The following is a 57,671-nucleotide window of genomic DNA, read 5'->3' on the forward strand; positions in this document are numbered from 1 at the left end:
GCTTTCTATAACTATTTTTGGAACTTTACCACCAGAAGTACTTACAAAATTCTTATCACCTTTAATTGGTTCTATGGACAATCCATTAGTATTCTTATTTGTAACATTTTTATCTTGTTTATTATTTTTCTTCGGAATTCATCCTTCAGTATTAAGTCCAATTACAGGAACAATTGGAGTACAATTTTTAGCAGAAAATATTACAGCTATGCAATCTGGACAACCATTACCACACTTCTATACAGGAGGAATGGTATCAGCTTTTGCAAACTTTACAGGAACAGGTATAACTTTTGGATTAGTATTTTGGTGTCTTCTATCAAAATCCAAAGCGTATAAACGTGTAGGACAAGTTTCATTAATCCCAGCATTGTTTGGAATTAATGAGCCAATATTATTTGGAGCGCCTATTGTATTAAATCCAACCTTCTTTATACCTTATGTAGTGGGTGGAGCAATATTAGGTTCCTTCCCAGGATTTTTGATGTACTTTGGTCTATTAGATAAACCATTTTTTAATCCTCCTTATGTTGGAGTATTTTTAGAAGGGTTCTTAGTAAATGGAGACTGGAGAACAATTATAGTTAATGCTATACAGATGATAGGTTCTATTTTAGTATGGTATCCATTCTTTAAGATGTTTGAAAAGAGAGTAACTGAAGAAAACAATAAAAAGGTTATTTCTGATGAAGATGAAGCTTTATTAAAGGATTTAGATTTAGATTTTTAATATTATAAGCAAAACTAAGACAAGAAATTTCTTGTCTTAGTTTTGTATATGAAAGTAGGTAGCATTATGGCAAAAAGAATAGATAAAGTACAAGCTTTACTTAAAAATTTAAATGTGGATGGGGTTTTAATTAAAAGTAAAACAGTAAAAAAGTATTTAGATACCTTAACAGGAAGTGGCTGCAAGATACTAATTACTAGAGAGAAAGGTTATCTAATTTTAGATGGAAGATATATAACAGAAGCTAAGGAAAAAGAAAAGGACTTAGAAATTGTTTTAAGTGATAGTGGAGGTTATTTAAAATCCGTTAAAGAAATATTAGATAAGCAGAACTTTACTAGTCTTGCTATAGAAGGAAATAGCATGCTTATAGATGAATATATAAAGATTAAAGAGACTATAGATAAGGTGCATATATTAAAGGATGAACTAAATATGCTTCGTATAATTAAGGAGCAAGAAGAGATAGCTGTAATAAAGGAAGCCTGCAAGTTAACTGATGAGATATTTTATAAGGTAATAGATAAGCTGAAGATTGGTATGAGTGAACAGGAAATTTCAGCCTTGATACAGTATTATGGAATTTCAATGGGAGCCTCTAGAATGTCTTTTGAAACAATTGTAGCAACTGGTAAGCGTAGTGCAATGCCTCATGGAAGACCTACAGAAAGAAAGATTAAGGCCCATGAGCCTATACTTTTAGATTTTGGAATTGAATATAAAAATTATCAATCAGATATGACTAGAACTATATTTATAGGTGAACCTAGTGATAAGATGAGAGAAGTATATGAAGTAGTACTAAAAGCCCAAACTTCAGGAGTTAAAGGTATCAAAACAGGGATTAGTGCAAAGGAAGTAGATAAGATAGCTCGTGATATTATTAAAGCTCATGGTTATGGAGAATTTTTTAGTCATGGATTAGGACATGGCATAGGAATAGGAGATGGAGAAGAGTATCCTATTTTAAATGAGAAAAGTGATACTATTTTAGAAGAGGGGATGATTATGTCCTGTGAACCTGGTATATATATTCCAGATTTAGGTGGAGTGCGTATTGAGGATGATGTTTTAATAGAAAATGGTGTTGGAGTACCACTTAATCATGTCTCAAAGGAATTGATTGTGTTAAAGGAGAAATAAACTATGAAATATAATTTTGATGAAGTTATAAATAGAAAAGGAACCTATTGTACACAGTGGGATTATATTGAGGATAGATTTAATAAAAAAGATCTGCTTCCATTTTCAATTTCTGATACAGATTTTAAAATACCTAGGCCCATCACAGATAAGCTAAAAGAAGTCATGAACCATGAAATATACGGCTATACTAGATGGAATCATCATGATTTTAAAGGAGCTATAGCTGAATATTATGAGAGACGATTTAAATGTTTTATAGATGAGGATTGGATTTTATACAGTCCCTCAGTTATGTATTCTGTATCTGTGTTAATCAGGCTTCTAAGTAATACTAAGGATAAGATATTAACATTCAATCCAATGTATGATGCTTTTTTCTCTGTAATAGAGGAAAATGACAGGCTTCTAGTAAGTGAGAATTTGAAGGAAGAACAGGGAGTTTTCAAAATAGATTTTGAAAGCTTTGATAAAAAAATAAAAGAGTGTAAAATAATGCTTTTATGTTCACCTCATAATCCTACAGGACGTGTTTGGACTAATGAAGAAATAGAACACATAATAAAAAGTTGTAAAAAACATGGAGTTAAGATTATTTCTGATGAGATTCATATGGATATTATCTTAGGAAAAAACAAACATATTCCTATTTTAAAATATACAAAAGAATATTCCCATCTGTATTTAGTATCTAGTGCAAGTAAAACTTTAAATACACCTGGATTAATAGGATCTTACAGCATAATTCCAAGTGAAGAAATAAGAGAAAAGTTTTTACTTCAAACCCGTAAAAAAGACTTCTTAAATTCAGTAAGTATTTTTGGAATGTATGCCACTATGATTGGATATAGAGAATGTGATGATTATATAAACCAACTTGTTGAGTATATTAAAGAAAATACTGTAATAGTAGAAGAGTTTATAAAAAAAGAATTACCTCAGTTAAAATATAAACCAGCAGAAGGAACTTATTTAGCTTGGATTGATGGGAGAGAGCTTCCCTTTACTAAAGAGGAGATTCAGCAGGCTTTAGTTAATGAGGGCAAGGTTGGTATTATGCCTGGGGAAACCTATGGAGACAATGGAGCAAAATACTTAAGATTAAATTGTGGTTGCCCTAAAGAAAAACTGATAGAGGGATTGTGGAGACTTAAAAAAGGAATAGAATATCTTTATAGGTAATATTTCTTCTTTACAATAATATATTCCACATGTATAATTGATTTGTATTTTGTAAATAATTAAAGAAAATGCAATGATAAAGAAGAGTAGATGATATTTTAAATATTAGAGAGCTTGGGGAAGGTGAAAGCCCAGCATTTAAAAGCATTGAAGGAAGCTTTGGAGCAGTGAATAGAAAGCCTTTTGGCGTAGTATATTTATGGGGTTATTCCCTTAAAGATAAATTAAGTGGATTAAGAAATTAATCAATTTAGGTGGTAACGCGGAATTAGTCTTTCGTCCTAAGTAGTTTTAGGATGGGAGGCTTTTATTATTTTTTAAGGAGAGATACGAATGAGTTTTGAAAGATTATCAGAGATAATATTCCCAGAGGTTAAGAATTCAAGAGAATATTATATTGAAAAATATCCAAACAGAAATTTAAAAGAAGGTGCAAAGGTTACTAGATATGCACCAAGTCCAACAGGATTTCAACATATAGGTGGAGTTTATGCGGCACTAATTAATGCAAGATTAGCAAGCCAAACAGAAGGGGTTTTCTATTTAAGAATAGAAGATACTGATCAAAAAAGAGAAGTTCAAGGTGCAATAGAAGATACTATAAAAACTATGCACAATTTTGGGATGGATTTTAGTGAAGGGATGACTGGACAAGAAACATCTAAAGGAGAATATGGTCCATATAGACAAAGTCAAAGAGCTGATATATACAATACTTTTGCAAAAGACTTACTTATAAAAGGATTAGCTTATCCATGTTTTGCAACTCCAGAAGAATTAGCAGAACTTAGAGAAAAACAAGTAGCAAACAAAATAACTCCAGGATATTATGGAGAATATGCTAAGTTTAGAGACATAACTGAAGAAGAAGCTCTAAAGAGAATTGAAAATGGAGAGCAATATATCATAAGATTAAAGTCACCAGGAAACCCAGAAAAAAGAGTTGAGTTCCATGATTTAATAAAGGGAGATATATCTTTCCCAGAAAATAATCAAGACATAGTTCTTATAAAGGGAGATGGACTTCCAACTTATCACTTTGCTCATGCTATAGATGATTATCTAATGAAAACTACAGATGTAATAAGAGGAGAAGAGTGGTTATCATCACTTCCTATACATGTTCAATTATTTGAAGTTCTAGGTTTTGAAGCTCCAAGATATGCTCATATTCCAACAATAATGAAGCAAGATGGCGGATCTAAGAGAAAGCTTTCAAAGAGAAAAGATGCTGAAGCTGCTGTATCTTATTATAAAGAAGTAGGATATCCTACAGTAACAGTAATTGAATATCTATTAAACATAGTTAATTCAACTTTTGAAGAATGGCGAGCTGAAAATCCTACAACAGATTATCATGAGTTTGAAATTCACCTAGAAAAAATGGGTAAAAGCGGAGCTTTATTTGATTTAGTTAAGTTAAATGATGTTGCTAAAGATCGTATAGCTGTAATGAAGGCTTCAGATGTTTATGATAACTATATAGCTTGGGCTAAAGAGTTTGATGAAGAAATGTTTAAATTAGTTACAGAAAATGAAAAGATGTCAAAAGAAATCTTCAACATAGATAAAGAAGGCCCAAAACCAAGAAAAGACTTTGCTAAATGGGATGAAGTTAAAGAAAAGATCTTCTACTTCTTTGATGAATTATTCTACAAAGAAACTTTGGAACAAGTAGAACTTCCAAAAGGTCTTACAATAGAAGCAGCTAAGGCAATAATTGAAGTTTATAAAAATGAATTTAACTTCAATGCTGGAAGTCAAGAAGCTTGGTTTGAAGATTTAAAAGTAATAGGAGCAAACCTTGGTTACTGTGCTAACAGAAAAGAATTTAAAGCAAATCCAGATCAATTTAAAGGCATGATTTCTGATGTTGCAGGAGCAGTTAGAATAGCTTTAGCTCATAGAACTAACACACCAGACCTTTACACAATAATGCAGATATTAGGTGAAGAAAAAGTTAGAGAAAGATTTGAAAAGTTTTTAAGTTTATAAGTGAAACTTGATTCAGGTGGGGTTTTATCCCCAGATGAATCTTAGTTGAACTTATCTAGGGTCGTGCCACTGTTATCTCCAAACTAATAGAAAAAGTAGAGAACCAAAATCTTTGATTCTGTGTGAGTCACATTCTTCTTTAGGTCGGATGGGAGTGTTACAGTGGCTAGACATCAGATAATAAAAAAGAAGTCATCACAGATTTAGTTTGTGATGACTTTTTTTATGGAGATTTTTATGATGTTGAAAAATTTTAAATTGAATTATTACAAAAGATATGTTGTTTTACGGAAATTGATTAATCTCAGTAAAATGTCAAAAACTATTGACATTATTTGAGGTGAGTGTTATGCTAAAAATGTAAAAAGAATTTGACATTAAGGAGGGAATTTTATGAGAAAAATGGATGAAATGGAGTTAAGGGTAAATCAAAAGGGGATTAAATGGAGTTGGGCTTTTATGGTGTTTTCATTATTTATATGGGGTGGATATAACTACGTTAGCCATCAAGAAGCATCACTTCCATTAATTTTATTTTCACTACAGTTTCTAGTTTACTTTTTTGTTACGAGTATTGAGAAAACGAAAGTGGACGATAATAGTGGCAAAAAACAGATTTTGATTTGTTCATTTACGATATTATTGATGATTGTATTTGGTGCTATTTTACACTTTGCTATTGGGCGTTAAGATATATGAAGAATAATATAAAAGAATTACGTAAAGAAAAAAAATATAGGCAGGAAGACTTAGCTAATGAATTAGGTGTTACAAGGCAAACAATAAATGCGATAGAAAATGATAAATATGATCCAACTCTGCTATTAGCTTTCAAACTTGCAAGTATACTAGAAACAACAGTAGATGAGCTTTTTGAACACGATCCAAAGGAATATGATGTTTAATATAATAGAAATAGCTGCTTTTAAATTCAAAAGCAGCTATTTTTAAGTTAATTATAAGAACATGCCCAGGCTCAATTTCTACTTTTGAGATGACTTCTTTTTTTTATTGGCATTGACAAGGTAGAACTCTACTTATATAATGAAGGTAGAATTAAACCTAATTAGAAAGGAGAGAAATAAATGCATAAAGCTAGAGGAAAACCTAGTGCAGATTTTTATATTCGAGGTATAGCACATAGATTACGTTATTTAAATGATCAAAAATTAGCTGAGTATGAAATAACTAATCAGCAGGCTAGACTTTTAGGTGCAATAAGAAGAAGTGTTTATGAAGGTGTAAACATTAGCCGAAAGTTTTTGCAAGAGAGGATGGAACTTAGTGGACCTTCAGTAACCAGTTTATTAAATGGGCTTGAGAAAAATGGTTTTATTATTCGTTATACTGATAGTGAAGATGGTCGTGCCATGCAAATTCAAGTAACCGACAAGGGAAATAGAATTATGGAAGGCTTAGATCAAGTTTTTAAAGATTCTGAAAAACAATTGCTTTATGGAATGAATGAAGAAGAGAGGGATTTATTTATTACTATTTTAGAAAAAGCATATAAAAACATGCAATAAAAAATGGTATATAAGTTCAGGTTATACCTGAATTTATTTTAAACAAATAGGTAGAATTAAACCTAAAATTAAGGAGGCTTTTTTATGGAAAAATCTAATTTAAATATGGAATCAAAAGCTCCTACACGTTTAACACCTTATTTAAGAGCGATTTTAGCAGTTGTAATTATAGCTGATATATTAGATTTGATGGATTCGACAATAACTAATATTGCAGCGCCGGCAATTGTTCAAAGTATTGGTGGGGGAGAAATGTTTATAAAGTGGTTAGGAGCAAGCTATGCTTTAGTTATGGGAATTTTACTGGTTATAGGGGGACGTTTAGGGGATAGGTATGGCAAACGTAAACTATTTCTAATAGGTATGATTGGATTTACATCTGCTTCTGTTTTATGTGGATTATCTATTAATCCAGTAATGATGATAATAAGCAGATTAATACAAGGTGGATTTGGAGCATTACTTATTCCACAAGGTATGAGTATTCTTGTAGCAACTTTCTCTCGTGAACAGTTACCAAGAGCATTTAGTGTGTTTGGTCCAGTAATGAGTATTTCATCAGTATTAGGCCCAATATTTGCTGGATTTATTATAGTAGCTAATATTGGAGGATTAAGCTGGAGACCTATGTTTCTAATTAATATTGTATTAGGAATAGCTGGTATAATTGCAGCTATAAAACTTTTACCACATGATGAACCAATTTCTAATGAAAAACTTGATGGATTAGGATCAGTACTTCTTGCATTAACAATGTTTAGCTTAATATTTGGATTGATTCAAGGCTCAACAGATGGATGGACAAGAATTCCTATAATGAGTATATGTGTTGGTATAATTACATTTATAGCTTTCGGTATTCGTCAAAAGTATGCTGTAAATCCTCTTATAAAAACATCGCTTCTAGCAAACAGAGGGTTTACATCAGGAATGATATTGGGACTTGCCTTCTTTGCAGCTGTAAGTGGGTTGTCTTATGTCATATCGATATTTTTTCAATTTGATCTTAAGTTAACTCCAAAAGAAGCTGCATTAGGTCTATCACCAATGGCTATTGGAATAGTTATCGCATCTTTAATATGTAGACCACTACTTATAAAGTTTGGAAGAAAAATTGTTGTAGCTGGACTTTTAGCTACACTAGTTGGTGTGCTTGGACTTTGGGGAATAATAATAATGAAAGGTGAGGGAGTTAATGCCTGGTTTACTGCACCAGCAATTCTTGTGATTGGAGTGGGAATGGGAGCTTGTTTTAGTAGTATTTATGACGTTGCTCTTGGAGATTTAGAGCAAGATGAAACTGGTAGTGCCAGTGGATCTTTAAGTGCGGTACAACAACTTGCTGCTGCTATTGGCTCGGCTGCTATTACTACTATTTATTTCAAATACCAAGGTAGTAATGGAGCTACAACAGCCATGACAATAAGTGTTATGCTTGTTGCTGCAATTGTAACTCTTTGTTTGGGACTAGTTTGGTTATTGCCTAAAACAGCTCCTGCAGAAGAATAATATAAAAAATTTGCGTAAGTAAAAATATAGTTAGGAATACTTAGTTAATAAAATAGCTGCTTTTGAATTCAAAAGCAGCTATTTTTAAGTTAATTATCAGAACAGGCCCATGCATCAATTTCTACTTTTATAGATGGATTAGCTAAAGAAGCTACATATAATAAGGTCATACATGGTTTATGACCTTGCAGTACTTTTGAAACAGCTTCAACTCGTTTGGAATTATCAATATTCCCAACTAAATAAAAAACTACTTTTACTAGATCTTTAACTTCCATATTGGATGCTTCCAAATTCTTCACAATATTATCCATAGCTATTTCTATTTGTTCTATTGGATCTTCTGGAATAGGGACATCGTTATATTTTCCAATCTGTCCAGACATAACTAACCAACGAGCCTGTCCTGAAACCTCGACTTGATGCGTGTAATCAGCAACTGGTTCATGAATGTTTCTTGGGTTTCTGAATTCTTTCATAGTATAACTCCTTATATATTTGTATTTATTTCTGTGTATAAATTATAGCATATTATGTAAACAATGAAGAATTCAATAGTTGAGGACTATTTTTTGTATTTAATAAAATCAGTTTTAGCTATTATATTATCAATATCGCTAAGTGTGCTTTGAATTTCATTGTTATTATTTAAAACGGTAACTTCCTGAATATCAGATGAATCATCAATTATTAAAAGATACCCTTTATCTAAAGAGACATCTTCATTAATATTTTTGTTGTCTGTAAGAATGATATCTATTTTAGAAATATTTACACGTATCTTTTTATCTTGTGAAGGAATGTACTTACTATCATTAAAACTGCCAAAAATAATTCTTTTGTCATTATAAACTAAAGTATTTACAGTAAAACATTGACTAATTGGCATTTGGCCACTAGTCCAACTTAAAATCTCATTATTTTCATTGAGTAAAAAAAGATTAGTGGATTGCGCTCCATCTTTTTCAGGTTTTTGAGCTAAAATAAGTTTCTCATTATCAATTTCTTTTATAAGTAAAATATCTACTTTTCCATTTGAAGAGTTTTTGCTAAAAAGTGTCTCAATAGATTTTTCTATAGTTGAAACTTTACTATTACAACTTATTAAAAGAGAAATTAAGATTAAAGAAAAAGTACTTAAAATAAATTTTTTCACATCTATAAACCTCCTAAAATTCTATTATTCAAAATCAATACTTTCTTCAAATACATATATAAACTTCGCACTATTTTCAACTGACTCTTTTAAGTGGACGTTATCAAAGCCTATCAATTCTAAAACTAAGATTTTATGTTCTCCAATTTTATTTATATCATATTTATATACTGCATCGCCAACATGCATTTTATTTCCTAGCACCTTCATCTCAGAGACACTATTTTTACTATCACTTTGAAAGCTCTCCATAGTCCTGTTTGAAAATTTTATATAATCTTTTGAGTTTAGTTGATTTTTTATATTAGAATCAGTATTTATATCATTTCCATTATACAAATACCACCGACCATTTAATTTAGCAGGTGAAATAAAAACTAATATGATAAGCATTAAGTGAGAAACTAATCCTAAAATAGTAAGTTTTTTAACCTTAGTAATAATATCAGCTCCTTTCAAGTAACTATTCTAGTAGTTTTTCGTATTCTTCAGTATCATTAAAACGTGAATCGAATTTTGCAGGAAGATCACCTAAGTTTTTCATTAAAATCGGGTTTCCATCATTTACTTTTTTCATAGTAATTTCAAAAGAATTATTTTTATCTAAGTTTATTTCAATAGTTTGTTTGTCTCCAACTAAGCTATATTTTTTGCCTTCTATAATATCAAAAGTGCCTTTGTTAACCTCTCTATTATCAATATATTCCACGAAACTATTTTCATCAGAATATATTGAAATTTGGACAAAATGTCTATCAGAAGTTCTTTCGCTTTGATAGGAACCTCTCAAAAAAACGCTATTAATATTTCTACAGCCAGAAAGCATAAGTAAAAATGTTATTGATATTATTAAAAAAAGAGTCTTTTTCATAATAAATTAGAGCTCCTTTATTAGTACTCTTATAAAATAATTGTAGCATATATTTCCAGTTGATTTGCTATCAAATTTAAAATGATTAAGAGATTTGAAGTATGGACATATACAACTTTTTAGTGTTATAATTTTTTAAAGACTATGAAGAGAAGAGTAGATAAGTAGATGAATTTACAGAGAGCTCTAGAAGATGAGAATGAGCAAGGAGTTTTTTATTGAAGAAGGTCTCAGAGTTGCACACCGAGTCTGGTTTCAGAGGTAGGCTGTGACGGTATAACCCGTTATAAGTTATAGAGTATATTTAATTATGTACTTGAAAAGGTCTATATGGCGACATATGGATAAACTGAGGTGGTACCACGAATATATAACTTTCGTCCTCAAGATTAAATTCTTGGAGGTGAAGGTTTTTTTATTTGTTTTAAAATTTATTAAATCATAAATAAATATTTAAAGGTGGTATAACTAAAATGTATAAAGAATTTGAAAGTATAGAAAACCTAGAAAAAATAATGCCAGATTCAAATGAATTTGTAGCTGAAAGAGTTAAAAAGTTAAATAAACTTTATGAGTTAGGAGTTAATCCGTATCCTTATAGTTATAAAGATACAACTCATACTAAGGATATTTTGGATAACTTTGAAAATATAAAAGAAGAACAAGAATTCACATTAGCAGGAAGAGTTATGCTGATAAGAAGGATGGGCAATGCTACGTTTGGGAACATCATAGATGAAAAAGGAAACATACAAATATTCTTAAGTAAAAAGAGCTTAGGTGCTGAAAGTTATGAAATCTTAAAATTAATTGATGTAGGTGATAGCATTGGAGTTGATGGAACGGTATTTAAGACTCAAACAGGTGAAGTCACTATAAGAGTAAAACAGTTTGAATTATTATCAAAGTCCATTAGAACACTTCCAGAAAAATATCATGGTATACAAGATGCTGACCTAAGACAAAGACATCGTTCATTGGATATGATAATGAATGAGGACGTTAAAGAAAGATTTATTAAACGTTCAAAAGCAATAACAGCTATCAGGGAATATTTAAATAATATAAACTTTATTGAGGTGGATACTCCTATCTTAGATACTAAATATGGTGGAGGAGAAGCAAAACCATTTGAAACCTTTGTTAATGCATTGGATTGTAATGTATATATGAATGTTTCCCCAGAATTATATTTAAAAAGGCTGATAGTTGGAGGAATTGAAAGAGTTTATACCTTTGCAAGGGCTTTTAGAAATGAGGGAATTGATAGAACACATTATCCGGAATTCAGTTTATTTGAATGTTACATGTCTTATGCTGACTATAATGACATGATGAGGCTCATGGAGAATATATATGATTATGTATTTAATAAAGTTAATGGAACAACAAAAATTCAATATGGAGATGTGGAAATTGACTTTAAAGCTCCATGGAAAAGAGAGAAAATGTGTGACCTTGTAAAAAAAGATACAGGAATTGATGTTGAGACACTTACTAAGGAAGAAATTATACAAAGAATTAAAGAAAATGGATTCTTAATAGCAAGTCAAAATGAGGGTTTAGTTATCAATGAATGTTCAAAGGGAGAATTAATAGTTAATCTATTTGAAGCTTATTCTGAAAAGAATTTAATTCAACCAACCTTTGTTATAGACTTTCCAGAAGAATCTTCTCCACTGTGTAAAATTCATAGAAATAACTCTGATTTAATTGAGAGGTTCGAGCCTTATGCTTACGGTGTTGAGCTTGGAAATGCTTATTCTGAACTTAATGATCCATTAAAACAAAGAATACTTTTGCATGAACAAGCATCAAAATTAAGAGCGGGTCTTGAAACAGCTAGTCCAATGGATGAGGAATTTGCAGTTGCTATAGATACTGGTATGCCACCAACTGGAGGTTTAGGAATAGGAATAGATAGAATGATAATGTTTCTTACTGGTTCCCATACCATAAAAGATGTTATAGCATTTCCTTTAATTAAAAGATAATAATATATAAGAAAAGGGCCCATATCACTGATGAAAATCTTGATATGGGCCTTTTTGTTACTAGACGATATTTGAAATGTATTTTAGCTACCAAAAAAATAATGTAAAATGAATCTAATGAAGCTGAGTGAAGCAAAATATATATTAAATAATATTTTTAGTTAGAAGGAGAACTTATGAAAAACATAAATAAAGTACCACTTAACAAAACAGGTTTTTCAAACAGCTATGATGAAGGTTCAAAACATAAAAATCTTAAAGACTTAGAAGGAAACTCTAAAGACGAAAACAATTGCAGAAATAACAAAAAGTAGTAAAATGATTAGAGAGAAGTAGTTAAAATGCTTCTCTCAAAATAACTTTTAGGAGAAGTAAAATGCAGAAAATAGACTTATCAGAGTATAAAGGAAAGATATTTAAACATTTTAAAGGGGATTTATATTTAGTTTTAGATGTAGCTGAGCATTCAGAAACTAGAGAAAAGCTAGTTATTTATAAGGCTTTATATGGAGATTGTGGAGTTTATGCAAGGCCAGTTGATATGTTTCTAAGTGAAGTAGACAAGATTAAGTATCCTAATGTTGATCAGAAGTATAGATTTGAACCAACAACTATTAATAGTGTTAAGTAAAATTATTAATATTATTGTAAGATTATTCTAAGTAAAAATTAACTTGTTTATATTATAATCAAAAAAGAGAAGTTTATTAAAAGGAGAATAAAAATTATGAAGATGAAATCATTTATAAATAAGCTTATCATATCATCCATGGCTTTGGGAGCTTTTGTTACTGGATTTACAGGAGTTACTGCTCATGCAGATTCTTTTAAGTCTGTAACTTTAGGAGCAGATTTAACACAAGCACAAAAAGATGACATGCTAAAGTATTTTGGTGTTAAGAAAAATGAAGTTAACTTATTGGAAGTTACATCAAAAGAGGAGCATACATACTTAGGGAAGGTTGCAACTCAGGCTCAGCTTGGTAATAGAGCAATATCTTGTTCTTATGTTGAACCTACAAGTAAGGGTGGTATAAAGGTAAGTACAAACAATCTTACTTGGGTTAATGATGGGATGATAAAAAATGCTTTAATTACAGCAGGAATTGAAAATGCGAATGTTGTAGCAGCAGCGCCTTTTGAAGTATCTGGAACAGCAGCATTAACTGGGATATTAAAAGGATTTGAAAACAGTACTTCAGGACAAAAAATAGATGAAGATAAAAAAGAAGCAGCAAATGAAGAGTTAGTGACTACAGGTGATGTAGCTGAAAAGATAGGTCAAGATGATGCTTCAAATTTAATGAATGATATAAAGAAAAAAGTAATAAAGGAAAAACCTAAGACAGAAGAAGAAGTCAACAAAATTGTTGATAATGCTGTTAAAGATTATAAAGATAAATTATCTAGTGAAGATATAGCTAGCATAAAGACACTAATGAGTAAAATAAACAATCTAGATCTTGATTATAACAGTATAAAGGATCAATTAAATGATGTAACAAATCAATTAAAGGATAAGTTAACTAGTGAAGAAGCAAAAGGATTATTTGCAAAGATAGGGCAGTTCTTTTCAGATGTATTTAATGCAATAAAAAACTTATTTTCAAAATAAAAACCCCCTTGACAACTGAATTTTGATTTAATATACTTTGAGTAAATCAAAAGCTATGAAGAGAAGAGTAGTTATTATGGAAGCTTACAGAGAATTCCTGGTGGTGAGAAGGAATGGTGAAAGTTTTAATGAAACAAGTCTTGGAGCCTCATACGGATTCTATATTTAAGTAGATGATGCTATGACGTTTGTTCACGTTACAGAACTAGAGTATGATTGTACTTGATAAGATTAATATGGTGACATGTTAATGAATTAGGGTGGTAACGCGATATATAATTCGCCCCTACACATTGTTTGTGTAGGGGCGATTTTTTACGCACTTTATTGCTGTAGAAGTGTTTTTCAGCTTCATCAAATTCATTTAATTATTGCTGTAGAAGCGCTCATCAGCCTCATTAGAGTCATTTCTTGTGAATTAAATACTACTAAAAAATAAAAAAGGTATAAAAATTAAGGAGTGAATATTATGGAAAAAAGAAAATTAGAAAGACCTGTCTTTCCTAAGAGAGCAGTTATAACTTCTGGAATGCCATATGGTAATAAAGATTTACACTTTGGTCATGTAGGTGGTGTATTTGTGCATGCAGATACCTTCTCAAGATTTTTGAAGGATAGAATAGGTGAGGAAAATGTTATATTTGTATCAGGAACAGATTGTTATGGATCGCCAATACTTGCAAGTTACAAAAAACTTGTAGATGAAGGTTCTTATAATAAAACATTAGAAGAGTATGTTCTTGAGAATCATGAAAAACAAAAAGAGGTATTAGAGAAATATGAAATAAATCCAAGTCTGTATGCTGGTTCTTCACTGGGAAGAGCAGGAGAAATACACAAGGAATTATCAAAAGAAATATTTAATAATTTATATGATAATGGCTATCTAGTTAAGTTATCATCACCACAATTTTATGATCCTGATTTTAAAGCTTTATTAAATGGAAGGCAAGTAATAGGGAAATGTCCTATAGAAGGATGTAGTTCCGAAAAAGGTTATGCAGATGAATGTGATTTAGGACATCAATATATGCCTAATGAGTTAATTGACCCTAAGAGTATATTATCAGGCAAAACACCTGAACTTGTAGATGTAGCTAATTGGTATTTTGAATTAGATAAATACATGAACCTATTAAGTGATGGTGTAGAGCATTTAAGAAAAACATCAAATTGGAGAAAATATGTCTTAAATACTATTGAGGAATTTTTAAAACTACCAATTATATATGTAAAACGTAAGCAACTTGAAGAAATAACAGATTTAGATGAAAAACTTCCAGCTCATACAGTTGAGGATGATTCTAAGAAAGCTTCCATCTCTTTCATATTTAAAAACCTAGAAGATAGAGATAAAGCAAGAGAAGTATTTGATAAGATGGGTATAAGATTTAGAACAGGAAAAACTTTAGTTCCTTTTAGATTATCAGGAAATGTTGAATGGGGTATAGAGTTACCTGATAAAGAAGAACTCAAAAATCTTACTTTTTGGGTATGGCCAGAATCTTTATGGGCCCCAATATCATTTACTAAGGCCTATCTAGAATCAATAGGAAAAGACAAAGATGAGTGGAAGAATTTCTGGAATTCAAAAGAATCAAAGGTGTATCAATTCATGGGAGAAGATAATATCTATTTTTATGGTGTTGCTGAGATGGGCCTTTTCATGGCACTTACAGGAATAAACTATGATAACAAGGTAGACTTCGAAAACATCAACATTCCACACTTGATTGCAAATAATCATCTATTGTTTATGGATAAAAAAGCTAGCAGCAGTGGTAAAGTTAAACCACCTATGGCAAGAGATTTATTAAATTTCTACACTCCAGAACAATTAAGAATGCATTTTTTAAGTTTGGGTTTATCAAGAAAAAGTGCCAGCTTTACTCCACAAGTATTTATGAGTGAAGAAGAGAAACAAGGAGCAGATCCAGTATTAAAAGATGGAAATCTTCTTACTAATGTATTTAACAGACTTGTTCGCTCATGTTTCTACACTTCTCAAAAGTACTATGATTCAGAAATACCAGTAGGGGAAATAAGTGAAGAAATCTTAGAGGAATCTAAAGATGCTATCATAAACTATGAAAACAACATGTACAATCATGAATTTCACAGTGTGATTTATGTTCTTGATAGTTATATAAGAAAAATGAATAAGTATTGGGTAAGTAACATGAAAAAAGCAGAAAGTGAAAATGATGATGTACTAAGAAAACAAGTTCTCATAGATAGCTTCCATGCTGTAAGAACCATCATAACCCTACTTCATCCTATAGCTCCAACTGGATGTGAAAAAGTAAGAGACTATCTAAATGTTGATAAAAAACTTTGGAGCTGGGATTTTATATTTGAACCTATATATAATTTTATTCATGGAGGGCATAAGTTAAAGCATTTGATGCCTAGAGTTGATTTCTTTGAGAAACATGAAAGTCAATTAAGTGAAAATTCTTCAAAGTGATAATCAAGTTTCTTGTCATGATGGGCCTAAGAGGTACATGAAAAGGCCCATCATAAAATTAATATACCTCCCTATCTTATCTTTATTTACATATATAATAATTTTCCGGTTTCTTGTAAAAGTGTAAAGAATTTAATTAATGTGTCGATATAAAATATGTATAAATTATTAATAAACAAACTTAGGGGGACTAATTTAATGAATGATTCTTATGTTTTTAAAATGCACAAGAAATGGAGGCGTGGCAGATTTCTAGGGGTAGCAATTTTTTCTCTGATTTTATTTTTGCTAATTGGTTATGGAGTCTACGAATATAATGATAAGAAAGATAATCCGTTTATAATAAATACATTATCTGATTATTATAATGCTAAATCTAATAATTACTATGTAAAAATAGAGTCTAGTGAAATATATGATATGAATTTTGCTATGTTTAACTCCAAAGATAACAGTACATTTGATAATGTTACAGACTATTTTTTGGGAATTAGAATTGAAGATAAAATTCTTCCTGTATCTGTACCTAAAGAAGATATTGAAAAAGTTATTAATGGAGAAATTTCTTATTATGTGGTGAGTGGGAATATACGTGCTTTTGAACCTGATACATTAAGAACGTTGAAAAACGTTTTAGTAGAAGATGGATTGACTTATGAAGAAGTGAATTCTATAATACTACCAAATTATCTTGAACATGCCTATCCTGTAGAATCTCTTTATATGTTTATAGGACTTGCTGTTATATTTATTTTTATATTTTCAATATTGTATGGAAGAATATTTATAATGAACAGAAGGGCTAAGAAAAGTCTTCTAAATTACTTTAATGGTAATTTAGAAAATGCCTACTCAAGTATTGATATGGACATTAATAGTTATGAAACATTTACGATTAAACCTTTTACTTTAACTCAAAACTACATTATAGTAGATAGCAAACACGTTGTTTTAACCCTTCCTTTAAAAGAGATGATGTGGGTGTATGTTCATAGAGTTACATATAGAATTTTCTTTTTTGTAAAAATTAATGTATCTACTAGTTTGGAACTAGTTTTTTCAGATAATAGAAAATATAGGATTGCAGTACCTGGGTTTGCTTCAAAAGGTGTTGAAAGAGCTAATGATATTATTGACGCCATATCTCACAGAACGCCTGTTTTTATTGGCTACTCAGATGAACTTCGTGCTTTATTTAAGAAGAAACCAGAAGAATTCAAATATCAATGGGAGTTACTGAAGCAACAATCTTACAGTACAGAAGTAACTGAATTTTAATATATCCTGTTAAAACGTATCTATCAGTTAGTGTAGTAAAAGTTTTGAAAAGTTAATAATCTATTGAGATCCTAATATCTTAGATAAGCTAGATGTTAGGATTTTCTTGCTATGATGGGCCTAAGAGGTACATTAAAAGGCCCATCATAAAAAAGAAATACAATTAGATTAAAAGTATATACAATAGTTTTAAAATTTGAAACCACAAAGTATTGTAGGGGGTGTATAATTAAATAGAATTTTAATTTAAAAGGAGGATATATGTTTAATACAAAAGTGGACTTAATAAATGGAAAAATACTTAAGTCGTTAACTATATTTACAATTCCACTGTTTATATCAAGTATATTTCAACAACTATATAATATGGCAGATATAATGATTGTAGGAAATTTTTTAGGGGATACATCGTTAGCTGCAATAGGATCTACCACAGCTATATATGAGATGTTAATTGGGTTTGCGTTAGGTATAGGCAATGGACTTAGTATAGTAACAGCCCGTGGTTATGGTGCAAAAGATGAAGAATTAGTAAAAAAATCAGTAGCTTCTTCCATTGTTATAGGAGGAATAATTACTATATTTATTATGATTATAGTTAAATTATTTTTATTTCCTCTATTACAACTATTGCATACTCCAGAAAACATTATAAATGAAGCTTATTCTTATGTTTATACGGTTACAATTTTTGTTGGGGTTACCTTTGTTTATAATCTGTGTGCAGGCTTTTTAAGAGCAATTGGAAACAGTTTCATGCCTTTGGTATTTCTTATAATATCATCAGTATTAAATGTCATATTAGATATTCTTTTTATTACTAAATTTAGCATGGGAATAAGGGGAGCAGCAGTTGCAACGGTTATAGCTCAAGGAATATCAGCGCTTTTATGTATTGTCTATATATTTTATAAGTGTAAAATACTTATTCCAAAGAAAGAGCATTTTAAATTCGATAAGGAGTTATATATGGATCTATCTGGACAAGGTTTATCCATGGGAATTATGCTTCTTATAGTGTCAACTGGGACAGTTATTCTTCAAACTGCAATTAATGGATTTGGATATCTTATTATTGCAGGTCATGTTGCTGCACGTAAACTTAGTAGTTTTCTTACGTTACCTATTGGTATATTATCAATGAGTATTTCAACCTTTGTCTCACAGAATAAGGGGGCAAATAAAGTGAAAAGAATAAGGCAAGCTGTCAGGTATGTAAATATAATTTCTATAGCTTGGGGAGCCCTAGCCTTTATAATTTCATTATTTTTATCACCAGTACTTATGAGAGCAATATCAGGATCAAGTGAATACACTGTAATTCACAATGGGTCATTATACTTAATGATAAATGCACCTTTTTATGCAATTTTAGGTATACTTCTAAACTTGAGAAACGCCCTTCAAGGCATTGGGCAAAAGATTATTCCTCTAATATCTAGTATAATTGAATTTTTTGGTAAGATAGTATTTGTATATTTCCTTATAGGAAAAATGGGTTACTTTGGTGTTATAATATGCGAACCAGTAATCTGGTGTTTAATGGCTGGACAACTAGTATACTCATTTTATAAAAACCCCTATATTAGAGATGGTGGCAATAAGATTCAGCAAGAAATAGCAAGTTAACATCTATAACTAGAACTTATTATAATGATGGGCCTAACATGTATATGAAAAAGGCCCATCATGAAGTGTTTTAATATATATGATATTACATTTATGATGAACCATGAAAATATGAAGATAAAATCCTTTAGGAAATTTATGATACAATAGAGTTAATTATATAAAGTGAGTATGAAAAATAAAAATATCTAAAAAATAGGGGATACGGATATGTTCAATGAATTTCCAGTAATCGAAACAGAGCGACTAAGACTAAGACTTATTACAGAAAAAGATTTAAAAGAGATGTTTTCTATATATTCATCAGAAGATGTTATGAAGTATTATGGAATATATCCAATTAATGATATTACAACAGTTGAAGTTATGATTGAAAAGTTCAAAGAGTCTTTTGAAGTAGATATGGGTATAAGATGGGGAATAGAATTAAAAAGTACAAGCAAGTTAATTGGAACATGTGGCTATCATAATTGGAATAAAAGGCACTTTAGAGCTGAAATAGGGTATGAATTGGGTAATGAGTTTTGGAGAAAAGGTTATGCTAAAGAAGCTATTTCATCAATAATAAAATATGGGTTTGATGAAATGAACCTAGAAAGAATAGAGGCACTTGTTTATCCAGAAAATGAAACATCTGAAAACATGCTTAAGAAACTAGGTTTTCTGCATGAAGGTTATCTTAGGAAGTATGTTTACTTTAGAGACAAACATCAGGACTTAAACATGTTTTCATTAATAAAGGACTAAGTTAATTACTTATTTTTATAAAGATTAATTCCTTTAAATAAGAATAGAGATGATATTAAAAATATAAATAGAATTTCAAAAATATCAAAGGTATTGTTTTGTAGCGATGTGATAAAAGAAATCATAGAAAAAATAATCCCGAGAATCCCCAATACTAATAAACCTAATTTAGATTCACCTAAATTCTTAACTAAAAGAGTTTGTTTCCCGGAAGTCAAATACTCTGGAGTATTAACTTTTTTATTAAACTCCTAAATGTCATTGATGGTTTTTGAAAAATCATTATTAGATTCTTTCATAGACAAAACCTCCTAATATTAGATAGTAATATTATACCATAAAAAGGATTAGATTGAAGCTGATAATCGCTTCTGCCAAATAGAAGTACACTTTATTGCTGTAGAAATACGCAAGTATTTCATTAAAGCAATTAAGAAGATATTTAAGTCTGATATCTAAATTAATTTTAGATATCAGGCTTCTTTTAGTTATAAGAAAATAAAAGGTACATCAGGAGGCCCATCAAATTATCAGTATGTGTTAATCATGGAACAAATATAATCTATGAAACTTAAGTTATCAATTTGGAAATTACATGGTATAATGGATATAATTACACAAATGGAGAACGTGATATGAATAATACAATTATTAAGGCTATAAAAGAATGGGTACTGCCTATAGGAACTGCAATAGTATTAACATTATTGATAAACAAGTTTCTTATATTTAAAGTTAAAGTTCCAAGTGGGTCTATGATTCCAACAATAAATAAAAATGATCAGCTTTTTGTAACAAAGATATACAACTATGACAAGATAAAAAGAGGAGATATATTAGTATTTAATTCAAAGGAACTTAATGAAAATTTAATAAAAAGAGTAATTGGATTACCTGGAGATAGTATTTCTATAGCTGAAGGGACAGTAATTGTTAATGGAGAAGTAATAGAAGAGGATTATGTTAAAAATAATAGTTTGAATTATGAAGGAACTTTTAAAGTACCAGAAGATGAATATTTCTTTTTAGGAGATAACAGAAGTGATTCAAAGGATTCAAGATTATGGCAAGAACCGTATATTAATAAAGAAGACATATTTGGAAAAGCGTTAGTTAAAATCTATCCATTTAATGATACCGGGAAGTTAAAAAGGTAATATTGTTTTGGAGGTAATGAATATGATTAAAAATAAAAGAGATGTTATAATTCAAGTTATTGCCACTGTGATTTTTATTGTAACTGTATGCCTACCAGATGATAGATATATTTTAAAGGGAGCTGGGCTTATAGTATTTCTTACCGTGTCACTAAAAGATAAAATTAAAGATAGATTAACTAAAGGAAACAAAAGAGATATCACAATACTAGCAATTGCTTTTATGATTTTTTGTGTGGTGATGGTGTTACCTATAAGGGTGTTTCCGCTAAGGTTTATAGGAATATTTTTATTTTTTATTGCAATGTATAAAGACAATATGAGAGACTCAATACAAAAATTCAGAAAAAAGGATAGGATTTAAGAATAGGATATTATTAAAAAATAAGAGGACATACTATTTTGTCTAGTATATCCTCTTTATTATTAGCTTAATTTAAATGATGATTTTAGTGATACTATTCTGTTGAATACTAATTTCTCATCAGTTGAGTATCTTGTATCTACATTAAAGAATCCGTTTCTAACCATTTGGAATTTATCTTGAGGTTTAGCAGTTTTAAATGCTGTTGGTTCTATGAAACCTTGTAAAATTTCCATTGAGTTAGGATTTATTTGTTCTAGGAAATGTTTTCCTTCATTTTCAGGTGCATCATCTAAGATTAATGGTTCGTATAATCTAAATTCAGCAGGGACACAAGTTTTAGAATCTACCCAGTGAATAGTTCCTTTAACTTTTCTTCCAGTGAAACCAGAACCGCTCTTAGTTTCTGGGTCATAAGTACAATGAACTTCTACAACTTCACCATTTTCATCTTTTATGATGTCAGTGCATTTTACAAAGTAAGCACCTTTTAATCTAACTTCATTTCCAGGGAAAAGTCTGAAGTATTTCTTTGGAGGTACTTCCATGAAATCTTCTTTTTCAATATATAATTCTCTTGAGAAAGGAACTAGTCTCTTACCTTGAGTTTCATCTTTAGCGTTATTTTCAAGTTCAATCATTTCTGATTCGTTTTCTGGATAGTTTGTTATTACTAGTTTTAATGGATTTATAACTCCCATAGTTAATGGAGCTTTAAGCATCAAATCTTCTCTTATGAAGTAGTCAAGCATTTGAGAATCAACGATGGAATTTGCTTTAGAAACTCCAATAGCTGTGCAGAAGTTCTTTAAAGCTTCTGGTGTACATCCTCTTCTTCTTAAACCAGAAATAGTAGGCATTCTAGGGTCATCCCATCCATCAACTACTTTTTCATCAACTAGTTGTTTAAGTTTTCTTTTACTCATAACTGTGTTTGTGATGTTTAATCTTGCAAACTCTATTTGTCTAGGAGTACAATCCATTTCACATTCTCTTACAACCCAGTCATAAAGAGGTCTATGATCTTCAAATTCTAAAGTACATATAGAGTGAGTTATTCCTTCTATAGCATCTTCAAGTGGATGAGCAAAGTCATACATTGGGTATAAACACCACTTATCACCCGTGTTATGGTGAGTTGAGTGAGATATTCTATAGATTATTGGATCCCTCATGTTTATGTTAGGAGAAGTCATATCTATTTTAGCTCTTAGAACTTTTTCTCCATCCTTGAATTCACCTTTTTTCATTCTTTCAAATAAATCTAAGTTTTCATGAGCGGATCTAGTTCTATATGGACTATCAACACCTGGTTTTGTTAAAGTTCCTCTATATTCTTTAGCTTGTTCTGGAGTTAAATCACAAACATAAGCTAAACCTTTCTTTATTAATAAAACAGCTCTAGCATACATTTCATCAAAATAGTTAGATGCAAAGAAAAGTTCATCCCAGTTTCCACCTAGCCATTTAACATCTTCTTTGATTGATTCAACATATTCAGTATCTTCTTTTACAGGATTAGTATCATCAAATCTTAAGTGAGTTTTTCCTCTGAATTCCTTTGCTAAACCAAAGTTTAAAAGTATAGATTTAGCATGACCTATATGTAGGTAGCCATTAGGTTCTGGTGGGAAACGAGTGATTATTTCTTTATGTTTACCGTTTTCCAGATCCTCAATAACTATATTTCTTATAAAGTTAGACGGATTAATTTCATTTGCCATAAGTTTAACATCTCCTATAAGTATATTTAAATTAAGAAAACTAGTTTCTTAACTAAGTTTTATTTCCAATACTCTAATAATTTTAATCTAATATAAAGGAAAAATAAAGCTAAAGTGCTAGAAAATATTTAAATTTGCATAGAAAACACCTTAATTTCTGCACTATACTATGTATATTCTTTAGAAAAACGAAGAGATTTATTCTTTTACAAAAGAAAAACAATAGACAAAATAAATAAAAGTTTATAAATATATAGACAAAACTAAAAATAGAACATAAAATATAAATAAGATTACAATGAGAGAAGGTTAAAATAATATGAAAGAAGATAATATAGAATTACTTTGGGATGCAAGTATTGATGAAGTTAAAAAAGGATTTATAGAAGATGAAGAAGGGTATAACTGCATCATATGCAATGAAAAATTTATAAAGGGAAGAATATATGAAATAGATGGAGCTCTTTATGATGGTAAAAAATCAGTTGAACTTCATCTAGAAAGTGCTCATGGTTCAAGTTTAGATTATTTGCTAGGAATGAACAGCGCCTTCACAGGTGTATCAGATGTACAAAGAGAATTATTAACACTTATAGCTTCAGGGCTTACAGATAAAGAAATATCAGCAAAACTAGGAGTTGCCCAATCAACTATAAGAAATCATCGTTATAAATTAAGAGAAAAAGAAAAACAAGCAAGATTGTTTTTAGCCATCATGGAACTTATAACAGAAAACACTAACAAGAAGGTAAACAAACTAGATAAAGAAACTCTACATGATGCTCATAGAACAGCAACTACTGTAGATGATAGATATAACATCACAGATAAGGAAAGAGAAAGTGTTATCAAAGCTTATTTTGATGAAAATGGAGCTATCAAGACTTATCCAGCAAGAGAGAAAAAGAAGATAATCGTACTTTCTGAAATAACTAAGAATTTCACTAAAGGTAAGAAATACACTGAAAAAGAAATAAACAGAGTTTTAAAAAGAATATATGAAGATAATGCAACCTTAAGAAGAGCAATGGTTGAGTATGGATTTATAGAAAGATCCAAGGATTGTAGTTCTTATTGGGTTAAGGAGTAGAGTGAGGAATTTATATGTTATTTGATGTTGATGGTTTTTATGTAGATTTAGTTGAATATAAAGATTTAGATGAAATTGTTGATGTTTATAATTCTAATAAGAACTTTTTGATGGTACATCTAGATGCTTATAAAGTGGACCATGAATGGTTGATAAATGATATCAAAGACATGAAAGAGGCTGGATTTTATTCATGCAAGATAATAGAAGGTCCATCACAAAAAATAGTAGGTATCATGGATTTTAAGTTAGGGGAAGAAACCTATCTATCGCTACTAATGATACGTGATTCATTAAAAGGCAAAGGTTTAGGAAATCTTATTTTTAAAGCTTTCGAGGAGTATGTGAAATCTAAGAAAAGTAAATTTATAAAAATAGATGTAGTAACAAACTATGATAAATCAGTAGTTGATTTTTGGATTAATAATGGATTTGTTAAAGAAGAAAGTGTAAAACTGGCATGGGGAGAGGTTAGTTTGGATGGGGTTTCTATGAAGAAAAGTTTGAATTAAGGAGATATAAATGAATAAATACCTATTAGATACAAACATCATCATAATTCTTTGGAACAAACATCCTGAAATTATAAATGACCTAATAGAAAAAGAGAAGCTTATTGTATTAAAAGAAATAAGTGAGGAGCTAGTATTAAAGGAAAGAATAGTTTATAAAGGACAGCAAGTATTATCAGAAAGGTTTAGTAAATTGCTTTTTTCAATCCTTGAAATAGATAAAAGTGAGTTTAGTAAATTTCTTTCTATTATTGAAGGAAAAGAATTTAAAAGGAGAAATCTATCTGAAAATGATCTGCTGCTTTTATATGCTTGTTATTTAAATAAAAACTTTATATTAGTAACTGAAGATAGATATCTATTTAATGTTTCAAAGGATTTATTAGGTGAAGAGAGAGTAATGAAATTAAAATCAATGATAAAAAAATATTTAATAGTAACCACTTAAGCACAGGTAACTAAGGATATGTTTCCTACATAATCTAACAATATAGTAACGATTATGGGAGGAAAAGATGATTAACTTAACATTAACCCCAATTCATTATATTTATTTAGCTTTTATTATCATAATAATATTAGCAATGATTAAGAAAAAAGATATATCTTTAATATGCATACTGGGTATTTTTATACTTGGTGTAGTTGGAACTAGTTCTTTGTATCAATCTGTAATGGGCATATTTAATAGTTTTGTTTATGCAACAAAAGAACTTATGCCCACAATTTTTATAATATCTATAATAACAGCTATGAGCGGGACTTTAATGGATTCTGGAATAAATGATGAAATGGTATCACCTTTTAGAAAGGTTATCAAAAACTACTGGGTTGCTTATTGGGCAATAGGAATTTTTATGATGATCCTATCTTGGTTTTTCTGGCCATCTCCAGCAGTAGCTCTTATAGGGGCTTTGTTTTTACCTATAGCTAAGAAGGCAGGGCTTCCTGCTATGGGGGTAGCTATTGCCATGAATTTATTTGGACATGGTATAGCCTTATCTAGTGACTACATTATTCAAGCAGCACCTAAACTTACAGCTGATGCAGCTGGTATACCAGTAGCTGATGTTTTGCATTCAAGTATTCCCCTTACAATAACTATGGGTGTAGTAACTACTGTGGCTGCATTCTATTTTCTAAGAAAGGATTTAAAAGCGGGTAATTTATCTGATGAATATGCATTAGATAGTGAAGAGGAAAAACCTAATATGCTTATTGAATCAAGAATGATTAGAAGAATTTTAGCTTTAGGAATAGTAGTACTTTTTGGGATAGATATAGTTATAATGTATATCTATAAATTGCAAGGTGGAGATGCTACAGCCTTAATTGGCGGAACAGCTGTATTTATATTAAGTATAGTTTCAATCTTAAGTTATAAGAAAGAATCTCTAGAGAAAATCACTGATAATCTTGTTAAGGGACTTCAATTTGGATTTAAGATATTTGGTGTTGTAATACCAATAGCAGCTTTCTTTTATCTTGGAGATGCAGCAATTACAGAAATATTTGGGCATATACTTCCTGAAAGTTCTAATGGAATAGTTAATGATTTAGGCGCAGCTCTTGCAAATACTGTTCCAATAAATTCTGTTGTTTCATCTGGTACTGTTACAGTTGTAGGTGCAATAACTGGCTTAGATGGATCAGGTTTTTCGGGTATATCCTTAGTTGGTTCAATTTCTAAGATATTCTCGACAGCTTTAGGTGGTGGAGTAGCAACTTTAACAGCTTTAGGACAAATAGCAGGAATATGGGTAGGTGGAGGAACTATAGTTCCCTGGGCTTTAATACCTGTAGCAGCTATCTGTGGAGTTGACGCTTTTGAACTTGCAAAAAAGAATCTTAAACCTGTAGTAATAGGGTTAATAGCAACTACGATTGTAGCTATGCTGATTATATAAAAATGATTATAAGATAGATATTTGAAGAAAGCTTTGAATATCTATCTTTCTTTTATAGTGTGATTATTGCAACTAACATCAAGTATTTAATAACATAAAATGATATAATAAAGGTTAAAGGAGGTGGATTGCGTGTCTACAAAAACCATAGAAACTATGATTAATTGGGTTGAAGATAATATTATGGATAATCCAAGTTTAATAGATTTATCTAATCATGTTGGATATTCTTCTTTTTATTGTTCAAGTAAGTTCCGTGAAAATGTGGGGATTACATTTAAACAATATATCTCAAAACGTAGATTAAGTCTTTCTGCTATTGAAGTAAGGGAGAAGAAAACTAGACTATTAGATATAGCAATAAAATATGGATACTCATCTCAAGAATCCTTCACAAGAGCTTTTGTAGATGCTTTTGGAGTAACTCCATCAAAATATAGAAAGCAATCTATCCCACTTAATTTATATATGAAACCAGATTTTTTAAAATCGTAAAATACAGATTTTTAATATATAGCTAAAAGATAAGGTTGGAGGATGTACCATGAATAACAAATTAGGAAGAAATGATTTATGTTGGTGTGGAAGTGAAAAAAAGTATAAAAAGTGCCATGAGGACTTTGATGATAAGATTGAAGCTTACAGAAATGAAGGTCATATAGTACCAGATAGGGAAATAATCAAAAATCAAAAACAGATAGATGGAATACGTGAAAGTGGAAAAATTAATATAGCTGTTTTAGATGCTGTGGCAGATTTTATAAAAGAAGGGGTAAGTACTGAGGAAATTAATCAGCTTGTATTTGATAAGACAAAAGAACTTGGTGGAATACCAGCTCAACTTGGATATGAAGGTTTCCCGAAGAGTGTATGTACATCTATTAACAATCAAGTGTGCCATGGAATACCATCAAAAGATGTAATACTTAAAAATGGAGATATTATTAATGTAGATGTTTCAACTATATATAACGGATATTTTTCAGATTCTTCAAGGATGTTTTGTATTGGAGATGTAAATGAAGAAGCTGAAAAATTAGTTCGAGTAGTTAGAGAGTGTGTAAATAAAGGTCTAGAGCAAGTAAAACCATGGAACTTTCTTGGAGACATGGGGGAAGCTGTACATGAATATGCTCTTAAAAATGGATACACTGTAGTAAAAGAAATAGGAGGACATGGAGTTGGACTTGAGTTCCATGAAGATCCTTGGGTTAGTCATGTCTCAAAAGCAAAAACAGAAATGCTTTTAGTTCCAGGAATGATTTTTACTATAGAGCCTATGGTTAATGAAGGTAGTGATAAGGTATTTATGGATGAGGAAAATGGATGGACCTTCTATACTGAAGATGGAAGTTTATCTGCTCAATGTGAAGTGATGGTACTTGTAACTGAGGATGGATATGAAATTTTAGCATATTAACGCTAAAATATATAAAAAAATTTAATTTCAATATTGAACAATTTCTGTTATAGTAGTATAATAAATTCATCATATGTATAAAACTATGGCAGTTTTATTGATGAGTGTAATAATAAGTATATGAATAAATTATGAATTATATAATTTTAGCAATGGAGCTAAAGAAAATTATTGTTTTTCTTTGGCTTTTTATTTTTGTGAATATGTAAATAATGTAAAAAATGTATTTAAAGAGAAAAGTTTTATCCTTGTAAGTAAACTTTTAAGGAACAAATCAAGTAATGTGCAATACGAAAGGGGATTTTTTTAATGAGTAAAGTAACTGAAATTTTTGCATCAAATGTATTTAACGATTGTGTAATGAAGGAACGTCTTCCAAAAGCAACTTATAAAGCTTTAAAAAAGACAATAGAAATGGGAACCGCTCTTGCACCAGATGTAGCAGATGTTGTTGCAGCTGCAATGAGAGATTGGGCTGTTGAGAAGGGGGCTACTCACTTCACTCACTGGTTCCAACCAATGACTGGAATTACTGCTGAAAAGCATGATGCTTTTATAAGTCCAACTTCTGATGGAAAGATTATATTAGAATTTTCAGGTAAAGAACTAATAAAGGGAGAACCAGATGCATCTTCATTCCCTTCAGGTGGATTAAGAGCTACTTTTGAAGCAAGAGGATATACTGCATGGGATTGTACTTCACCAGCATTTATTAAAGATGATTCTTTATGTATACCAACTGCATTCTGTTCTTACCATGGAGAAGCATTAGATAAGAAAACTCCATTACTACGTTCAATGGAGGCTTTAAATAAACAAGCTCTACGTGTTTTAAAAGCATTAGGAAATACTACTACTACAAAAGTTACTACAACAGTAGGACCGGAACAAGAATATTTCTTAATTGATAAAGCCATGTATGATGCTCGTAAAGACCTTATATTAACTGGAAGAACTTTATTCGGAGCAAAACCTTCAAAAGGACAAGAACTTGAAGATCATTATTTTGGATCATTAAAACAAAGAATATCTGATTACATGAAAGAGTTAGATGAAGAACTTTGGAAGCTTGGAATTTTAGCTAAAACTAAGCATAACGAAGTTGCGCCAGCTCAACATGAATTAGCGCCTATATTTAGTACTACAAATATATCAACAGACCACAACCAACTTACAATGGAATTAATGAAAAAAGTTGCAGGAAAACATGGATTAGTTTGTCTATTACATGAAAAACCATTTGCAGGAGTAAATGGATCAGGTAAACACAACAACTGGTCAATGGGAACTGATGATGGAGTTAACTTACTTGAACCAGGTAATTCTCCACACGAAAACCTACAATTCCTTTTATTCTTAACATCTGTAATAAAAGCTGTTGATGAATATTCAGATTTATTAAGATTATCAGCTGCTAACGCTGGAAATGATCATAGACTAGGTGCTAACGAAGCTCCACCAGCTATAATCTCTATATTCTTAGGAGATCAATTAACTGATATATTAGATCAAATTGAAAATGGACCAGCTACAAGCTCAAAATTAGCTAGTGATTTAACTATAGGGGTAACTACATTACCACCACTTCCAAAAGATGCAACTGATAGAAATAGAACTTCTCCATTTGCATTTACAGGAAATAAATTTGAGTTCAGAATGACTCCATCTTCAGCTTCAATTTCAGGACCTAACTTTGTATTAAATACAATAGTTGCTGAAGCTTTATCAGAAGTTGCTGATAGACTTGAAAAATCTACAGATGTAGAAGAAGAAGTTAAAGTTCTTTTAACTGAACTTGTTAAAACTCATAAGAAAGTTGTATTTAATGGAAATGGATATTCTGATGAATGGGTTGAAGAAGCTGCAAAAAGAGGACTTCCAAACATTAAATCTACTGTAGAATCTACTAAAGCGTTACTTTCTGAAAAGAACCAAGCTGTATTAGAAAAACATGGAGTTTTAACTAAAGTAGAATCAGAATCTCGTTATGAAATAACTTTAGAAGGTTATAACAAAACTATAAATATAGAAGCTTTAACTACACTTGAAATAGCTAAACGTCAAATATTACCTTCAGTAATTAAGTATGCAACAAGCCTTGCATCTTCAATCAACACAATAACTGCTGTTGGTATAGGAGCTGATGTTTCAGTTCAAACTGAGTTATTAAAAGAAGTTTCAAGCTTAACAGCTTCATTAAACAAAAACATTGCACTTCTTGAAGAAGTAGTTGCAAAAGCAGACAACTTTGATGGTGATATCTATGATTTAGGTATGATCTACAGATATGAAGTATTTGAACAAATGAATACTTTAAGAGAAGTTGCAGATACTCTTGAAACTATAGTTGACAAAGAGTTCTGGCCATTACCAACTTACTCAGATATGTTATTCAACGTTTAATAAAGTTATAAAAGGAGCACTTCGCTTATGAAGTGCTCCTTTTTGTATGGTAAAAACTAAAGTTATTTATTAATTTACTTCTCAGCAACCAGTAAAAACGTATCATTAGTAGGATGAGTAAACCTTTGTAGTTTAAAATTAGAAGCTTCTAATAGATCTGTAATTTCCCTTTGAGAATACTCATGAAAGTCTCCTTTATCAGAAAATCTTAAAAAGAAGTTTGTAATCTGTCTGAGTGGAGTAGGAAGCCAAGGATCAGCGAGTATAAGATGTCCACCTTTCTTTAATACCCTGTTCATTTCATCTAAAACTTTTTTAGGGCGTGGATAATGGTGAAAGGAGAAAGTACATAAGATAGTGTCGAAATAATTATCTTCCCAAAGTAAAAACTCTGCATCACCTACAATCAGTTCTGCTTTGTCTTTAAGCTTCTTTTTAGCAACATCAATCATAGCTTTTGAAAGGTCAACTCCATGAAGCTTGTTATTTTCATTCATCTTTGATAACATTACTCCATTTCCGCAGCCGACATCTAAAATTGATTCGTTATTTTTTTTATTAAGCTCGTCCAATATGTAGGGATAAATTCTAGAGCAAAACTTTCCATCAGAACTTTTTTCATAAACTTCTGCTTCTGAATCAAAATTCCTCAAGGATTTCTCTTTAATTATTTCTGCATTCATATTAATAACCTCCCAATTACTTAACTATATAATACAACTTCCAGTAAAATCCATCAAGGATAAAAAGAGATATATTGGAAATTATTTGTTGACAAAGTCAAATAAACCCTTTAAAATGCTTCCACATTAAAGAATTAACGATTTAATTAACTAAATAGTTAATCAAAAATAGGGGGTTGAATAAATGACAGGAAAAGTACTTAAGGCAACGTTTAAAAGAAATTTTATAGTAATGATAAGAGCATACCCTAAAGATTTTTTTATAGGAAATGTTTTAACTGGTTTTTATACTGTAATAGGAGCGCTACTTATTTATAAAATGCTTTTTAATGGAGTTGTGGGAGATGAATTTTTTGAGTTTACTGGTACAGGGGATTACATGAGCTACGTTATTTTAGGATCTTTAACTTATCTATATGTGGTTAGGACATGTTTAAATGTAAGTAGAAGTCTTATTACAGAATTAAGAGAGGGCACCTTAGAAAGTCTTATGATTACTCCTTTTAAGAGGGGAGAGTATTTTATAGGCAATATGCTTCAGCAGACAGTTACAACTACTTTTGAAGTAATAGTTTCCTTGATTATTGCAATTCCCTTTGGTCTAGATTTATCTAATATAAACCTAATATCATTTGTAGTAAGTGTACTTCTTGCCTTATATGGTTTCTTTGGATTATCCATGGTACTTGCTTCAATAATGTTATATACAAGAGATACTTATATTTCACAAAATACTTTATTTGTTGCCATGTTACTTCTATGTGGAATAACATTTCCCAATGAATATTTACCAAGGGTTTTAAGATGGATAGGAGAACTAATACCAGTAACTGAAACCTCAAACTTAATAAGAGGATCAGCTTTACTTGGAAAAGGGATGTCAGAACTAAGTAGTACCATGCTTTATGTTTTTTTACTTGGTACTGTTTATATGATTGTAGGATTTTTAAGTCTTAGAAAAATAGAATATATAGCATTAGAAAAAATTCAAGGATAGGTGATGGGTATGATAGAAGCAAACAACTTAAAAAAGGTCTATGAAACTAAAACAAGTAAGGGGATATTTAAAAATGAGAAGGTTAAGTTAGAAGCAGTAAAAGATGTTTCTATAAAAATAAAAGAAGGAGAAATAGTTGGGCTCTTAGGCATAAATGGTGCAGGAAAAACAACAACTATAAAGATGTTAACTACCTTACTTTCACCAACTTCAGGAGAGTATTTTCTTGATAACATAGATGCTGTAAAAAATCCAAGAGCAATAAAATATAAGATTAACATGATAGCTGGTGGGGAAAGAATGATATATTGGAGACTTACAGCTTATGAAAATCTATGGTATTATGGGCAGCTTTATGGAATTCCTAATAACATATTAGAAAAGAGAATTGAAGAACTACTTAAGTTAGTAGGCCTTTATGAAAATAAGGATAAGAAGGTTGAAGAGTTTTCAAAAGGAATGAAACAAAGACTTCAGATAGCAAGAGGACTAATAAATGATCCAAGTTATATATTTATGGATGAACCTACTTTAGGACTTGACGCAGTGGTATCAAAGGAATTAAGAACTCATGTTAAGTCTTTAGCTAAGGAAAAAGGTAAAGGCATATTATTAACCTCTCACTACATGGAGGAGGTTGAGGAACTTGCTGATTATATTTATGTCTTAGATAAAGGGATGATAATAAGACAAGGTACATCAAAGGAACTATCAAAACAAGTATTTAAAAAAGTTGAATATAGATTAACCCTTCATAATAAAATAGAGGCCCTTCAAAGATATATGTTAATTAGTCTTTTAGGACATGATAATACAGTTGAGATTTATGAAGAGGATAACTCCTATCATATCATAAGTTCTAAGAATTTAAGTTTAAATATATCTCAAATATGTTCGGATAAAGGAGCAATTATAAAGGAATTTTTTGAGATTGTACCTAGACTTGAAGATACTATAATTAAGCTTTCAGAGAAAGGAGCTTAAATTATGAGAAGTTTTATAAAAGTAGTTATGGCAGAAATGAAGAAACAACACTTAAACTATTTTCATAGTAAGTTTATATATATTTCCTTGTTTATATGGCCTATTTTAAACTTCATAACCTCATATTACAGTTTTAAGCCATTTAAAATAAATAATAGTAATATCAGTTATCTTAATGAAGATAATGTGTTAGTATTTATAGTATTGGGATATATGACCATGAGCCTGTTTAGAAGCTTAGTTCAAACTGCTTGGAACTTTTCTTTTGAAAGAATAAGTGGGACATTAGAGCTAATCTACCTTTCACCAGCCAGTAGGCAAGGGGTAATACTTGGGAATGCCTTATCTTCTCTTTTTGAGAGCATAGTTTTTATGGTGATTTTCACCCTAGGAGTTTTGATATTCAAAAGAGAGGTTTTAAATGTAAACTACTTAAGTTTGATGATTGTTTTTATAATTACGTTATTGATGGCAGTAATGTGGGGAATGTTTTTAAATTCTTTGTTTTTATTTTCAAGGGATTCGGGATTTCTATTTACAGTACTTGAGGAGCCTATGGAGATATTTTCAGGAGTTAAGGTACCAACAGCAGTTTTCCCTATGTGGGCAAAGGGGATAAGTATTATATTTCCTTTAACTTATGCTATTGAAGGAGTAAGAAATGTTATTTTAATAGGAAGCTCTATACAAGAAATAAAAAGCTTCATAGTTATAGGAGTTGGGATAATAATTATCTTATACCTTTCATGTTTGAAGATAATAAAAGTAGTTGAACATCACAGCAGAAAAACAGGTAATTTTACTTATTTTTAGAGGTAATATGAAAATAGATGTTATTTATGAACAAGATGTACTATGTGAATTTGTGTATTCGCCACTTTTCGAGATGTTCTGTGCTCTTCATGTACTATCAAATCCAGAACATCATATTCATAGAAAGAAGTGGGCAGAAAAAGTTAATAAACAGATGAACCCAGATATGAAACAAGACATAAAGATTTATGCAGATATCACTGATGAGTATTGCATAATCATGGATGTATGTCATTATTTTGAAGAGTGTTCAGATTTAAATATATTGAGTTCCATAGATGTACTATCAAAAATATCAATACATGAGATAAACAAGATATTTAAAGAATATGATAAGAAAATCACTAAAAATCAGTACCAAGGACTTTTAAGGTTATTAAGAGACTTCTATATTAATATATTTGAAGGTGAATTAAAATATATAGAGCCTTTTATAGCTAGAATGTTAAAGCAAAAGGTGAAGTTTGCAAAAGAAAAAGGGATTTTCAATTTAATTCAAGAGATTCATGAGAGAATAAAGGTTCATGAAGATAAGATAGTTTTTTATAAAAATAAGCAATATGAGGTTTATAAAAGAGATCTTAAGAGAGTTTCAATTAATGTATCAACTTTTGTTGGGCCTCATCTTCTAATAGGAATACTAGATGATTTTCTCAATTTAACATGTTTAGTTGAAACAGAAAACTCTGAAAAAGAAAGTCCTAAAGATTTAGAAAGAACATTAAAGGCTTTAGGGGATTCTACAAGATTAAAGATATTAAAAGCAATAAGTAAAAAAGGTAAAAGTACACAAGAGCTAAGCAGTTTATTAGATATATCAGAAGCTGCCGTATCTAAGGCTTTAAAACTTCTTCAAGAAGGACAGCTTGTAACAAAAGAGAGAAAAGGAAACTACATGATTTATTCAGTCAATAATGATACTATTGATTTTATAAGTTATAGGATATATGAGTATATTTATTAGAATTATGATTTTAACCCCCAGCTATATTTTTAAGGTAGCTGGGGGTTGTTTTTTTATCATCAGATTGGATATGTCTACTTAATTGGTACAATTTAGTTCTTGACTCTGGAATGGTTTTAAACTTTTGTTTTAAAACAAAAGGTGGTAAAGTAACACTATAAGGTAGACTTGCTTTTGAGATAAAGTATACTTTTGAAAAACAATAGAGAAATATATTTTACTACTGGAAACGTTTTATGATTTTGCTATTTGAATATACAACTAAAGTAAATATAAAGGTTGGTGTTAATCTTGTATAAAAGAACTTGCGAAATTATTAAGATAATATACGAAAGACCAAATGAATTAGATATAAAAGCATTATCGCAGATTTTAAATATCAGCGTAAAAACTATACAGGCAGATATTCAGGAAGTTAATGAGTTTTTAGAAGGAAAAGGAATTGCTTATTTAAAGATTATAGATAACAAGTTCTACATAGACAAAATAAGTAAATCTATATATCAAACACTTTCTACACTTAGCTTTTATGATTATAAACTATCAAAAGATGAACGCTTGGTAGTTGAATCTTTATTACTTATATTTACCCATGAACATGTAACTTTACTAAATATTGCGGATTTCATGTACGTATCTAGATCAACGGTTATTGGAGATTTAAAATATCTAAATAAGTTTTTAAATAAGTATAATCTTTCAGTAAATTCTCAAACCAATACAGGGATTTGTATTAATGGTTCTGAAGAAAATATACGAGATTTATTTGTAAATATTCTATTTAGATATGGTGATTTATACGAGCTCTTTTCCCATCAAGAGCAGGCAAAAAATATTAAGATTGGCGATATACGTGCAATAGATAAAGATACAAACATAATACTACAAAACCTTATATCAGAAGCAGAAAAATATTCAGAAATGCAGTTAACAGAGTATTCCTTTAATATGCTTTGGAATTACCTATGTGTAGCAATTTTTAGAATGAGGTTAGGTAAGTATTTAGATAGCCATAAGTTAGAAAAACAAGAAACCAACAATAAATTAATAGAAAGGCTATATATACTTGTTTGCCAGCATTTTGACCTTGAGTTAAATAAAAATGAACTAAGATATTTAGAAAGTTTCTCAAAAGGATTTGGATACCTTAAGAAAAGTGATTCCATAGATGGAAGCAAAGAAATAGTAAAAATACAAACCATAACTAGATTATTTATTATGAATTTATCAAAAGCCTTAGATCTTCCTTTATATAAAGACTATGAGCTATTTCAAAGTTTATCAAACCATCTAGAAAGAATATTTATAGACGGCTTTACAAGCTTTAACGAAAACTACGAAATAAATTTTATTATAGAGAAGTATGCACCTATAAAAGAGGTAGTTATAGAAAACATAGATATACTAGAGCAGTATGCAAAAAGGTCTATCTGCGAGGAGGAAATTGCATATATAGTCATATATATTTGTGCCTCAATTGAAAAAATGAAAACTCAAAAGACTGTGTGTAATGTAATACTAATCTGCAACAGCGGAATTGGGACAAGTCAGCTTTTAAAATCTAAGCTTTTAGAAAGATTTAATCTAAATATAATAAATGTACTGCCAAAACATAGACTAAAAGATTCATTAAGAAATGATATAGACTTTGTTATTTCAACAGTAGATTTAGATAGTGTTTCTGTTCCTTATATTAGGATATCTCCTCAATTAACTGATAGTGATTTTTTGAGAATGAGAGAGATGATAGATAACTGTGGTTCTATTAATTCCACAAAATTATGCAAAAATGATTGTACAGATATCATGAAAAAGATAGAGCCTATAATAAAAAATGATGAAATACTGGAGGTAATTAGAGAAAGTTTAAATAGTTATTTTGAAAGAAAAAATAGAGTGGTTTTAGGTCTTTCAGATTTATTAACAGAGGAATTTATTGAATTAGATGTAGAAGCAGATAATTGGAAGGATGCTGTAAAGAAAGCTTCAACCAATCTATTAAATAAAGGATATATAACGGAAAGCTATGTTGAATCTATCATAAGAAATACAGAACAAAATGGTCCATATTATGTTATTTCAGAAGGATTTGCTATTCCACACTCAGAAATTGACGATGGAGGAATAAAGCTTGGATTCAATCTAATTAGATTAAAAAACCCAGTAGTTTTTAACGCAGGAATTTATGACCCAATAAAATATGTATGTATCATAAATGCTGTAGATAAAGAAAAACATCTAAATGCTTTATTTAATTTAATAAATTTATTACAGATTTCAGAATTTAAAGAAGCGATAAACAATGCAAAAAGTAGTATTGATATGGCACAAATAATTGAATTGTTTGAAAGAAGAATACAATAGGAAGCGGAGGTATATGAAGATGTATTTTGATAAGGAGATTACATTTTTTAATGAATCAGTAAAAAACAAAGAAGAAGGGATAAAAAAGTTAGCAGATGAATTTTTGGAAAAGGAATTAGTAAAGGATACTTTCTTTCAAGCAGTTATAGATAGGGAAAAAGTTTATCCTACTGGACTGAGTATTAATGATATAGGTATAGCTATTCCACATACGGATAGCATTCATATAATAAGGCCTCAGATTGGGTTTATGTCATTAAAGGAACCAGTAATTTTTAAAGATATGGTTGATGAAAAAAACGAGATAAAAGTTAGTGCAATCTTTATGCTTGGACTTTTAAAGTCAGAGCAACAGATAGATATCCTTCAAAAACTTGTTGATTTATTTCAAGATCAAGAGATGCTTAAAAAAGTTATAGCTTGCACAAATATTGATGAGTTTAAGAGCATAATGAAAAAAGCTAATATAGATTAGAACTAATTTTTAAGGAGATGATGTTATATTAGTTTATTAAAAAAAATTATAAAAATATATATACGAAAGGAAAGTGTTGAAAAATGAAAAGAATATTATTAGCATGTGGAGCAGGGGTTTGTACTTCTACTGCTGCAAGAGTAAAGGTTGAAAAAATACTTGATGCAAACGGATACAAAGGTCAATACAAAGTTGAGCAATGCAAAATAGCAGAGGTTGCAGCTAAATCAGGAAGTTTTGATTTTGTTATATCAACAACAATGAAACCAGAAGGGGTTAAATGTCCTTTTATAAATGGTATATGCTTTTTGACAGGAGTAGGTGTTGACAAGACAACTAAAGAAATTTTAGATCTTATGAAATAATTAAAGATTAGGAGAGGTGTGTATTATGTCACAAATATTAGGTTTTTTTAGTGCTATACAAGGTTTAGGCGCTACCGTAATGATGCCAATTATTATCTTTGTTTTTGGATTAGTTTTAGGGACAGAAAAAGGAAAAGCCTTAAGAGCAGGGTTAACAGTTGGGGTAGGATTTATAGGGTTAAATTTAGTAATAGGTGCCTTAGGAACTAACTTGGGACCAGCAGTAGAACAGATGATAACACGTTTTGGATTATCTTTATCGGTTATTGATGTTGGTTGGCCAGCAGCAGCTGCAATTGCATTTGCATCAACTGTTGGTATGGTTATAATTCCAGTATGTTTACTTGTAAATATTGTTATGATAATAACTAATACAACTCAAACAGTAGATGTAGATATCTGGGATTACTGGCACTTCGCATTTACAGGAGCTTTAGTTGCAATAGTAACTGGTAGTCAAACTATGGGGCTAATTGCCGCAATTTTAAATATGGTAATTATAATGGTAATTGGAGATTATACAGCACCAGGAGTTGAAAAAACATTAGGATTACCTGGGGTATCTCTTCCTCATGGATTTACAGGAGCATATGCTCCAATAGCAATAGTAATAAATAAGATAATTGATATGATTCCAGGGGTAAGAAAAATAGATATTAATATGGAAAAAGTACAACAAAGATTTGGCGTATTTGGTGAACCCATTATAATAGGAACTGCCTTAGGTCTAGTAATAGGAGCTGTTGCAGGTTATGGATATGGCGATGTATTAAGACTAGGTATTTCAATGGGAGCAGTACTAGTTCTTATACCTAAAATGGCATCTTTACTTATGGAAGGATTACTACCAATATCAGATGCTGCCTCTGAATTTATAAGCAAGAAATTTTCTAATAGAGGAAAAATGTATATAGGTCTTGATTCAGCAGTAGGAGTAGGACATCCTCTAACACTTTCAGTATCACTTATACTTGTACCACTAACAGTATTTATGGCAGTTATTTTACCTGGTAATAAGGTTCTACCATTTGCAGATTTAGCAGTTATACCATGGATGTTTGTTCTTATAACTCCAGTAGTTAATGGTAATGGATTTAGAGCTTTAGTTAATGGAATAGTTGTACTTGCAGCTGGGTTATTAATTTCAACTAATTTGTCTCCATTAATAACTACAGCAGCTGTTAATGCAAACTATACATTACCTTCAGGTGCAGCCCAAATATCAAGTATCTGTGATGGAGCAAATCCATTAACCTGGGCAATTGTAAGATTAAATGATTTTGGATGGATTGGTATGGGAATAGTTGCTGTTATAGCATTAGGATTAGCTCTAATAAATAGAAACAGAATACTTAAAGAAGCAAGAGAATTAAAACAAGCTTAATAAATTATATAGGAGGAAGCATGAGAAGAGAATATGTATTTGATAGAAAAACATTTTTAGTTAGAGTTATATATGCAGGTATTTTAGCGGCAATTGCACTATTATTTGGCATCTATAAATTGAGTGTAGGATCAACAATGAATTATTTATGGGTATTTGTATGTTTTTTATGTATGTATACTATTATAACAAATTTTATAGCTGTGGCTTATCCAGAAAAAATAGTAATAGATAATAATCAAATAACTTTTTCAGCTTTCGATAAATCTTATGCTTACCTCAAAAGCGATATAAAAAGTTTTAGGATTAAAGAACAGAAGTTAGCTGGAAAGATGTATATAAGGGTTAATAATCCATCACTATTTAAAGGACGATACTGGATAGATTTAAAGGCTTATAACGATTATAAAGAGCTAGAAGAAAAACTATTAAAAGTTGAAGCCGTTATACATCCTAATTCTCTAAAACAGAAAATAAAAGTAAATAATGCAAGGTATGCAGAAAGGAAGATGAAGAATGTACGATAAGGAAAAAAAGGAAGTTATTAATGCTGGCATTAAACTTGATAGATATGGATTGATAGCACTTTCTGGAGGGAATGTAAGCTTAAAGGTAGATGAAGATAGGGTACTAGTTACGCCATCTGGAATGATATATGAAGAGTTAGAAACAGATGATATAATTCTTATGGACCTATCTGGAAAGGTTATAGAAGGTAATAGAAAGGCATCAGTTGATACTAAGGCTCTCTTATATATCTATAATAACATGCCAGAGATTAATGCAGTAATTCACACTCATCAACCCTATGCAACGGCATTAGGATTAGTTGAAGAAGAATTTAAGTGTAATCTAACTACACTTGCAAATGCTACAAAAGGTTCAGTTAATGTATGTCCTTTTTCATCAGCAGCAAGTGAACAAATGGGAGTAGAAGCAGTTGAAAATCTAAATGGAAAACTTGCAGTTATTCTAAAAAATCATGGAGTAATAACAGTAGGGAATTCATTAAAGCAAGCTTTATATTCTTGTGTATATCTAGAAGAAGCTGCAAAAACCTATTGTATATCTAAATCAATGAGTGATAATGTAGCTATGATGACCGAAGAACAGATTGAACAAGCGGTTAAGATATTTGATTATTATGGACAAGGCAAAGAAAATGTTCCAGATGAATTAGTTATGAGATAATATAAATATATAAGTAAAAAAATAACCCTTAAGTAATGAGTGTATTACTTAAGGGTTATTTTTATAGATTTTTTCTAAATGTCCGAATATTCGAATGTTCGGACAAATAGATAATTAAGATTGTTATTGAGTTATTCTATGAATAAACAATGCAATAATCTGAGTTATAATTCCAAAGATACAAACACCAACCCAACCAAAGTTTGAATATGTAGAGGAACCTAAAAATGAACCTAAAGATCCTCCAAGGAAAAAGCTTACCATATAAACTGTATTGATTCTGTTACGTTTTTCTTCATTCATTGAGTGAACTCTTGCTTGGTTTGATATATTGGAAGATTGAACACCTAAATCAAGTAGTATAACTCCTATTATTAAGCCAATCATCTTAAATCCAAGTAAAAGAAATAATATATAAGATAAAGATACAATCATGATACAGATTCCTATAACATAACGAGAACCTTTTTTATCAGCTAACTTACCTACTAAAGGAGCAGCTAAGGCACCAACAATTCCTACTAGTCCTAATAATCCAGCTGCTTGAGAGCCCATGTTATAATGAGAGCTTTCAAGTAAGAAGGTAAGGGCTGTCCAAAATGCACTAAAGGCTGCAAACATCAAAGCTCCGTTTAAAGAGGCTTCTCTTAAGATAGGTTCCTCTTTTATTAACTTAGGTAATGATCTTAATAAATCAAAATATCTTACTTCAGAAACTGGATTTGTAATGGGGATAACTTTTCTTAAAACCAATGTTAAAATTATCATCATAATAGCTGCAACTATATAAACTACTCTCCATCCAAAATAATTTCCTATAAGACCACTAATAGTACGTGATACTAAAATCCCTATTAATAGACCACTCATTACAGTACCAATTATTTTCCCTCTTTCATTAGGATTTGATAACTGTGCTGCTAGTGGAATTATAAGCTGAGGGATTATTGAAGTGAAACCTACAGCAAAAGAAGAAATAATAAGCATATATATATTTTGTGAAAAAGCAATCGTAAAAAGTGAAATAACTGAAAATAAAAGCATAATGGTTATTAGATTTTTTCTCTCTTTAATATCTCCTAGGGGTAAAATAAATATCATTCCAACTGCATAACCTATTTGAGTAAGCATTGCTGCTGAGCCAACACTTACCTCATGAACATTAAAACTTTTAGCCATGTCACCAAGCAAGGGTTGTATATAATAAAGATTTGCAACAGTAAGTCCACAAGTTATTGCCATGATTAAAATTAGTAATTTAGTTAATACATTAGTATTTTTAGTATTATCATTATTTATTGCTTCCATTTAAAACAGCTCCTTTTAGCGAATAAAATTTGTAAATATCTTTTCTTCCATTTTGGGTTTTGGTAATGATTTTTCTCCACTTTCTAGTAACTTCATAAGCCAAGCCATATTTTTACCAAGAACTCTCATTATCTGAATACCTTCTTCATCAAGAAGTACATCTCCAGGTTTTGTTCCATTTATAACATTCCAATAATTAGATGTAGGCATAAACATTTCTGAATGATTTATATAGTTATTTAGTTGATTGAAAGTAGGGATTCCTCCTGAACGTCTTACTGCAACAACGGATGTTCCGACCTTATATCTTAATAGATTATCATTAGCTTCAGCTACTCTAAAGGCTCTATCTAAAAATGACTTCATTGTGCCAGCTATAGCAGAGTAGTGTACAGGGGAACCTATTATTATTCCATCAGCCTCTTTCATTTTTTCAATCCATTCATTAACTGGATCTGTAGCTATTATACATTTACCATTTTTGTTTTGAGAGCATTTTCTGCAAGCTATACATCCCCTTATAGATTTATTACCAACATGAATTATCTCTGTTTCTATGTCTTCTTTTTCTAGCTCCTCAAGAACTATTTTTATTCCGTGATAAGTGTTACCTTCCTTGTTTGGACTTCCATTAAATGCTATAACTTTCATTTTAAAATTCCTCCTCAATTAATATACTGAACGTTTAGTTTATAAATATATAATATACTAAACGTTCAGTATTGTAAAGAGTAGATTTTTAAATTTTTTTAATTTATAATATAACTATAGTTTTTAAGTTTATTTGTGTAATACATAAGGAGGATATAACTTATGGAGAAGAAATTAGGACGTCCCCGTAGTGAGAAAACAAAATCGGATATTCTTACTGCTGCATATGATTTATTACTTGAAAAAGGTTTTGATACAGTTACTGTTGAAAAGATAGCTGAAAAAGCTGGAGTTTCTAAAGCTACTATTTATAAATGGTGGCCAAATAAAGCGGGAGTTATTATGGAGGCTTATTTAGAGGCTACTTCAGTAAAGCTACCAGTTCCAAACACTGGCTCAGCTTTAATAGATATGCAAATGCAAGTAAGTAACTTTGTTAACTTTATTAAAAGTAGAGAAGGAAATGTTTTAATTGAAATAATAGGAGAAGGGCAGTTTGACTCAAGTTTAGCTGATGTATATAGAAGTGCATACTTTAAACCAAGAAGAGATATTTCCAAGGAAATTTTGAATCGTGGAATCATAAGAGGGGAGATAAGATACAATATAGATGTAGAGGTAACAGTTGATTTAATATGGGGCCCTATATTTTATAGATTACTTATTACAGGAGATATGATTGATGATTATTTTATTGAGGCTTTAATAAACCATACCTTTATGGGAATTAAAGTTATTTAAATCTAGAGTGGAGTAGATTAATGTATAGAGACAAATTAAAAATTGTTTTTTTATCAGAGTTAGTCAGCAGCAATGATGGTTCAACTAACTGTCAGATAGCTTCATATATACTAAACAATATAGAAGAAGTTAAACAGTCTAATATAAATGAATTATCTAAAAAATGTCATGTGTCCAACAGTTCAATAAGTAGATTTTGCAAGGAAATTGGACTTAATGATTTTTCTGAACTTAAAGAGCTAATTAGTACTACTTCTTTTAACTTTGAGTTGTACTCTGATAATATTAGTACAAAAGTTCGGTCAATTGATTTTATAGATAGGGTTAAAGAGAGCATGGATTTAGTGTCAAAATCCATTAACTATGATATTTTTGATAAGCTATCAAAAGATATATATAGATATAATAAAATAGGGATATTTGGATTATTAAAGGCAGAGACAGTAGCTATGAATTTACAAAGTGATTTATCTTTTTTAGGTAAAAATTCTTTTACTAAGGTATCTTTTAAACAGCAACTTGAGTATTTAGAAAAAACTAATGAAAAGGACCTTATAATTATTTTTAGTTATACTGGAATATACTTTGAGCATACTTTTCCAAGAAGAATTCCAAATAGAGATTCAAAACCTAAAATCTATTTTATAACTAGTGATAAAAATTCTTTAGATAATGGTTACTTTGATGAAGTTATTTACTTCAAGTCTTTACAGGATTATGCGTCTCATCCTTTTCAGCTTCAACTTATAGGAAGCTTGATTTCTCAAAATTATGCATATTACCTAAGTAGAAAAAACTCTTCTCATATATGAGGGGAGTTTTTTACATGAAAACAACAAGGAGTCTTTCTATTTCCTAAATCGGGAAATCAATAGAACTAATTAATTAACTTCAGTATAATTTAGTCATAAAAGATTTAGGATAAATGAAAGGATGAGTTAAATGAGAAAAATTGCTGTTTTTTTAGCAGAAGGTTTTGAAGAGGGAGAATCTCTTTTTGTTATTGATGTCTTAAGGAGAGCAGGTTTTAAGTGTGATTCAATTAGTTTAAATGATGAATTAGTAAAAGGATCTCACGATATTGTAGTTAAAGCAGATAAGATAATCAGTGATGAAATTAAGGACTATGATATGATTGTATTGCCAGGGGGATTACCTGGAGCAACAAATTTAAGAGATAATGAGAAAGTAATTGAATTAGTTAAGTACTTTAATGAGGATAAAGAAAAATTGATTGCTGCTATTTGTGCAGCTCCTATGGTTTTAGAGAGAGCTGGAATTATTAAAGGACGTACTATAACTTCTTATCCAGGAGAGAAGTACAATAACTTATTAAAAGAAGCCAATTATATAGAGGATATTGTAGCAATTGATGACAACCTAATTACAAGTAGAGGACCAGCTACAACGCTTCCTTTTGCATATGCTTTAGTTGATATATTGGGGGGAGACAGTGAGGCTTTAAAAAAAGGAATGCTCTATAATATGGTTAGAGAAAGTGATTTTTAAAATGACTCTAAAGGAAATACTAACAAACTATACTAAACTATATTGGAAAAGAAGTATAATGCTTTTAGGTGGTATTTTTATATCAGCTTTTGGAATGACTCTTCTAATAAAGTCAGGTTTGGGCCAAAGTACAGTATCAGGAATAAGTTATAACATAGGATATGTAACTAATATAAAAACTGGAACAATTTTAGGATTAATTAATTATCTTTGTTTTATTGGACAGGTTATTTTACTTAAAAGAAGTTTTAAAGTAATACAAGTTTTTCAATTACTCATAACAACAATATTTAGCTCTACAGTCAATCTATTTATGTATGACTTTAAGTTAATATCAGAATTACAGGTAGATAACTATATAGTTAATTTAATTATATTAATTATAGGAATAGGATTTATGTCTTATGGAGTAAGTTTAATGATGGTTGCAAACTTGATATTTTTACCTTTTGAAGGTTTTTGCAATGTATTATCAGTTAAATTAAAAATGCAGTTTGGAACTTTAAGAAGATATGTGGATATTTTATTAGTAGTAATATCATTAGTATTAATATATGTTTTCAATATACCAAACACTTCAGTAAGAGAAGGAACTATTATTTATACTTTTCTATTTGGAACATTGCTTAATATCTTTATGAAAGCAATTAAAAATTATAATGAAGATAAAGAAACAGAATAAAAATTGAAGATCTTATTTAGTAAATTAAAACTGTCCCATAGATTATTTTAAAATCTATGGGACAAAAATTTATTTATATATAGTTTGAACTAAGTAGAAACTGTCTGTTTGATAATAAGAATTTCCAATATTAAAAGGCTTACCATTTGATAGGCAGGCTGAAATCTCCATATAAATTAATGCACTGTTTTCTTGTATATTTAAATAGGTTGCTAGTTTTTGATTAGCATTAACAGCCGTAATTTTTTGATCCACATATTCATAGGTAATTCCTAAAGAAGATAGATATTCATAAATGGATGTTTTAGAAACTTCTTCAGGTATTTCCTTTACTATATTTGCATCAAAATATTCTAATTCATAACAGATTGCTATGTTATTAGCATAACGTATTCTTTCAACTTTCCATATAGGAGAATCCACTGGAACTTGAAGAGCTTCAGAAATATCCTCATCTGCTTGAAGTTTTTCTAATGATAGAAGTTCAGTAGAGGGCTTAAGACCTCTTTTTTTAGCTTCCGAACTAAAACCTACACCACTTTTAAATCCAAAATATTTTGGAAGAGGATTTACAAAGGTTCCTATTCCTTTTTTCTTATTAAGCACTTTGCTATTAACAAGCTCCTCTAAACCTTTTCTTACAGTTACTCTTGAAACATTAAGTTTATCAGAAAGTTCATTTTCAGATTCAATCATTTGATGAGGTCTATATAATCCATTTTTAATATTTGAAAGAACATAGTCTATGACTAATTCATATTTAGTTTGAGTAGTATTTTCCATCTTTAATATGTCCATCCTTATATATCAATATTAGTTACTTTTGATTTAAATTATATTAAAAAAGTGTAGTATTAGCAACTAATTAAGTTTTTACCAGCCATATTTTTCAGATCCCCATTCTTTAATGATAAGTTCTTGCTTTTTTAAAACAATTTTTCCATGATCTATATCTTCATCTACAATTAAACCAGGATATAAAGCACAGTTAGAACCTATTTTACAGCCAGGTAAAAATATATTGTTAATTCCTGTTCTAGTAAAGTCTCCAATAAAAACAGCATTAGTATTTTTACCAGAATAGTTTTTACCATCAACTTTTTGAACTTGGCTTGAGTCGTTAAATCTTAAAATACCCGATACACAAGCAGCTGCTATATCAACGTATTTTCCGATAACTCCAAATATTTCACTATAATGTACGGCTGACACCCCATCCATGGTTAATCCTTTAATTTCAGCATTATGACCTATTTTATTATCTTTTCCTATAACAGAATTGAGGCCTATTTTAGCATAATCTTTTATATATGTGTTATCCCCAATATAATTATTACCTTCTAAAATAACTCCATTATCAATAAATACATTGTCACCTATGATACAATTACCATTTATAACAACGTTCTTACCAATCATGCTGTTTTTTCCTAGCTTTACAAAACCATTTAATACAGCAGATGGATCAATATCTATATTATTTTGAGCTTGGGCAGACATTTCAGTGCAAAGTTTATTAATATAATATTCATTGGCATTTAGTAAGTCCCAAGGGAACTTTAAGCTAAAGACATCAAAGTCAGTTTCAATTGAGTAAATATTATCAGTTTCTAAAACATTATTTAATCCATTTTCAAAAAAATACTCTTGAGGAGGCATTGCTCCCGAAATGTTTTTCTCAAAACCTATATCAGCTTGAAGTGCTGATTTTAGGTTATCATGACTTAAAGTAAAGATTCCAGAAACCTTATGAGTAACATAGTGCTCACGGGGATGTCCCAAGAAAACTTTAACTTTACCATTTTCAACATTTGCACAAATATGATCTATAGAGGGCTCATTGTTTTTTATAACTAGAGTTTTATTAGTATAATTTGATGAGAGGAATTTTTCTACATCGGAGTCTGTTACTACGCTATTACCATAATAAATTAGAAAATCTTCTTTAATATCTCCACTAGCTTGTTTAAGAGCAGATTTTAAATCATTATTTGATATATCTATATAGTTAATATTAGTATAATGTCTTAAAGTAAACTGTACTTGATCTTTTCTGTGATTAATGATTAAATAAATATCTTTTTCTAAAAACGAGTTATTAAGTAGCTGTTTAACTATTCTTTCTATATTAGAGGTATCAACAATTGGCAAACAAGCTGGTTGCCAGTTTAAATCATAAGGAAACATTTTTGATTCTTTATAGTGACATAATAAAATAGCTTTCATTAAAACCCTCCTTATTAATTTTATTTCCAGTAGCCATAGTATTTACTAAATAAGTTATCGTTATATTCATCAGCGCCATCTAAGTTTGAGCTTTTAAATACAGGTACATCAACGCCTCTTTCTACTAATTTTGCTACTGTTGCTACTATAATACTTTGTGCTATTCCTATACCAGTAAAATCAGAAGTTGGACCAAGATCAGCATCTAAACCTTCTATACGATAAGCTGCATCACCTTTTGGAGCACAATTATCAATTACAACATCAGAAACTTCAAACATTAATTTGCCAGATGAATGTCTAGAAGTAACATTTTTAGAATGTGATAAGGAGGTCATAGAAATAACTTTTGTTCCCCTCTTTTTAGCTTCTATGCACATTTCAACAGGAACATTATTTCTTCCAGAGTTTGATATCACCATCAAAGTATCTTTTTCATCAACCTTGTATAAATCTAAAATGTTTTTTGAATATCCATCTAAACGTTCGAGATAAGTACTTTTATTAGGCATCTGATGAAGCATAAGCTCTGGTGTTAATATTGCTTTAACAAAAGCTAGTCCACCAGCACGAATATATATTTCTTCGGCAACCATATGAGAGTGACCTGATCCAAAAACATAAAAACGTCCACCTTTTTCACATGAGTCAGATACTAATTCAGCAGCCTTTTCAATAGAATCAACTTCATTTTCTATTACCTTATTCCAAGTTTCATTTAAATATTTAAGATAATCAAGGGTAATTTTTTTACTGTTCATAATTAACACTCCTATTATTTTTTACTTGTCCTCACACATATAATTATATTATATATTTACAACTTGTCAATACAAGCAGAAAATATAAGTTATAAATGAAATTAATATGTAGACAGAAATCTAGTGAAAAATATAATATAAAAGTAAAGGGTAAAAGGATTATAATAATATAAGGAAAACTATTTTAAGTAGAAATAGTATTAAAAGAAGGATGATATTTAAATGAAAAATATTTTAGTAATAGAAGATAATAAAGACGTAAATAATATGCTTTCAGAGGAGCTTATTGATTCTGGGTATAAGGTTAAATCAATATATACTGGAACAGAAGGTCTTAAAGAAGTTAAAGAAAGTAACTATGATTTAATTTTGCTGGATATTATGCTTCCATATAAAAGTGGAGATGAAATTCTTAAGGAGATTAGAACATTTTCTGATGTACCAGTCATAATCATTTCTGCAAAGGATATGGTAGGAACTAAGATTGATCTTTTGAAAATAGGGGCAGATGATTATATAACTAAACCTTTTGATTTAGGAGAGGTTGTTGCAAGGGTTGAATCTAATTTAAGAAGAACGAGTAGACAGATACAAGGTAGCAAGAAATTTACCTATAAGGATTTAACTCTAGATGATAATAGAAAACAAGTTATGGTTAATGATGTTGAGATTGAACTTACTGCCAAGGAGTATATGCTTCTAGAAATGCTAATAAAAAACTCAGGTAAGGTTTTTAGTAAATCTAACCTTTATGAATCAATATGGAAGGAAGAATATCTTGGAGATGATAATACAGTAAAAATTCATATAAGTAACCTACGTAATAAATTAAAGAAGATAAACCCTGATGAAGAATATATAGAAACTGTATGGGGACTGGGATATAGATTATATAAAAATTAATTATCTGTTTTTAAACACTTTTATTCAAAGTCTTAACCTTTTCTAAACCTTTGAAATTTATACTAAAACTAGAGAGGACGGGTGAGTTAGATGAATAAATATATTTTAAAAACAAATAACCTGAAGAAAAGTTATAATGGTATAAATGCATTAAATGATGTATCTCTAACTTTAGAATCTGGTAAGATATACGGATTAATTGGACAAAATGGTGCTGGAAAGTCTACTTTTATGAAACTTGTGACAGGACTAAGTTTTCCAACTAGCGGAAGTATAGAACTTTTTGGGCATGTAGGAGAAAAAGAACTTCAACTAGAACGTAAAAGAATAGGTGCTATGATAGAGTATCCAAGTCTAGCTTCCAACATGACTGCAAAAGATAATTTAAGATTTCATAGAATTATGAAGGGGATACCTAATAAAGTGATTGAGGATGAACTATTAGAACTTGTAGGACTTTCTGATACAGGAAAAAAGAAAGCTAAAAATTTTTCGTTAGGAATGAAGCAAAGGCTTGGAATAGCAATAGCGTTAATAGGAAATCCTGAACTTCTTATTTTAGATGAACCTATAAATGGACTTGACCCATTAGGAGTAGTTGAGATTCGTAACCTATTAAAAAAGCTGTGTGAAGAGAAGCAAGTTACAATTTTAATATCAAGTCATAATCTTCCTGAACTTTATCAAACGGCTACTGATTATATAATAATCCATAAAGGGGAAATAAAAGAGACTCTTACCCTTGAAAAACTTGAAGAAAACTGCAAACATCATATTCTCATTAACTGTGATAGCCCAGAAAAGTTAGCTAGTATATTAGAAACAGAATTAAAGACTAATAATTTTAAAGTTATGCCAAATAGAGAAGTTAAACTTTATGATTATTTAGATAAAAAGGATTTAGTTGCAAAGGTGATATTTGAAAATGGAATAATTACAACTAATTTCTCCGCTCAAGGAGATACACTTGAGAATTACTTTATTTCTGTAATAGGAGGGAATGTGAATGTTTAATTTAATTCAAGCCGATTTATTTAAAATGCGTAAAACAGTTGCTATCAAGGTGTTATTTTTAATTACAACCCTAAGTTCCTTAATAATGGCAGTAATAGCTTATTCAATAGCAAAGGGAAGCTTTGATGGAATGAATGGAATTGGTTTTATGTTTTCTGATATCAATATAATTAGTATCTTGGGTGGAGTTATGGCTGGTATTTTTATAAGTGGAGACTTTGAGAATAAAATAATCCATGGATCAGTTTCAAGTGGAAATAGTAGAGGGGCAGTTATAATAAGTAAAGCAGTTACATTTTTCTGCTCAATTATAGTTATTCTTATACCATATGTTGTTGTGACTATAGTAGCACTTAATATAGGTAATAAGTTCAATATGGGAAATGTGGCTTTAGGATTTTTAAATGTCATGACTATTGATTATGGAACAGTTTTTTCTTCTGCAGAGGTATTGAAACTATTAGGAGTAATTATTACTTTAATAATAGTATATGTAGCTCAACTAAGTATTTGTGTACCTATAGCACTTACTACTAAAAAGCCAGTTATAGTTGTAGGAATTTATTATGGAGTTACTATTCTTGTTGCACAGCTCTCAGCACTTGGTGAAAATAATTCAGTTCTTAAAAATATCCTATCATTCATGCCTTATGGAGGCAATTATACACTTATCAACTTAAATACAGGAACAGCAGATATAGTAAAAGCTGTAACTGTAAGTTTAGTATTTATTGTTTTAATGCTTGGAGTAACTTATAGTTTATTTAGAAAAGCAGAAATTAAGTAGAAAGAAAGGTTGTGGAAGCTTTGTTAATTGTCTTTGGAGTTATAATTATATTTTTGATAAGTTATATAGTGTATCTCCAACATCAACTGCGAAGTATTAGCAATCAATTAAATAAAAGAAGGTTAGAAAAGACAAGGCAACCAATTTCTATAGAACTTATAAATTCTGAACTTAATAAACTTGTAGCTAATATTAATAAATGTTTAAAAGATGAGGAAATTCTTAGACTCAATGATACAAAAAAGGAAAATCAATTTAAAGAAATGATAGCAAATATCTCTCATGATTTAAGAACTCCGCTTACTGCAATAAAGGGATATCAGCAGCTTCTACTAAAAGGAGAACTATCAGAGGAACAAACTAGAAAGTTAGAGATAGCTCAAAAACATGCTGATGAGCTTGGGATATTAATAGAAAACTTTTTTGAATACTCCTATGTTTTAAACATAGAAGCGAAACCTAAGCTTGAAAGTATTAATATTACAAACTTAGTTGAACAATGTATTGTGGAATCAATTGAGGTTCTTGAAGATAAAAATCTTGTAGTACACTTTAATCCACAACAGGCTATATTTGTTTTAGGGGATAAAAAGATGCTTACTAGGGTTATCCAAAACTTGATACGTAATTGTTCCATTCATTCAGCTGGAGATATAGAAGTAAAAGTTATAGAAAATGAACAAGGAATCATTTCTTTCAAAAATCCTATGAAACATAGTTCAAAAATAGATGTAAAAAGATTATTTGAACGTTTCTATACTGGTGATAAAGCAAGAGGAAAAACTACTGGTCTAGGACTGTCTATTGTTAAATTATTAGTTGAGCAGATGAATGGAAAGGTTCGGGGGATAATAAAAGAAAATTATCTAGAGATTCAGGTTCAAATTCCTTTGAATAAAAAATAACTACTTAGATTCACACTAAGTAGTTATTTTTTTAATTTTATGTACCCTCTTTTTAAGGCCATTTCTTCTAATATTATAGTTAAAGCACCTATAGATAAAATTGTAACTATAAGAGAAATAATTGAAACCATTTTATTAGATATTATTGTATTTACTAGCGATATTAAGAGAAATATAATTGCAGCCATGCTACCCAAATTAAATTGTACTTTATAGAAGGAATTATTTACTACAAGTAAAGGTCTTTTACTTAATGGACGAATTAAAGTTTTTTTCTTATAACACATAAAGGCATGTGCAAATGTGATAATGGCTAAAAAGCCGTAAATTAAAGCAATATTCATAGCTAATCCTTTCTTAGAAATACGTCTCAATATATAATAACACACCAGCCATTAAGAGTAAAATTCTTTAATTAAATTTTAGAAGTACATGCCCTTTATAGAGAAGGAAATTTTTATAAAATATTGAATTATATTAATATATAGATAAAGTTTTTTACTTAATCATAAATAAAGAATAAGAAAGATATAATTTGTTAGAATGAGAAATTAACTTAAAATGAGAGGAGATATGTTATGACTATTTCTTTCAATGATTTTCTTAGTCAAATGTTAGATAATCCAGCATTGTTAATTACTACGATTTTAACTTTAGGAGTAGTTCTAGTAAATGGATGGACAGATGCACCTAATGCTATTGCAACCTGTGTTTCTACTAGAGCAATAAGTCCTCGTTCAGCTATTTTAATGGCAGCTGTGTTTAATTTTTTTGGAGTATTTATAATGACAATTATAAATGCAAATGTTGCGCAGACTATATATAATATGGTGGATTTTGGTGGTGATTCTAAGTATGCACTTATAGCTTTATGTGCGGCTTTATTTGCTATTGTTGTGTGGGCAACGGCTGCATGGTATTTTGGAATTCCAACAAGTGAAAGTCACGCTTTAATAGCAGGAATATCTGGAGCTGCAATAGCACTTCAAGGTGGATTTAATGGTATTAATGGGGCTGAGTGGATAAAGGTTATATATGGATTAATATTATCTACAGTGTTAGGTTTTGGAATGGGCTGGTTTACAGTAAAGTCCGTAGAATTTATATGTAGAGGTTTTGATAGGAGAAAAACTAATAGATTTTTCCAAGGAGCTCAGGTTTGTGGAGGAGCTGCAATGGCCTTTATGCATGGGGCTCAAGATGGACAAAAGTTCATGGGGGTATTTATGCTTGGAATATTTTTAGCAAATGGACAAAGTTCTGTTTCAAATTTTGTTATTCCTATATGGCTCATGGTACTTTGTTCTGTAGTTATGGCGTTAGGAACTTCTATAGGTGGATATAAAATCATTAAGGCTGTGGGAATGGACATGGTAAAATTAGAAAAATATCAAGGTTTTTCAGCAGATTTATCAGCAGCAGGATGCCTTTTGTTATCATCATTAACAGGAATTCCTGTAAGTACTACTCACACTAAAACTACTTCTATAATGGGAGTTGGAGCAGCTAAAAGAATTAGATCAGTTAACTGGGGAAAGGTTAATGAAATGGTTTTAACATGGGTACTTACTTTTCCAGGTTGTGGGCTTATAGGACTTATAATGGCTAAATTTTTTATTTGGATATTTTAATATAGATTTTAACTAACTGAGAGGAGACCGGTTAAAAAATGAGAAACAAAAAAGGTAATGACTATTTTGAATTATTAATGGAGCTATCAAATTTTTCTTGTACTGCAGTTTCTTTACTTCATGATACTTTATCAAACTTTGATGTAAACAAATTAGATGAAAAGATAGTAGAAATGCATGATATCGAACATAGTGCAGATATCAAAAAACATGAGATGATGAACAAACTTATAAAAGAATTCATTACACCTATTGAAAGAGATGATATTATAGAACTTTCTCATCATATCGATAATTTAACTGATGATATTGAAGATATACTAGTAAAGATATACACTTTTAATATAAGTACCATGAGACAAGAAGCGCTAGACTTTTGTGATTTGATTTTAAAAGGATGTGATAAGGTTAAGGCCTTGATGGAAGAATTTCAACACTTTAAAAAATCACAGAAGATACATATTTTAATAGAAGATATAAATTCATTAGAGGAAGAGGGAGATAGGCTCTACACTACAACAATAAGAAATCTTTATATAAATCTTAAAGATCCTATAGAGTTAATGAGTTGGAAAGATACCTTTAGATATTTTGAAAAGTGCTGTGATGCTTGTGAAAGTGTAGCGACTGTAGTAGAAAGAGTAATAATGAAAAATTCATAATAATTAAAAGGGCTACTTATAAAAATTCAGTAGTCCTTTTGTTAACTTTACTTAAACTTTAAAATCATTTATAAATATTATATAATATGGTAAAATTGAAAGATGAAGTTAATACCTATTTTTTGCTTTTAGGAAGGAAGGTAGTATATGTTACAACAGTCGTTTGAAGAAGAAGCAGAATATATTAAGGCCTCCAAAAAGAGATGCAAGCTATTAGGAATGGATACTAATAAAGTTCAAATACCTAAAGTTGTAATGACAAAAGATGAGTTAGCTAGAAAAAAAGAAGAATATAAAGAAGTTTTAGAGGTTGCAAGTTTTTTTAGCAATAAAATAATTAATTCACTTAAGGGAACACCTATACTGGTTGTTATATCTGATGATAAAGGTTTTTTACTTGATACCTTAGGAGATAAAACTATAGAAAATACTGCGAGAGATCTTTGGATTAAGCCAGGTGTTCAGTTTACAGAGGATGCTATGGGGACAAATACTGTTAGTTTATGTATTGAAGAAAAAGCTCCTGTTCAGCTTATAGGAACTAATCATTATCATAAACATTTATATAAAAGTGCCTGTTATTCTGTACCTTTTTACAATTCAGATGATGGAAAGTTAATTGGAACCATAAGTGTTATGACAGCTGTAATACTTCATAATCCACTTTTTCTAGTAACTTTATCAACTGTAGTAGATTCTATAGAACGTGAATTATTACTTAGAAAACAAAATCGGGAGATAAGCAGACAACAAAAATTACTTTATGAATCAGAAAAGGCTCAAAGAGAAATCTTGGAGCAGGATTTAATTAGGAAGGATGAGTTTATAACATTAATAACTCATGAATTTAAAACCCCAATCAATGTAATTTATTCAGCAATTCAGTTAATTGAAAAGATACATATTAAAAATGTTTCTGAGCCGGTCAAAAAACTTTTAGGAAGTATGAAAAGAAATACTTTTAGGCAAATAAGGCTTGTAAATAACATAGTAGACATAACGAAATTGAGTTCAGAAGAAATGAAGCTGAATTTGAGAAAAATGGATATTGTATGGATTACAAGATTTATAACTCAATGGGTACTAGATTATGCAGAGCAAAAGGACATAGATCTAGATTTTGAGAGTAATGTAGAGAGTAGAGATTTAATTATAGATAACGAGATATATGAACGTATACTTTTAAATCTCATATCAAATGCTATAAAGTTTACACCAGAGGGTGGTACCATTATGGTTAGCATTAATGAAAATAAAGAAGCTCAAACAGTTGATATATCTGTAAAGGACAGTGGAATAGGGATAGCTAAAGATAAGTATGAATTAATATTTAAACCCTTTGGACAAGCTGAGAATAATCTTTCAAGGCAGGCAGAGGGGAGTGGAATGGGTTTAGCTTTAGTAAAAAAATTAGTTGAGATGTTGGGTGGAAACATAAAGCTTGAAAGTGAATTAGAGAAAGGTAGCACATTTACTGTTACTCTTCCGATTGGAAATGACTTTAAAGATAAAAAAAGTGGAAATCAGGTAGATGGGGATAAACTTATGAATGCTATTAATGTTGAGTTTTCAGATATTTATTTCTAAAATTACATATATGTTTTATAAACAGCCCCTGTAAAAAGACAGGGGCTGTTTACTTTTAGTTTATCTTTTCTAGGTGATAACCTTTTTGTTCTAACTGCTTTAATATACTATCGTCTCCTTGAAGATAGTTTGTAGATAAGACTATAAAGTAATTTTTATTTTCTTTAATATAGCCATCTATTTTAGATGAGTACTCTGATTTAAGTTTTGAATATAAAGATTGGTCATAGTTATTTACTAAGGTGTTAAGTTTAGTAAAGTTTTCTTTTTCTGACTCTGGAACTATATACTGCTCATCATAAGACTTCTCTATAGCCTCTAAATCACTTTTTTTCCAAGCTTCTAAACGATCTAAGCTCTTTTTAGTAGAATCCTCATTATAGTATTTAAGTAGTTTAAGTGATGCATCGCCTACTTCATCTGGAGGATTTGCTAAATCATCATAAAGCTTATAGATATCTCCAATTGAAACGACAGGTTTATCAGTTTTTCTAGCACTATATAAGAAATAGATATCAGGAATATAAGCTTGGTCAACCTTAGCTTGAGCTAAATATACAGAAATACAGTTTTGTGCTAAATATGAAGCTTTAAATTGTTTAACCTTATCATAATCCGCTTTAAAGTAAGAGACTTTTTCTTTATAAATATCAATTGCATCAGAAGAAACATGATTTTCAACATTATCACCTTTTTCATAGAGAAGTTTATTATTGATTTTAGGCCCATCAATTTTATCAAGTTCTACTTCAAGTGCTAAAGCTTCAGAAGACTTAAAAGCTTCTTCAACCTTTGGTGATAATGGGTATAAGTTTTTATCACCAACATCTAAAGAACCATACAAGTAAATGCTACTAGTACCAGATGATATTTTCCACATGGGACCAACTATATTTGATGATGGTGCATTTTCATCAAGTTTTAAATCTATCGATGGACTTATTCCATTGCTGTTTGTTGTTTTTGATGGACCTTTTGATGATACAAGACCTATGATTAATGCAACAACTAACAAACTTGCCATTAATCTAATTTCTTTTTTCTTATTTAAGGTGTAGAATGGAACTTTTTTTCTAACTATAAAATAAGAAAGAGGTACAACAACTAAGGTTACCATGAGAAAAACTAAAAAAGAGTTAGAGGAAACCTTAGGTAAAAGTCCATAAACAAGGAATTGAAGAAGTTCATGAAGACAATATATCCAAAGGCTCATGTCTCTTAATAGTTTAGCTTTTCTATCAGATAGCACTTTCTTAGACCTCAAAGATAACAAAAATATACAAGAAACTAAAAATATAAGAGAAATATACATGTTATTATCTCTTGATATGTTGTTTGATATAAGTACATAGGCCTCAGAAGCAAATATCACAGCAGAAAACAATGTTAATGCTTTGAGATGTTTGAGTTTGTTTTTCATATCATATTTGCTTATTAAAACTCCTAGAGTCAAAAAAGGTAAACCAAAACAAAGCCCATTTCTTGTATAAACAAAAACAGCTGAATACATTTCTACCAGATTTTCTAAAGGAGTTCCTACCACTAATCCATAATATGAATCACCTATAAGACCTAGTGCATATAAAACTAAACTTACTATTACTAAAGGTTTAATCCAGTTTTTCTTTAAAAATAAGTACAAAACACTTATTGAGAATATCAATG

At 30.1% G+C, this 57,671-nt stretch carries 59 protein-coding genes and 3 other annotated features (2 of these 62 running past the window's edge); of the genes, 46 read left to right on the top strand and 13 right to left on the bottom strand.

Annotated features, from left to right (window positions below; translation table 11 throughout):
- The 8 genes from P8F83_RS02820 to P8F83_RS02855 all read left to right on the top strand — a co-directional run.
- A protein-coding gene (locus P8F83_RS02820; protein WP_326513359.1) for a PTS sugar transporter subunit IIC crosses the window boundary here: on the top strand, positions 1–730 show its 3' portion. The gene continues 581 nt to the left of window position 1, outside the view; only the last 730 of its 1,311 coding nucleotides appear in the window; its start codon lies beyond the left edge, outside the window; the stop codon is at positions 728–730.
- A gap of 66 nt (positions 731–796) precedes the next feature.
- Positions 797–1,873 (top strand): Xaa-Pro peptidase family protein, encoded by a 1,077-nt coding sequence (locus P8F83_RS02825; protein WP_326513360.1) that lies wholly within the window; start codon positions 797–799, stop codon positions 1,871–1,873.
- 3 nt (positions 1,874–1,876) lie between these two features.
- A complete protein-coding gene (locus tag P8F83_RS02830) occupies positions 1,877–3,055 on the top strand; it encodes a MalY/PatB family protein (protein ID WP_326513361.1) in 1,179 nt (392 codons plus the stop codon).
- A 64-nt stretch (positions 3,056–3,119) separates the two neighbouring features.
- Positions 3,120–3,342, top strand: a binding site (T-box leader).
- 46 nt (positions 3,343–3,388) lie between these two features.
- Entirely contained in the window at positions 3,389–5,050 is a 1,662-nt protein-coding gene (gltX, locus tag P8F83_RS02835; protein WP_326513362.1) for a glutamate--tRNA ligase, read from the top strand.
- 393 nt (positions 5,051–5,443) lie between these two features.
- A complete protein-coding gene (locus P8F83_RS02840) occupies positions 5,444–5,740 on the top strand; it encodes a hypothetical protein (protein ID WP_326513363.1) in 297 nt (98 codons plus the stop codon).
- A 5-nt stretch (positions 5,741–5,745) separates the two neighbouring features.
- Positions 5,746–5,955 (top strand): helix-turn-helix transcriptional regulator, encoded by a 210-nt coding sequence (locus P8F83_RS02845; protein ID WP_326513364.1) that lies wholly within the window; start codon positions 5,746–5,748, stop codon positions 5,953–5,955.
- A 180-nt stretch (positions 5,956–6,135) separates the two neighbouring features.
- Positions 6,136–6,576: a MarR family winged helix-turn-helix transcriptional regulator gene (locus P8F83_RS02850; protein ID WP_326513365.1), complete on the top strand. Its 441-nt coding sequence runs from the start codon at positions 6,136–6,138 to the stop codon at positions 6,574–6,576.
- 84 nt (positions 6,577–6,660) lie between these two features.
- Positions 6,661–8,085 (top strand): MFS transporter, encoded by a 1,425-nt coding sequence (locus tag P8F83_RS02855; protein WP_326513366.1) that lies wholly within the window; start codon positions 6,661–6,663, stop codon positions 8,083–8,085.
- Positions 8,086–8,174: 89 nt separating this feature from the next.
- On the opposite strand, the gene P8F83_RS02860 is transcribed toward P8F83_RS02855, so the two are convergent.
- The 4 genes from P8F83_RS02860 to P8F83_RS02875 all read right to left on the bottom strand — a co-directional run bounded on the left by P8F83_RS02860 (position 8,175) and on the right by P8F83_RS02875 (position 10,112).
- The gene (locus P8F83_RS02860; RefSeq protein ID WP_326513367.1) at positions 8,175–8,564 is read right to left on the bottom strand and encodes a RidA family protein; all 390 of its coding nucleotides are present in this window, start codon (positions 8,562–8,564) and stop codon (positions 8,175–8,177) included.
- Positions 8,565–8,650: 86 nt separating this feature from the next.
- Complete coding sequence (locus tag P8F83_RS02865; protein ID WP_326513368.1) at positions 8,651–9,241, bottom strand: hypothetical protein; 591 nt, start codon at positions 9,239–9,241, stop codon at positions 8,651–8,653.
- A gap of 24 nt (positions 9,242–9,265) precedes the next feature.
- Positions 9,266–9,700, bottom strand: a complete 435-nt coding sequence (locus P8F83_RS02870) for a hypothetical protein (protein WP_326513369.1) — start codon at positions 9,698–9,700, stop codon at positions 9,266–9,268.
- Positions 9,701–9,704: 4 nt separating this feature from the next.
- Positions 9,705–10,112 (bottom strand): hypothetical protein, encoded by a 408-nt coding sequence (locus P8F83_RS02875; RefSeq protein ID WP_326513370.1) that lies wholly within the window; start codon positions 10,110–10,112, stop codon positions 9,705–9,707.
- A gap of 135 nt (positions 10,113–10,247) precedes the next feature.
- Positions 10,248–10,500: a binding site (T-box leader), on the top strand.
- An 85-nt stretch (positions 10,501–10,585) separates the two neighbouring features.
- Between P8F83_RS02875 and lysS the strand changes: the two genes are divergently transcribed.
- The 10 genes from lysS to P8F83_RS02925 all read left to right on the top strand — a co-directional run bounded on the left by lysS (position 10,586) and on the right by P8F83_RS02925 (position 21,363).
- On the top strand, positions 10,586–12,106 hold the full coding sequence (lysS, locus tag P8F83_RS02880; RefSeq protein WP_326513371.1) for a lysine--tRNA ligase: 1,521 nt from the start codon (positions 10,586–10,588) through the stop codon (positions 12,104–12,106).
- Between the two features lie 176 nt (positions 12,107–12,282).
- Positions 12,283–12,420: a hypothetical protein gene (locus P8F83_RS02885; RefSeq protein WP_326513372.1), complete on the top strand. Its 138-nt coding sequence runs from the start codon at positions 12,283–12,285 to the stop codon at positions 12,418–12,420.
- Between the two features lie 62 nt (positions 12,421–12,482).
- Complete coding sequence (locus tag P8F83_RS02890) at positions 12,483–12,737, top strand: DUF1653 domain-containing protein (protein ID WP_337250870.1); 255 nt, start codon at positions 12,483–12,485, stop codon at positions 12,735–12,737.
- 96 nt (positions 12,738–12,833) lie between these two features.
- On the top strand, positions 12,834–13,721 hold the full coding sequence (locus P8F83_RS02895; RefSeq protein WP_326513373.1) for a DUF1002 domain-containing protein: 888 nt from the start codon (positions 12,834–12,836) through the stop codon (positions 13,719–13,721).
- A 46-nt stretch (positions 13,722–13,767) separates the two neighbouring features.
- Positions 13,768–14,012 (top strand) — a binding site (T-box leader).
- Between the two features lie 178 nt (positions 14,013–14,190).
- On the top strand, positions 14,191–16,188 hold the full coding sequence (locus tag P8F83_RS02900; protein ID WP_326513374.1) for a methionine--tRNA ligase: 1,998 nt from the start codon (positions 14,191–14,193) through the stop codon (positions 16,186–16,188).
- Positions 16,189–16,386: 198 nt separating this feature from the next.
- Positions 16,387–17,466, top strand: coding sequence for a hypothetical protein (locus P8F83_RS02905; protein ID WP_326513375.1), 1,080 nt, complete (start codon positions 16,387–16,389; stop codon positions 17,464–17,466).
- 261 nt (positions 17,467–17,727) lie between these two features.
- The gene (locus P8F83_RS02910; RefSeq protein ID WP_326513376.1) at positions 17,728–19,095 is read left to right on the top strand and encodes an MATE family efflux transporter; all 1,368 of its coding nucleotides are present in this window, start codon (positions 17,728–17,730) and stop codon (positions 19,093–19,095) included.
- 210 nt (positions 19,096–19,305) lie between these two features.
- Complete coding sequence (locus tag P8F83_RS02915) at positions 19,306–19,842, top strand: GNAT family N-acetyltransferase (RefSeq protein ID WP_326513377.1); 537 nt, start codon at positions 19,306–19,308, stop codon at positions 19,840–19,842.
- A 635-nt stretch (positions 19,843–20,477) separates the two neighbouring features.
- Positions 20,478–20,999 carry a signal peptidase I gene (gene lepB, locus P8F83_RS02920; protein ID WP_326513378.1) on the top strand — a complete coding sequence of 174 codons (522 nt, stop codon included), beginning with the start codon at positions 20,478–20,480 and terminating at the stop codon, positions 20,997–20,999.
- Between the two features lie 22 nt (positions 21,000–21,021).
- Entirely contained in the window at positions 21,022–21,363 is a 342-nt protein-coding gene (locus P8F83_RS02925; protein ID WP_326513379.1) for a hypothetical protein, read from the top strand.
- A 62-nt stretch (positions 21,364–21,425) separates the two neighbouring features.
- Here P8F83_RS02925 and P8F83_RS02930 read toward each other — a convergent pair whose 3' ends face one another.
- Positions 21,426–23,087 carry a glutamine--tRNA ligase/YqeY domain fusion protein gene (locus tag P8F83_RS02930; protein ID WP_326513380.1) on the bottom strand — a complete coding sequence of 554 codons (1,662 nt, stop codon included), beginning with the start codon at positions 23,085–23,087 and terminating at the stop codon, positions 21,426–21,428.
- A gap of 319 nt (positions 23,088–23,406) precedes the next feature.
- Between P8F83_RS02930 and P8F83_RS02935 the strand changes: the two genes are divergently transcribed.
- The 7 genes from P8F83_RS02935 to P8F83_RS02965 all read left to right on the top strand — a co-directional run bounded on the left by P8F83_RS02935 (position 23,407) and on the right by P8F83_RS02965 (position 30,419).
- Complete coding sequence (locus P8F83_RS02935; protein WP_326513381.1) at positions 23,407–24,177, top strand: DUF2087 domain-containing protein; 771 nt, start codon at positions 23,407–23,409, stop codon at positions 24,175–24,177.
- Positions 24,178–24,191: 14 nt separating this feature from the next.
- Positions 24,192–24,689, top strand: a complete 498-nt coding sequence (locus P8F83_RS02940) for a GNAT family N-acetyltransferase (protein WP_326513382.1) — start codon at positions 24,192–24,194, stop codon at positions 24,687–24,689.
- A gap of 10 nt (positions 24,690–24,699) precedes the next feature.
- Positions 24,700–25,137: a PIN domain-containing protein gene (locus P8F83_RS02945; RefSeq protein WP_326513383.1), complete on the top strand. Its 438-nt coding sequence runs from the start codon at positions 24,700–24,702 to the stop codon at positions 25,135–25,137.
- A gap of 67 nt (positions 25,138–25,204) precedes the next feature.
- Positions 25,205–26,596, top strand: coding sequence for a hypothetical protein (locus P8F83_RS02950; RefSeq protein ID WP_326513384.1), 1,392 nt, complete (start codon positions 25,205–25,207; stop codon positions 26,594–26,596).
- A 132-nt stretch (positions 26,597–26,728) separates the two neighbouring features.
- Positions 26,729–27,091, top strand: coding sequence for a helix-turn-helix domain-containing protein (locus P8F83_RS02955; protein ID WP_326513385.1), 363 nt, complete (start codon positions 26,729–26,731; stop codon positions 27,089–27,091).
- Positions 27,092–27,140: 49 nt separating this feature from the next.
- Positions 27,141–28,016, top strand: a complete 876-nt coding sequence (locus P8F83_RS02960; RefSeq protein WP_326513386.1) for a methionyl aminopeptidase — start codon at positions 27,141–27,143, stop codon at positions 28,014–28,016.
- Between the two features lie 309 nt (positions 28,017–28,325).
- The gene (locus tag P8F83_RS02965) at positions 28,326–30,419 is read left to right on the top strand and encodes a glutamine synthetase III family protein (RefSeq protein WP_286905275.1); all 2,094 of its coding nucleotides are present in this window, start codon (positions 28,326–28,328) and stop codon (positions 30,417–30,419) included.
- 74 nt (positions 30,420–30,493) lie between these two features.
- Here P8F83_RS02965 and P8F83_RS02970 read toward each other — a convergent pair whose 3' ends face one another.
- Positions 30,494–31,102, bottom strand: a complete 609-nt coding sequence (locus tag P8F83_RS02970; protein ID WP_326513387.1) for a class I SAM-dependent methyltransferase — start codon at positions 31,100–31,102, stop codon at positions 30,494–30,496.
- A gap of 184 nt (positions 31,103–31,286) precedes the next feature.
- Between P8F83_RS02970 and P8F83_RS02975 the strand changes: the two genes are divergently transcribed.
- The 10 genes from P8F83_RS02975 (at position 31,287) to P8F83_RS03020 (ending at position 40,639) form a co-directional block, all read left to right on the top strand.
- A complete protein-coding gene (locus P8F83_RS02975; protein ID WP_326513388.1) occupies positions 31,287–32,099 on the top strand; it encodes an ABC transporter permease in 813 nt (270 codons plus the stop codon).
- A gap of 9 nt (positions 32,100–32,108) precedes the next feature.
- Positions 32,109–33,083 (top strand): ABC transporter ATP-binding protein, encoded by a 975-nt coding sequence (locus tag P8F83_RS02980; RefSeq protein ID WP_326513389.1) that lies wholly within the window; start codon positions 32,109–32,111, stop codon positions 33,081–33,083.
- 3 nt (positions 33,084–33,086) lie between these two features.
- Positions 33,087–33,896, top strand: a complete 810-nt coding sequence (locus P8F83_RS02985) for an ABC transporter permease (RefSeq protein WP_326513390.1) — start codon at positions 33,087–33,089, stop codon at positions 33,894–33,896.
- Between the two features lie 7 nt (positions 33,897–33,903).
- The gene (locus P8F83_RS02990; protein WP_326513391.1) at positions 33,904–34,860 is read left to right on the top strand and encodes an ArsR/SmtB family transcription factor; all 957 of its coding nucleotides are present in this window, start codon (positions 33,904–33,906) and stop codon (positions 34,858–34,860) included.
- A 291-nt stretch (positions 34,861–35,151) separates the two neighbouring features.
- Positions 35,152–37,224 (top strand): BglG family transcription antiterminator, encoded by a 2,073-nt coding sequence (locus P8F83_RS02995; RefSeq protein WP_326513392.1) that lies wholly within the window; start codon positions 35,152–35,154, stop codon positions 37,222–37,224.
- A gap of 19 nt (positions 37,225–37,243) precedes the next feature.
- Positions 37,244–37,699 carry a PTS sugar transporter subunit IIA gene (locus P8F83_RS03000; protein WP_326513393.1) on the top strand — a complete coding sequence of 152 codons (456 nt, stop codon included), beginning with the start codon at positions 37,244–37,246 and terminating at the stop codon, positions 37,697–37,699.
- Between the two features lie 83 nt (positions 37,700–37,782).
- Positions 37,783–38,064: a PTS sugar transporter subunit IIB gene (locus tag P8F83_RS03005; RefSeq protein ID WP_073017316.1), complete on the top strand. Its 282-nt coding sequence runs from the start codon at positions 37,783–37,785 to the stop codon at positions 38,062–38,064.
- Between the two features lie 25 nt (positions 38,065–38,089).
- The gene (locus P8F83_RS03010; protein ID WP_073017314.1) at positions 38,090–39,448 is read left to right on the top strand and encodes a PTS galactitol transporter subunit IIC; all 1,359 of its coding nucleotides are present in this window, start codon (positions 38,090–38,092) and stop codon (positions 39,446–39,448) included.
- A gap of 20 nt (positions 39,449–39,468) precedes the next feature.
- Complete coding sequence (locus tag P8F83_RS03015; RefSeq protein ID WP_326513394.1) at positions 39,469–39,975, top strand: hypothetical protein; 507 nt, start codon at positions 39,469–39,471, stop codon at positions 39,973–39,975.
- Positions 39,965–40,639, top strand: coding sequence for a class II aldolase/adducin family protein (locus P8F83_RS03020; protein ID WP_326513395.1), 675 nt, complete (start codon positions 39,965–39,967; stop codon positions 40,637–40,639). The genes P8F83_RS03015 and P8F83_RS03020 overlap by 11 nt, the downstream gene beginning before the upstream one ends.
- A gap of 123 nt (positions 40,640–40,762) precedes the next feature.
- On the opposite strand, the gene P8F83_RS03025 is transcribed toward P8F83_RS03020, so the two are convergent.
- Positions 40,763–41,947 carry an MFS transporter gene (locus P8F83_RS03025; RefSeq protein WP_326513396.1) on the bottom strand — a complete coding sequence of 395 codons (1,185 nt, stop codon included), beginning with the start codon at positions 41,945–41,947 and terminating at the stop codon, positions 40,763–40,765.
- A 15-nt stretch (positions 41,948–41,962) separates the two neighbouring features.
- The gene (locus P8F83_RS03030; RefSeq protein WP_326513397.1) at positions 41,963–42,598 is read right to left on the bottom strand and encodes a flavodoxin family protein; all 636 of its coding nucleotides are present in this window, start codon (positions 42,596–42,598) and stop codon (positions 41,963–41,965) included.
- Between the two features lie 162 nt (positions 42,599–42,760).
- Here P8F83_RS03030 and P8F83_RS03035 point away from each other — a divergent pair, with 162 nt between their 5' ends.
- From P8F83_RS03035 to P8F83_RS03050, 4 genes are all read left to right on the top strand, one after another.
- Positions 42,761–43,339, top strand: a complete 579-nt coding sequence (locus P8F83_RS03035; protein WP_326513398.1) for a TetR/AcrR family transcriptional regulator — start codon at positions 42,761–42,763, stop codon at positions 43,337–43,339.
- 20 nt (positions 43,340–43,359) lie between these two features.
- Positions 43,360–44,151 carry a MurR/RpiR family transcriptional regulator gene (locus P8F83_RS03040; RefSeq protein WP_326513399.1) on the top strand — a complete coding sequence of 264 codons (792 nt, stop codon included), beginning with the start codon at positions 43,360–43,362 and terminating at the stop codon, positions 44,149–44,151.
- A gap of 130 nt (positions 44,152–44,281) precedes the next feature.
- Positions 44,282–44,848, top strand: coding sequence for a DJ-1 family glyoxalase III (locus tag P8F83_RS03045; protein WP_326513400.1), 567 nt, complete (start codon positions 44,282–44,284; stop codon positions 44,846–44,848).
- A gap of 1 nt (position 44,849) precedes the next feature.
- A complete protein-coding gene (locus tag P8F83_RS03050; RefSeq protein ID WP_326513401.1) occupies positions 44,850–45,530 on the top strand; it encodes a YczE/YyaS/YitT family protein in 681 nt (226 codons plus the stop codon).
- Between the two features lie 69 nt (positions 45,531–45,599).
- Here the strand turns inward: P8F83_RS03050 and P8F83_RS03055 are convergent, their stop codons facing one another.
- From P8F83_RS03055 to P8F83_RS03065, 3 genes are all read right to left on the bottom strand, one after another.
- Positions 45,600–46,313 carry a GntR family transcriptional regulator gene (locus P8F83_RS03055; protein WP_326513402.1) on the bottom strand — a complete coding sequence of 238 codons (714 nt, stop codon included), beginning with the start codon at positions 46,311–46,313 and terminating at the stop codon, positions 45,600–45,602.
- A 90-nt stretch (positions 46,314–46,403) separates the two neighbouring features.
- The gene (locus tag P8F83_RS03060; RefSeq protein WP_326513403.1) at positions 46,404–47,756 is read right to left on the bottom strand and encodes an NDP-sugar synthase; all 1,353 of its coding nucleotides are present in this window, start codon (positions 47,754–47,756) and stop codon (positions 46,404–46,406) included.
- 20 nt (positions 47,757–47,776) lie between these two features.
- Entirely contained in the window at positions 47,777–48,517 is a 741-nt protein-coding gene (locus P8F83_RS03065) for an SIS domain-containing protein (protein WP_326513404.1), read from the bottom strand.
- A 222-nt stretch (positions 48,518–48,739) separates the two neighbouring features.
- Between P8F83_RS03065 and P8F83_RS03070 the strand changes: the two genes are divergently transcribed.
- The 4 genes from P8F83_RS03070 to P8F83_RS03085 all read left to right on the top strand — a co-directional run bounded on the left by P8F83_RS03070 (position 48,740) and on the right by P8F83_RS03085 (position 52,126).
- On the top strand, positions 48,740–49,420 hold the full coding sequence (locus P8F83_RS03070) for a response regulator transcription factor (protein WP_326513405.1): 681 nt from the start codon (positions 48,740–48,742) through the stop codon (positions 49,418–49,420).
- A gap of 90 nt (positions 49,421–49,510) precedes the next feature.
- Positions 49,511–50,434, top strand: coding sequence for an ABC transporter ATP-binding protein (locus tag P8F83_RS03075; protein WP_326513406.1), 924 nt, complete (start codon positions 49,511–49,513; stop codon positions 50,432–50,434).
- On the top strand, positions 50,427–51,221 hold the full coding sequence (locus P8F83_RS03080) for an ABC transporter permease (protein ID WP_326513407.1): 795 nt from the start codon (positions 50,427–50,429) through the stop codon (positions 51,219–51,221). The genes P8F83_RS03075 and P8F83_RS03080 overlap by 8 nt, the downstream gene beginning before the upstream one ends.
- An 11-nt stretch (positions 51,222–51,232) precedes the next feature.
- Positions 51,233–52,126: a sensor histidine kinase gene (locus P8F83_RS03085; RefSeq protein WP_326513408.1), complete on the top strand. Its 894-nt coding sequence runs from the start codon at positions 51,233–51,235 to the stop codon at positions 52,124–52,126.
- A 23-nt stretch (positions 52,127–52,149) separates the two neighbouring features.
- Here P8F83_RS03085 and P8F83_RS03090 read toward each other — a convergent pair whose 3' ends face one another.
- Positions 52,150–52,470, bottom strand: a complete 321-nt coding sequence (locus tag P8F83_RS03090; protein ID WP_139259301.1) for a hypothetical protein — start codon at positions 52,468–52,470, stop codon at positions 52,150–52,152.
- Positions 52,471–52,704: 234 nt separating this feature from the next.
- Between P8F83_RS03090 and P8F83_RS03095 the strand changes: the two genes are divergently transcribed.
- The 3 genes from P8F83_RS03095 (at position 52,705) to P8F83_RS03105 (ending at position 56,006) form a co-directional block, all read left to right on the top strand.
- Entirely contained in the window at positions 52,705–53,757 is a 1,053-nt protein-coding gene (locus P8F83_RS03095) for an inorganic phosphate transporter (RefSeq protein ID WP_073017280.1), read from the top strand.
- Positions 53,758–53,795: 38 nt separating this feature from the next.
- Positions 53,796–54,419: a DUF47 domain-containing protein gene (locus P8F83_RS03100; RefSeq protein ID WP_326513409.1), complete on the top strand. Its 624-nt coding sequence runs from the start codon at positions 53,796–53,798 to the stop codon at positions 54,417–54,419.
- 147 nt (positions 54,420–54,566) lie between these two features.
- Positions 54,567–56,006 carry an ATP-binding protein gene (locus tag P8F83_RS03105; RefSeq protein WP_326513410.1) on the top strand — a complete coding sequence of 480 codons (1,440 nt, stop codon included), beginning with the start codon at positions 54,567–54,569 and terminating at the stop codon, positions 56,004–56,006.
- A gap of 55 nt (positions 56,007–56,061) precedes the next feature.
- Here P8F83_RS03105 and P8F83_RS03110 read toward each other — a convergent pair whose 3' ends face one another.
- Positions 56,062–57,671 carry the 3' portion of an acyltransferase family protein gene (locus P8F83_RS03110; protein WP_326513411.1) on the bottom strand. It continues 373 nt past the right edge of the window, so the window shows 1,610 of its 1,983 coding nt (coding positions 374–1,983); its start codon lies beyond the right edge, outside the window; it ends in the stop codon at positions 56,062–56,064.

Origin of the sequence: Clostridium intestinale, assembly GCF_035905475.1 — a bacterium.
Lineage (GTDB): Bacteria > Bacillota > Clostridia > Clostridiales > Clostridiaceae > Clostridium_T > Clostridium_T intestinale.

Excerpts from the sequence above, each read along its gene's own strand:
- P8F83_RS02825 (WP_326513360.1), top strand. The coding sequence starts at position 797 with ATGGCAAAAAGAATAGATAAAGTACAAGCTTTACTTAAAAATTTAAAT.
- P8F83_RS02830 (WP_326513361.1), top strand. The coding sequence starts at position 1,877 with ATGAAATATAATTTTGATGAAGTTATAAATAGAAAAGGAACCTATTGT.
- gltX (WP_326513362.1), top strand. The coding sequence starts at position 3,389 with ATGAGTTTTGAAAGATTATCAGAGATAATATTCCCAGAGGTTAAGAAT.
- P8F83_RS02840 (WP_326513363.1), top strand. The coding sequence starts at position 5,444 with ATGAGAAAAATGGATGAAATGGAGTTAAGGGTAAATCAAAAGGGGATT.
- P8F83_RS02845 (WP_326513364.1), top strand. The coding sequence starts at position 5,746 with ATGAAGAATAATATAAAAGAATTACGTAAAGAAAAAAAATATAGGCAG.
- P8F83_RS02850 (WP_326513365.1), top strand. The coding sequence starts at position 6,136 with ATGCATAAAGCTAGAGGAAAACCTAGTGCAGATTTTTATATTCGAGGT.
- P8F83_RS02855 (WP_326513366.1), top strand. The coding sequence starts at position 6,661 with ATGGAAAAATCTAATTTAAATATGGAATCAAAAGCTCCTACACGTTTA.
- P8F83_RS02860 (WP_326513367.1), bottom strand. The coding sequence starts at position 8,564 with ATGAAAGAATTCAGAAACCCAAGAAACATTCATGAACCAGTTGCTGAT.
- P8F83_RS02875 (WP_326513370.1), bottom strand. The coding sequence starts at position 10,112 with ATGAAAAAGACTCTTTTTTTAATAATATCAATAACATTTTTACTTATG.
- lysS (WP_326513371.1), top strand. The coding sequence starts at position 10,586 with ATGTATAAAGAATTTGAAAGTATAGAAAACCTAGAAAAAATAATGCCA.
- P8F83_RS02885 (WP_326513372.1), top strand. The coding sequence starts at position 12,283 with ATGAAAAACATAAATAAAGTACCACTTAACAAAACAGGTTTTTCAAAC.
- P8F83_RS02890 (WP_337250870.1), top strand. The coding sequence starts at position 12,483 with ATGCAGAAAATAGACTTATCAGAGTATAAAGGAAAGATATTTAAACAT.
- P8F83_RS02895 (WP_326513373.1), top strand. The coding sequence starts at position 12,834 with ATGAAGATGAAATCATTTATAAATAAGCTTATCATATCATCCATGGCT.
- P8F83_RS02900 (WP_326513374.1), top strand. The coding sequence starts at position 14,191 with ATGGAAAAAAGAAAATTAGAAAGACCTGTCTTTCCTAAGAGAGCAGTT.
- P8F83_RS02905 (WP_326513375.1), top strand. The coding sequence starts at position 16,387 with ATGAATGATTCTTATGTTTTTAAAATGCACAAGAAATGGAGGCGTGGC.
- P8F83_RS02910 (WP_326513376.1), top strand. The coding sequence starts at position 17,728 with ATGTTTAATACAAAAGTGGACTTAATAAATGGAAAAATACTTAAGTCG.
- P8F83_RS02915 (WP_326513377.1), top strand. The coding sequence starts at position 19,306 with ATGTTCAATGAATTTCCAGTAATCGAAACAGAGCGACTAAGACTAAGA.
- lepB (WP_326513378.1), top strand. The coding sequence starts at position 20,478 with ATGAATAATACAATTATTAAGGCTATAAAAGAATGGGTACTGCCTATA.
- P8F83_RS02925 (WP_326513379.1), top strand. The coding sequence starts at position 21,022 with ATGATTAAAAATAAAAGAGATGTTATAATTCAAGTTATTGCCACTGTG.
- P8F83_RS02930 (WP_326513380.1), bottom strand. The coding sequence starts at position 23,087 with ATGGCAAATGAAATTAATCCGTCTAACTTTATAAGAAATATAGTTATT.
- P8F83_RS02935 (WP_326513381.1), top strand. The coding sequence starts at position 23,407 with ATGAAAGAAGATAATATAGAATTACTTTGGGATGCAAGTATTGATGAA.
- P8F83_RS02940 (WP_326513382.1), top strand. The coding sequence starts at position 24,192 with ATGTTATTTGATGTTGATGGTTTTTATGTAGATTTAGTTGAATATAAA.
- P8F83_RS02945 (WP_326513383.1), top strand. The coding sequence starts at position 24,700 with ATGAATAAATACCTATTAGATACAAACATCATCATAATTCTTTGGAAC.
- P8F83_RS02950 (WP_326513384.1), top strand. The coding sequence starts at position 25,205 with ATGATTAACTTAACATTAACCCCAATTCATTATATTTATTTAGCTTTT.
- P8F83_RS02960 (WP_326513386.1), top strand. The coding sequence starts at position 27,141 with ATGAATAACAAATTAGGAAGAAATGATTTATGTTGGTGTGGAAGTGAA.
- P8F83_RS02965 (WP_286905275.1), top strand. The coding sequence starts at position 28,326 with ATGAGTAAAGTAACTGAAATTTTTGCATCAAATGTATTTAACGATTGT.
- P8F83_RS02970 (WP_326513387.1), bottom strand. The coding sequence starts at position 31,102 with ATGAATGCAGAAATAATTAAAGAGAAATCCTTGAGGAATTTTGATTCA.
- P8F83_RS02975 (WP_326513388.1), top strand. The coding sequence starts at position 31,287 with ATGACAGGAAAAGTACTTAAGGCAACGTTTAAAAGAAATTTTATAGTA.
- P8F83_RS02980 (WP_326513389.1), top strand. The coding sequence starts at position 32,109 with ATGATAGAAGCAAACAACTTAAAAAAGGTCTATGAAACTAAAACAAGT.
- P8F83_RS02985 (WP_326513390.1), top strand. The coding sequence starts at position 33,087 with ATGAGAAGTTTTATAAAAGTAGTTATGGCAGAAATGAAGAAACAACAC.
- P8F83_RS02990 (WP_326513391.1), top strand. The coding sequence starts at position 33,904 with ATGAAAATAGATGTTATTTATGAACAAGATGTACTATGTGAATTTGTG.
- P8F83_RS03000 (WP_326513393.1), top strand. The coding sequence starts at position 37,244 with ATGTATTTTGATAAGGAGATTACATTTTTTAATGAATCAGTAAAAAAC.
- P8F83_RS03005 (WP_073017316.1), top strand. The coding sequence starts at position 37,783 with ATGAAAAGAATATTATTAGCATGTGGAGCAGGGGTTTGTACTTCTACT.
- P8F83_RS03010 (WP_073017314.1), top strand. The coding sequence starts at position 38,090 with ATGTCACAAATATTAGGTTTTTTTAGTGCTATACAAGGTTTAGGCGCT.
- P8F83_RS03015 (WP_326513394.1), top strand. The coding sequence starts at position 39,469 with ATGAGAAGAGAATATGTATTTGATAGAAAAACATTTTTAGTTAGAGTT.
- P8F83_RS03020 (WP_326513395.1), top strand. The coding sequence starts at position 39,965 with ATGTACGATAAGGAAAAAAAGGAAGTTATTAATGCTGGCATTAAACTT.
- P8F83_RS03025 (WP_326513396.1), bottom strand. The coding sequence starts at position 41,947 with ATGGAAGCAATAAATAATGATAATACTAAAAATACTAATGTATTAACT.
- P8F83_RS03030 (WP_326513397.1), bottom strand. The coding sequence starts at position 42,598 with ATGAAAGTTATAGCATTTAATGGAAGTCCAAACAAGGAAGGTAACACT.
- P8F83_RS03035 (WP_326513398.1), top strand. The coding sequence starts at position 42,761 with ATGGAGAAGAAATTAGGACGTCCCCGTAGTGAGAAAACAAAATCGGAT.
- P8F83_RS03040 (WP_326513399.1), top strand. The coding sequence starts at position 43,360 with ATGTATAGAGACAAATTAAAAATTGTTTTTTTATCAGAGTTAGTCAGC.
- P8F83_RS03045 (WP_326513400.1), top strand. The coding sequence starts at position 44,282 with ATGAGAAAAATTGCTGTTTTTTTAGCAGAAGGTTTTGAAGAGGGAGAA.
- P8F83_RS03050 (WP_326513401.1), top strand. The coding sequence starts at position 44,850 with ATGACTCTAAAGGAAATACTAACAAACTATACTAAACTATATTGGAAA.
- P8F83_RS03055 (WP_326513402.1), bottom strand. The coding sequence starts at position 46,313 with ATGGAAAATACTACTCAAACTAAATATGAATTAGTCATAGACTATGTT.
- P8F83_RS03060 (WP_326513403.1), bottom strand. The coding sequence starts at position 47,756 with ATGAAAGCTATTTTATTATGTCACTATAAAGAATCAAAAATGTTTCCT.
- P8F83_RS03065 (WP_326513404.1), bottom strand. The coding sequence starts at position 48,517 with ATGAACAGTAAAAAAATTACCCTTGATTATCTTAAATATTTAAATGAA.
- P8F83_RS03070 (WP_326513405.1), top strand. The coding sequence starts at position 48,740 with ATGAAAAATATTTTAGTAATAGAAGATAATAAAGACGTAAATAATATG.
- P8F83_RS03075 (WP_326513406.1), top strand. The coding sequence starts at position 49,511 with ATGAATAAATATATTTTAAAAACAAATAACCTGAAGAAAAGTTATAAT.
- P8F83_RS03080 (WP_326513407.1), top strand. The coding sequence starts at position 50,427 with ATGTTTAATTTAATTCAAGCCGATTTATTTAAAATGCGTAAAACAGTT.
- P8F83_RS03090 (WP_139259301.1), bottom strand. The coding sequence starts at position 52,470 with ATGAATATTGCTTTAATTTACGGCTTTTTAGCCATTATCACATTTGCA.
- P8F83_RS03095 (WP_073017280.1), top strand. The coding sequence starts at position 52,705 with ATGACTATTTCTTTCAATGATTTTCTTAGTCAAATGTTAGATAATCCA.
- P8F83_RS03100 (WP_326513409.1), top strand. The coding sequence starts at position 53,796 with ATGAGAAACAAAAAAGGTAATGACTATTTTGAATTATTAATGGAGCTA.
- P8F83_RS03105 (WP_326513410.1), top strand. The coding sequence starts at position 54,567 with ATGTTACAACAGTCGTTTGAAGAAGAAGCAGAATATATTAAGGCCTCC.